Genomic DNA, 46,547 nt, shown 5'->3' on the forward strand with positions numbered 1-46,547 from the left:
ACGACAGGAAGACACGTTGGAACACCCGCAACACCTCGATGAGCGGTTTGAAGCTGTGGTGGCTAATCCGCCATTCTCTGCGAAGTGGAGTGCCAATCCGCTGTTTATGTCTGACGACCGATTCAGCCAGTATGGTAAACTTGCACCAAGCAGTAAAGCTGACTTTGCATTTGTACAGCACATGATCTACCAATTGGCAGACAACGGTACGATGGCGATTGTATTGCCGCACGGTGCTTTATTCAGAGGGGGGGCGGAGCTACAGATCAGACGGTATCTGATAGAAGACCGTAACTATCTGGATGCCGTGATCGGATTACCTGCCAATATCTTCTACGGTACTTCTATCCCTACCTGCATAACGGTGTTCAAGAAATGCCGTGAATATCCTGAAGATGTCCTCTTTATTGATGCCAGCCAGTATTTTGAGAAGGTGAAAACCCAAAATGTATTGCGGGAAGAGGATGTTGATCGTATTGTTGAGGCTTATCATGATCGTACAGAAACAGAGAAGTTTAGCAAACGAGCTACTCTAAAAGAGATCGCTGAGAATGATTACAACCTAAATATCCCACGCTATGTGGACACCTTCGAAGCAGAAGAGCAGATCGATATTAATGCCTTGGCGGCTGAATTGATGGGATTAGAAAAATCAATGACAGAAACTGACCAACTGATCGCAGGATTCTGTGCTGAGCTTAATATTAAAACACCGTTTTAAACTATGAAGAAGAATGTGCCAAAATTGCGGTTTCCTGAGTTTGATGGAGAATGGGATGTGAAGAGGTTAGGGGAGTTCTCTGAATGGGCTTCTGGCGGTACACCATCAAAGGAGAATCCAAATTATTGGAATGGTGATATTTCATGGATTAGTGCATCTAGTATGCGTGGAATGAAATATTCAAAATCAGAGAATAAAATTACAGATGAAGGTTTGAAGAATGGTTCAAGAATTGCCATTAAAGGAACTTTGCTAATTCTTGTTCGAGGTAGTATGTTATTTAATACAATACCGATTGGTATTACATTAAATGATGTTGCTTTTAATCAAGATGTAAAATCAATAACAATCGATGAAAAACAAAATACCTTGTATGTTTTGTATTGGTTTTATGCTCATGAGAATATTATATTAAACATGGTTACTGGTACTGGAATAGGTGCTGGTAAGTTAGAGTTGTCGGACTTAAAATCATTAAATCTAACACTCCCTTCTCTTCCCGAACAAACCAAAATCGCTAATTTCCTGACGGCTGTGGATGATAAAATCAGTCAGTTGAAAAAGAAAAAGGAACTGTTGGAGCAGTACAAAAAAGGGGTGATGCAGCAGATCTTCTGTCAGAAACTATGGTTTAAAGATGATAATGGTGCGGACTTTGAAGAGTGGGAAGAGAAAAGGCTGGGAGAGATATTGATTGAACACAAGACTAAGAATTCTAAGAAAAAAGTCGAAGAGGTATTTTCAGTAGCTAAAGCGAAAGGTGTTGTAAATCAGATTGAACATTTAGGACGTTCTTATGCTTCAGAAGACACTTCAAATTATAAGGTAGTTTTTCCAAATGATGTAGTTTACACTAAAAGTCCAACGAGCGATTTTCCATTTGGAATTATAAAACAAAATAAACTGGAAAGAACAGGTATAGTGTCGGTTCTTTATGGTGTGTTTTCCCCAGTTAACAAGAATATTGGTCTGTTGTTGGATTATTATTTTTCAAGTTGGCAGAATACCTATAATTACTTAAATCCACTTGTTCAAAAAGGAGCTAAAAATACAATGAACATTAGCAATGAAACTTTTTTAAGTGGGGCAGAAATATCATTACCAACGTCCGAATTGGAACAAGCCAAGATTGCTAATTTTTTGAACGCCGTTAATGATAAAATCAATCATTGTGGGCAGGAGATAGTAGGTATGGAGCGATGGAAAAAAGGATTGTTGCAAATGATGTTTGTGTAATATAATTATGCATTGAAATATGAAAACGAAACATACGACAAAGATAACCTCCAAAAGTGTAGAGCAAAGTGGACTTCCAACAGATTACAGGAAAGCAATTGCCGAATATATCTGGAATGGATTTGACGCTAATGCCTCTGAAATTCAAATTACAATAAGTTATAATGAAATTAACTTCATTGACCACTTTTCAATTACCGACAATGGTACAGGTATCAATATTGAAAGTATTGATGATACTTTTGGTAATTTCTTAGATTCACAGAAAAGTCAGACTTTTAATAAAGATGGATTTGTAAAAGGGAAAAAGGGAAAAGGTCGATTTTCGTTTGGTCATTTTTCAAATAAAGCAATATGGAATACTGTATATAAAACTGAGAATGACAACTATTTGAATTATAAAATTGAAATAGATAAGAGCAGTCTTAATCATTTCAATACTTCCGATAAAATCATTAGCAAGGTAAAAACAACAGGAACGACAGTCTCTTTTGAGTCATTTACAAAGCTAACCGCCGACTTGATAATAAATGAGTCATTCTATGATTATTTAGCATGTGAATTTGGCTGGTTTTTATTTCTAAACAAAGACTCTGGGTACTCTATCAAGGTTAATGGATACGAGATTGATTACTTGTCAATTATTGATAAGGCACTGGATTTTAATGAAACTTTCGATGATTATCCTTTTGATATTAAGTTTATTCGTTGGAGGAAAAATATTGGAGACAAATATTATTACTATTTCTTGAATCCAGAAAAGAAAGAGATTGAAAGAAAACACACTTCGTTTAACAATAAAACTGAAGACTTTCATCATTCAGTTTATATCGAATCACCATATTTTGAGAACTTCAGACTTTCGAATTCTGATTTGCCAAAGTTGGATTTGGGTTTTAAGGATCAGAATGACAAAGTGTTTAAAGCATTATTAGAGTTTCTGAAAGATAAGCTTTCTATAGAGGAGAAATTATTCATTAAAGAACTTAAAGCCAATGAGTTGATTTTAAAGTTTAATAAGCAGAAGATATTCCCGATATTTAAAAGTGGAAAATATGAACAACTAAGAAAGGTTGACCTTGAGACTGTTGTTAAGGAAATATATTGTATTCAACCAAAAATCTTCCAAGGATTAAATATCCAGCAGAGTAAAACAATTGTTGGGTTCCTAAATTTACTGTTAGATTCAGAACAAAGAGAGGATATTCTTAATATTTTAGATAAGATAGTTCAACTAAGTGATGCAGAGAGGACCGAATTATCGAATGTATTAAATAGGACAAAGCTGTCAGCTATTGTATCATTGGTTAAACTATTAAGAAATAGGTATCTCACAGTTCAGGGATTAAAGGCACTTGTTTTTGATTTTGAGAAATTCACTAATGAACGAGATCATATCCAGCAAGTAGTTGAAAGTAATTATTGGCTTTTTGGGGAACAATACCATTTGGTTTCAGCAGATCAGAATCTCGAAATCTTGTTGAATAATTACTTATCATTCTTGGAAGATGGAAATAAGGAATATCAAAAAATTAATTCTAAGTCTCGACTAAAACGACCAGATATTTTTATTGCAAGGCAAAGCTCCAAGCCAGATACGATAAACAATGAATTGGAAATTGAAGAAAATATTATTGTCGAATTAAAAAGACCTAGTGTTGTAATTGGAAAATCGCAGTTTGACCAGATAGAGGAATATATTAGGCTAATTATAAAGGAACCCAGATTTTCAAGTGAGTTAAGATGTTGGAAGTTATATCTTATTGGAAAAGATGTCGATGAATGGATTATTGACAGATATGAATCTCAAAAATCAAAAGGTCAGCGTTTTTTAGTTGAGTCAGTAAGAAATTATGAAATATATGCTTTAAAATGGGACGACCTTTTTAAGTTGTTTGATATTAGGCATAAACATCTAATAAACAAACTTGAATTTAAAGAATCTATCATTGATGAACTCTCGGAAAATGGATTGCTTGACGGAAAGGATAAATCAAGTGTACTGACTAATGAGTTAATATCCATGGTCAAAACTAATTGATCAAATTTTCTCGGATTCAATATAATTTACATGGCTATTTTGCTCGCCTTGTTCTTAAATAATATAATGATACAGTAATATGACATCCCAGCCCGAACAACTACTTGAAAACAATCTGGTATCCCAGCTTCAATTATTGGGATATACCTATGTATCCATTGCCGACGAGAAAGATTTGTTGGCAAACCTGAAAAATCAATTGGAGAAGCACAATGATATAGAGCTGACAGATAAAGAGTTTGACCGAATATTGAATATATTGAGCAAAGGTTCGGTGTTCGACAAGGCAAAGACACTTAGAGAAAAACAACACATTGTTCGGGACAATGGGGAAAACCTATATTTTGAATTTATCAGCACTGAAAACTGGTGTCAGAACCGATTCCAAGTCTCCAATCAGGTCACAATTGAGGGAAAATATAAAAACCGCTACGATGTAACTTTGCTAATCAACGGTTTGCCATTGGTTCAGATTGAATTGAAACGGAGAGGAATTGAACTAAAAGAAGCCTTCAACCAAATCAATCGTTACCAGCGGCATTCTTTCGGGGCAAGTATCGGGCTATTTCAATACGTTCAGATATTCGTAATTAGTAATGGCGTAAACACTAAATACTACGCTAACAACAAAAATCAAAGCTTTAAACAGACTTTTTTCTGGACGGATGAACAGAACAAGCCCGTCACCCAGCTGGATAAGTTCACCTTTACATTTCTCGATACCTGCCATGTCAGCAAAATGATATGTAAGTACATTGTACTAAATGAAACCAGCAAGATTCCCATGGTACTCAGGCCTTATCAGTATTATGCCGTGGAATCGTTGGTAGAGCGGGTAAGGAATACGACCAAAAACGGGTATGTCTGGCATACGACGGGCAGCGGAAAAACACTGACGTCATTCAAAGCTGCCCAGATATTGATGAACATACCGCATGTGAAGAAGGTTGTCTTTGTGGTTGATCGAAAGGATTTGGATTACCAGACTACCAAAGAGTTCAACAGTTTTAGTAAGGGCAGTATTGATGGGACGGATAGCACTAGCGCATTAGTAAAACAGTTTGCAGATGATACAAAACTAATTGTTACTACCATCCAGAAACTAAACACGGCTATCAGCAAGAAACATCACCAATCGAAAATGGATAAGCTCAAGGAGGAGCGGATTGTTTTCATCTTTGACGAATGCCACCGTAGCCAATTTGGCGAAACACATACCAAAATCAAATCCTATTTCCAGAATATACAGATGTTCGGATTTACTGGCACGCCCATTTTTGCCGAAAATGCAGTTAAGAATGAAATGGGCAAACGTACCACTACCGAACTGTTTGCAGAGTGCCTGCACAAATATGTGATAACGGATGCTATCAGGGACGAGAATGTGCTGAAATTTTCAGTTGAATATGTAGGACGGTACAAAAAGAAAGATAGCGCTACTGATATAGATATTGAGGTGGAGGATATTGATACCAAAGAGCTGATGGAATCACCTAAGCGATTAGAGAAAATCACAGACTTCATTATAGCTAACCATAACCGTAAAACATATAGCAGGGAATATACCGCCATGTTTTGCGTAAGCAGCGTTGAGGTGCTGATTAAATACTACGAGCTATTCAGGCAAAAGAAAGCCACAGAGAGCCATAATTTGCGTATAGCGACCATATTTAGCTTCGCCTCCAACGAGGACGATAAGGACGCTACGGGTTTCCTACCTGAAGAGCTTTCGGTGGTGGAAGAACCAGCCGCTTTGTATGGCTTAAATATCCACAGTAGAGAGAAGCTGGATGATTTTATTGGGGACTACAACGCCATGTACGGCACTAACTTCTCTACGAAAGACAGTGAGTCGTTTTACAACTACTATAACGATATAAGCAAAAAAGTCAAGGAACGCAAGATTGATATATTACTTGTTGTAAATATGTTCCTGACTGGCTTTGATAGTAAGACCCTCAACACTCTGTACGTTGACAAGAATTTGAAGTATCACGGATTGATACAAGCGTATTCCCGCACAAACCGTATTCTGAATGAGCAAAAGTCTCAGGGGAATATTGTAGTATTTCGAAATTTGAAGCAAGCTACAGATGATGCTATTGTCTTGTTTAGTAATAAGGATGCTAAGGATATTATCATAATGCAGCCTTATGAAGAATATATCAGTAAGTTTGATCAGGCATTTATAGAAATGCAGAAGATTGCTCCGACGGTTGATTGTGTATCTGATTTGATGGATGAAAATGAAGAACTGGAATTTATCAAGGCATTTCGGGAATTGATGCGAATAAAGAACGTATTAAGCACATTTGCTGACTTTGGCTTCAATCATTTGTCTATGGATGAGCAGCTATTCAATGACTATAAAAGCAAATACCTCGACCTCTACGAAAAAGTAAAACCCAGCCCTCAGAAGGAAAAGGTTTCGATATTGGAAGATGTGGACTTTGAACTGGAATTGATACACAGGGATGAGATAAATGTAGCTTATATCCTGAATCTACTGGCTAAACTGCATCAAGTCAATGACGATGAACGGGAAAAACGCAAAAAGGAAATTATTGACCTGATTGCTGGAGAAGCACACCTAAGAAGCAAACGGGAACTGATTGAGAAGTTTATCCAGGAAAATCTCCCACACATTGAAAATACTGATGATATTCCAGACGAATTTGAACGGTTCTGGAATGAAGAGCAACAGGAGGCATTCAAAAAGCTTTGTGTGGAGGAAAATCTTTCAGATATAGAGGTTGAGAGGGTAATCAGTGATTATACGTTCTCTGGTCGTGACCCTTTACTTGATGAGCTTCTGGAACTTCGAAATGGGGAAAAGCCTACTTTGTTGGAGCGAAGGAAGACAGGTAGTCGAATTCTCGAAAAGATAAAAGCTTTTATTGATATATTTTTCAATGGGATAAGTGGTAAGTAGTTTCTGTTGAAATATAAAGACGGTAGCTGATAATCTAAGGGAAAGGCAGTAAGTCTGTTTTTAAAGAATGTATTTGGTGTAATGGTATATTGGGCTGTTTAAGTGAAGAAGAGAAAGCCTCCGAACGGTAAAAACACTTAAACCCAAAATCATCTCGTTAATTATCAATAATATCAATTACACTCCAATAAGATGGTATTTACTGGCTATTAGTCATATAAATAGAAGTCCTTTTTTGTCCCTTTAACACATAAACCACTGCATAACATCATATTATATTTCCTGCATCGGCAAATAAACCACTCCTAAAAAACATACAAAACCGCTGTAAAATCAAGTATTTACAACGGTCTTGTGTGTTTTTATCATAACATGAGAGAGCGTTCCCTCTACTTTATCTATATCTTACTTAAACAAATTCAAATCCACAAATTCCCCCATCATTTTGTACCCTATTTCATTGGGATGCAAGAAGTCATGATCATGAACGTCTGACTGAATAGTGTTCAGCTCATTAGGATTCCGCATCATTTTATCAAAATCAATTACCGCATCAAAGCGCCCACTGGTTCTGATCCATTCGTTCACCGCATTGCGGGCAGGATGACGGAAAGGTTTGTCATAAAATGAGCGGGCAAAGGGCAATATTGTGGCTCCATAGACCTTAATTCCCCTGGCGTGCGCTTTATCAATCATCTGTTTATAAGCCTCTATCAGGTCATTTACCACCTGCACAGCATGAATGCTATCTTTTATTCCTCCGATATCATTGATTCCCTCCGAGATAATCAACCATTTTACATGCTGCTGCCCCAGTATATCCCGATCAAAACGAACAACAGCCGGCTCTCCCTGACCACCTCGCACGACGCAATTTCCGCCAATTCCGAGATTCAGGACTGCCCTGTTTCTGGTAGCCTTATTTTTCAAAAGACGTTCTGAAAGAATATCGGTCCAACGGTTAAATTTACTGGTGCCCGAACCGCGTCCGTCGACAATCGAATTACCAAGAACTGCTATCGCGGCAGTCTTTGCGGGAACCAGGACATCGATTCCGGCTGTTGCAAACCAGTGATCGGTTTTGATCGCATTACTGAAGTCTGCCATCAATGATTGATTACCGGCCAAGAGATACGAAGTTGTGCGCGAAGCTGCGTGCCCGCCAATCTGTGGGCCTGCTGCTCCAAAGCAGATGGTTATCGCGACCTTCATTCCCGGCTCCAGGTGAAATGACAAGGGGTCGGAAACGGTTTCTTCATTTGCATTCATGGTGACCTCTTCCTTCCCGCCAAAATGGAGAACTTTGCCGGAAGTGGTCTCTATATCGCTACCGCCTTTTGAGACTGCAATTCCGACAGATTTAAATGTCACGCTATTTTTGCAAAACAGATTGGTAAACTTCACCCGAAGCGTCTCTCCCCCTATCGAAACCCGAACAACCTGACGAAATGTATTATTACTTAAGCCCGGTGCCGGTGCCATGTTATTGGCATCCACAAAATATGGAGCGGTACTCCATGTGCCCACCCATCGTTTTGACGAATTGTTCTTTTTACCTTTAGCAGTCGCATTCAGCGAATTAAAACTTCCAGCTATCAATAAAAAGAGGAATAAGGTTCTTACCGTTGTCAATATCCTGCCTTGCAAAAATACATTTGATTTATATGACATACTACTTATTTTTTTGGCAAGACTATCATTTAGATTCATCAATCCAAATGATAGCCTTTTTCATTTTACTTTCGGAAAAAACTCTCTGTAGGCCCCAGATAGGACGGCTTTTCTCCACCGGTATTAATCACAATTTTCTGAACGGCGACAATCGGATCCACCATAATGACCTTGAAGGTATGGTAACCTGGCTTGTCCACTTTTACAGTTGCCACAAGCTTACGGATGCTTTCTTTGACCGAGGCATCCCAACCGCCGCCATCACGCCCTTCGCCATGAAGGGAACCGACTTTCACTTCCAGAATCTGCGGTGCAGAGTCATCCATTGAAACCGCCAGCTTCATAGTCTGTCCGGCAACAAAGTTGATCGTTGGAGAAATATAAACAGAGGCTTTATGTTCACCCGGCGTGAAGAAATAAATTTTGTAGTCCAATGAATTCTGTCCGGTAACCTGGGCGTTAGTCGGGAAAGGAACCATCGCTGACAACGTTCTTCCCAAGCCCGGAACTTTCTCCCAACTCACCGGCTGTCCGGTTGTTTTCGATGTAAAGTGTTCCGCTTCCATCGAAACCACGCCATTGCTTTCTACAAAACCCTTTAAGTTCTGACGGGTAGGATAAGCCGGATTAGCGACTTTTACATTCACAATAAAATCTTTTCCTGCTGCTGTGATTTTCACCTTTGCCGCAATGCTGTTTCCTACAGGGACCAAATCCCAGTTAACAGATACATCCAGTCTTACCTCATCCGCAACAGTACCCTTTGCTGGCGTGACATTCAACCATTTAGCTGATGCTTTGACTTTATAGGCAAATGGTTTATTCCCTTTATTAAACAGACTAATCCAGTGACTTTCGCGGGTATATGTGTTGAATTCAGGTAGTTCGAATTGAGTATCGGCAACATTCAGTGCCGAATCATCACAACCTTCTACGGCAACAGCAGGTTGCGCCATATTATTGCCGGATACTAATTTCACTTGCGGCATTATATTGGTTTTGGGGTCGTTCCAACTGGTATATCCGATGTGTGTTTGAGTCATCATTCCGTTCCATCGTCCATTCCCGATTGTATGATATTCTACCGATAACAGGCTATCCGTCCGGAAACAAGAACGTGCTTTTTCGGCCCATTTGTTAGCTACTACTCCATCCTTAGCCGCATAAAACCGGTTTTGAGCAACAGCATAATAAAGCTCATGAAGAGTTGCAGAAGCTTTAGCCGGATGAAGGACTAACTGGAAGAAAGCATCGCGGTATTCGGCTGGAATTACCTTATAGATTGAATCTGCCTTTTGAGCAATCCGATTATAATCAGCAACCGCTGTTTCGGCTTCGTTATAGTTCTCCCGGCTATAGGTACTCGCATTGAGCAATTCTGGTTTACAACGACTATTATACATTGTGTACTTTTCCATGATCTCTGCAACATTAGCGGCATACTTCGATCCGAATTCACGTTCGGCCCACAAACGGCAGTGTTCTCCAATCTGATCTTTTCCTAAGCGCTTAGGATTCCAGGCCAGATCCATAAAAAATTCAATCGGATATTCCATGGGTTTAATATCCCCCACATTTACAATCCAAAGACGGTCTGCACCATAGTCATACGCCTTGCTCATCTGCTCCCAGATTTTGGCTGTCTGATTTGTGTTAATCCATTTATAACTGCGCGGAGCCCCCACATAGTCGAAATGGTAATAGATTCCGGCACCTCCTGAACGCTTACGTTCCAGATCTGTCGGTACACGACGCAGGTTTCCCCAGTTATCGTCACACCAAAGCATGGTTATATCATCAGGCACCCGCATGCCGTGCTCATAGTAATCCTGAACCTCTTTATACAATGCCCATACCTGCGGAACATTGGCTGCTCCCCGGGGAAAGTATTTTGACAAAATCTGACGTTGGTCGGTAACAATATTTTCCAGTAGCTTTACATTAGCATCCATATCACTGGATGCAGACATCCTCTCATCGCCGTCACCGCGCATCCCGATGGTTACGACACTTTCAAAATCTTTATTACGAGCAATTCCATCCTCCCAGAATTTATAAAGTCCTTCTTTGTTCCTCTCATAATTCCAGGGCCCTTTACCTACCCTTTTCCACTCTTGTTGCGAACGAATCATCGGTTCATGATGTGATGTACCCATCACAATGCCGTATTCATCAGCAAGCTTCGGGTTTAACGGATCATCCATATTGAACGCACCCCACCACATCGCCGGCCAAAGGTAGTTACCACGAAGACGAAGAATCAAATCAAAAACATGGGTGTAAAATTTGCTGTTTAGACCACCGAATTTCCACGCAACCCAGGTCGCAATTGCCGGGGCTTCATCGTTGATAAAAATACCGCGATACTTCACGGCAGGTTCACCGCGGGTAAAAGTTCCATTCTTCACCCAAATCTCTTTGTGCGAAGCGACAGGAACATCAGCCCACCAATTCCAGGGAGAAACTCCGATCTGTTCTGAAATGTCATACATTCCATAGATGGTTCCCCGTTTATCACTACCGGCTATGACCAGAGCTGATTCTACTCCGGGTAAAGGATTCGCAACGGTTTCTATTTTGAAAGTTTCCCATTTGCCTTTAAGATTTGACACATCTATTTTACCGGAAGCAATCAACTGATCAATCAGCTTGCTTTTTCCTATTGTACCAACAATAATAGCTTTGGCAGGGAGTGTTTCAGTCTCCAAAACGGATGGTTCCAGGGAGCTTACCCGTCGGATATCATTGGACAATTCTCCTGCGACCCTCTTAACACCCGGATAATCGGCGACGGAAATAATTATAGGTAATGCTGCACCATTGGCAACCAGCGGAAGAGTGTTATTCTGTTTTTGAAAATAAATGTACTGTTCGTAGCCGACAGCATAAGATTTCCCTGCTATACAAATGATGAGTAATAGCAAAAAACTACGAATCTGAAAAGATTTCATGACATGATTTTATCTAAGGGTTAAATAATTGAATGCCGGGTACCGAAGGGTTACCTTCGGCACCCGGCATCAAAAGAAGATTCTAAATGTAAAACTAACAAGTTTTATTGTACTGACCTAATTAAACCCCGCTATATGCTGAAAATCCGCCATCTACCGGTAAAACCACACCGGTAATAAAGCTGGCTGCTTCGCTGCAAAGGAACTGAATAGCGCCATTCAATTCATTAATATCACCGAAGCGGTTCATCGGTGTTTTGGCCAGTACCTTTTTACTGCGGTCAGTCAATGATCCATCCGGATTCAACAATACAGCACGGTTTTGGTCACCGATAAAGAAGCCCGGAGCCAAAGCATTTACCCGAACTTTATCTCCATATTTCATGGCAAACTCCATAGCCAACCACTGGGTAAAATTGCTGATACCTGCTTTGGATACCGAATAGCCGGGTACGCGGGTAATTGCACTGTAAGCAGTCATAGATGACATGTTGATGATACTTCCGCTCCCCTGCTCCGCCATTACTTTTCCGAAAACGATACTTGGGTAAACGGTTCCGTTTAGGTTCAGGTTGGTTACCTTTTCCCAGTCGGAGATTTTCATATCAAAGATATGCTGATCCGGATTCAATGTTGCACCGGGCAGATTACCTCCGGCGATATTCAGCAGAATATCAATACGCCCCCATTTTTCCACAATCTGCTTTGCCGTATTTTCCAGACTTTCGATGTCAAGAACATTTCCGACGTATCCAATTACATCGCCACCCAATTCTTTCAGTTCGGCTACTCTTGCATCCAACTGCTCCTGACGAAGGTCAAGTGCAACTACTTTAGCGCCTGCTTTTACAAAGCTACGGGCTACGCTTCCGCCCAATACGCCACCGGCACCGGTGATTACAGCCACCTTTCCGGCAATACTAAACATTTCGTTCATAATAATTATTTCACTTATTATCGGGATAAATCGTCTTTTACCACTGCCATCATACCTTCTACCTGAGCCAAAGCCAACATGCGGCCATGGAAAGAGTAACCGGCATTGTAACCTTTATCGGCGTCTTCCAGCATCAACCGGCCATGATCTACTCGCATAGGCAATTCCGGATTTTCTTTTTCAAAAATGCGAATCACTTCGATCAGGCGACCACGTCCATCCAGGTGTGATGATTCGATGAAGTTGCCGTTTTCCAACACATTCGTACTACGGAGGTGCACAAAGTGGGTGCGTTTAGCAAATTTAGCAGCCAATGCAGGGACATCATTGTGAATGCCTGCACTTAACGAACCGGCACAAAAAGTCAATCCATTATGAGGATTATCTACGGCATTGAGGAACCAATTGATATCGTCCTCACAGGTTACGATGCGGGGTAAGCCCAATACGGCAAAGGGAGGATCATCAGGATGCACACACATGTTCACGCCATATTCCTCACAAACCGGCATTACGGCAGCGAGGAAATAACGCATGTTTTCACGCAACTTATCGCGATTAATGCCTTCGTAGAGTTTCAATAGATTTGCAAATTTCTCAACCGGATTCAAATCCCCTTCGCTGATGTTTCCATTTACAAACCCCTGGGTTTTTACGATGATGCTATCGATCAGCTCGTCTTTCTCCGCCTGAGTGATGACTTTGTCAAGGGCTTCTACTTTAGCCAGTTCTTCATTTGTGTAGTCTTTTTCCGCTCCTTCACGTTGCAAAATACGGGTATCAAAGTAGGCAAAACGCACTTTGTCAAAATAGAGAGAAGAAGAGCCATCGGCCCACGGATGATAAAGATCGGTTCGAATCCAGTCGATCACCGGCATAAAGTTGTAGCATACGGTTTTCACACCGCATTTTCCAAGATTAGCCAGGCTCACTTTGTAGTTTTCGATAAGCTGGTCACGTTCCGAACCGGCATATTTAATTGCTTCCGAAACAGGAAGACTTTCCACCACTGACCAACGAAGGCCATGTGATTCGATATAATTCTTGAGATCTTCAATTGCTTCTACCGTCCAGATTTCCCCGTTGGGAATATCGTGCAAGGCGGTTACAATACCTTCCACTCCGATTTGTCTCAGCATCGAAAGCGTAATCTTATCTTTCTTGCCAAACCAACGCCATGTTTTTTCCATAAGTAACTATTTATTTATTGAGAGATTTCCAGTAATTCTTTGATAAAGGAAAGGGAAGAAATGAATTACTCATCTCCTCCCTCACTCACCACTTAACCATCTGACTATTAATCACAGGTGTAATCATACAAAATAGCTATTACCACAAACTACTTTATTTAATATCATCAAAGCCCACCACCATTGATGGTTTTAATCGTTCCGTCTTCATTATACTCCAGTTCCGCAACTTTCAGACTGCGAAGCCAGGTTCTTCCGCCTGAAGGGACGCTGTCATGGTGAAACAGATACCATTTCCCCTTAAACTCAGCAATACAATGGTGTGTAGTCCAACCCACTACCGGAGTTAAAATTACTCCCTGATAGGTAAATGGTCCATACAGATTATCACCAATGGCATAACAAAGCAAATGTGTATCACCCGTTGAATAGGAGAAATAGTATTTTCCGTTATACTTGTGCATCCAGGATGCTTCGAAGAAACGACGTTCGTGATCGCCGGATTTCAGCGGTTCCCCATTTTCATCCAAAATAACAATCGGACGAGGCTCTTCGGCAAATCCAAGCATATCATCACTCAGTTTTACGACTCTGGATGGCAGTGCCGGTTCATCATCAGCTGGTTCGTGACCGCATTCGATGGCTTTGTTATCGCGGTAGCGTTGCAATTGACCACCCCATAATCCTCCAAAGTACATGTAGTGATTACCGTCTTCTTCAAACACACAAGGGTCAATCGAGTAACTGCCTTTTATCGGATCAGATTCCGGTATAAAAGGTCCTTCGGGACGATCACTGACCGCAACACCGATGTGGAAAACGTCATTCTTATCTTTCAGGGGAAAATACAAGTAGTATTTTCCGTCTTTGTATGCTGCATCGCAGTCCCACAACTGACGACCTGCCCACGGAATATCTTTCACATCCAGAGCGACACCGTGGTCGGTCACGTCACCATCAATATCATCCATGGAAAATACATGGTAATCGCGCATATCGAAATGATCGCCGTTATCATTTTCCGGAATTCCTGATTCGATATCATGTGACGGATAGATGTAAAGTTTTCCATTAAATACGTGTACTGCCGGATCGGCTGTGTAAAGATGGGGCACTAAATATCTTGGCTTTTGCATAAAATCTGATTTGCCCTTAGGGCTATTTGAATATTAAATCTATTAAAAATATCATTCTGAATATATGGGATAAATACTCGGTTGTATCCCAACCTCTGCATTCTATTTTGAGCTTTTACGACGTTCGGTCAACTCAGTCTGAATCTGAGTCTCTTTACTCTTATTGATTTCATAGAAAAACAGACAGGCAACGCTAACGCAGAATGTCAACGTCGGGAAAACGCTCATGGACAAACGGATACCGCTAATGGTTTCAGGAGATTGTACCGGCAACTGTTGGTCATAACCATACGAAGCCAGAATACCTGCCACCAAAGCACCACCAATGCTCAGCCCGGCTTTCAATCCGAAAATCATCGCAGAGAAGATAATTGCAGTAGCCCGGCGGTTGTTTTTCCATTCGGAATAGTCTGCCACGTCAGCAATCATTGCCCACAACAAAGGCGTTGAGATTCCATAGAAAAATCCGTGAGCGAGTTGGGTCAAAAACACCAACGCAATCGACTGCGGTGCAAAAAAATAGAACAACAAAAGACACAATGCTGAGACGAACAGACTGGTTCCGAATACATCACGCTTTCCAAAGCGGTCAGCTAATGTTTTGGAAAAACCGATACCAACCATCATCATAATAATACCACCGGCATTAAACAAACTGAAGGCAGATGTCGGAGCATCTTTCGGCCAGGTAAATCCATGTAATCCCATATTCACCAACAGACCATTCAGTCCGGCAATAAAACCGTTAAATCCGATATTCTGCAGGAATGAAGTCAAAGAGTCACCATTCAGGTAATTCTTAAAATAGAAAACGTACATTCCACCTTTCAATGACAAGGTTATGAATATGAATACGGTAAGAACCAGCATCGCAATCCAGGGCTTATTTCGGGAAAGGTCTTTTACATCGTCTTTGATACTTGACTTTTGTTCAGCAGTCGGGATAATCCGTTCTTTTGTAGTCAGGAAGGTGATGATAAAGAAAATCACTCCGGTTACAGCAAAAATAGCCATTACGTGTTCAAAGCCTTTCGTTTTGTCGCCATCGCCCAAAATCAAAACCAACGGTAACAATAACCCCTGAACAATAAACTGTGCTACCATTACCGCCACAAAACGGTAAGATGAGATACTGTTACGCTCAGCCATATCCCCGGTGAGAACTCCACTCAGTGATGCATAAGGCAGGTTATTAGCCGAATAGGCAATCACCAACAAAATGTATGTAATCAGGGCATACGCGATTTTACCGGTCGGACTAAAGCCTGGTGTACTGAATGCCAGCATCGCAATAATACCAAACGGCAGGGCTGTCCACAAAATCCAGGGACGGAATTTACCCCAGCGCGTCATGGTACGGTCTGCTATGATACCCATTACCGGATTGAAAAATGCACCAATCATTCCCCCGGTGAAAATAATTGCCGAGGCTGTTCCCGGCGGAATTTTATATACGTCGGTATAAAAGAATGCGAGAAACGTCATTAAAGTCTGAAAAATCAGATTGGCCGCTAAGTCGCCCAAACTATAACCTACTTTTTCGACAAATGAAACTTTTTGAGATGTGTTGTCCATTGATCTGATTATTTTGAAATTTTATTTTGCTGCACTTGTTGCATAAAGTCCGATGCAGGCACCGATGAATCCGCCGGAGCGTCTGGTACTCAGATTGGCCGCATCAGCATTTGCATATAAGGTTTTCCATGTCTTACCGTCTGTGCTGTAAAGGAAATCGTAATAACGCCCTTTACCTATGACCTTCAGGGATATCGGTAGATTTGATTCTTGCGATGACAATGCAACAGAAGCCAATGTCACTTTATCCTTTTCTATACGGTTGAGAATCAATGAAGGGACACCATTTGCGATTGTTTTACCTGCCACCAATTGATAAGCTTCATTCTGGAAGAAAGTAATTCCGGCAAAATCTTTTTCCGATGCGGGCGAAAATTCCAGTTGTGTTTCCATCTCAAAGGATAAATGCTGTTGTCTGCGGAAAATTGCTGAAGGACTTTTGCGCTCTTCAATATTCACCGGAAGTGGCTTGATATTCAGTTTGCCATTTTCCAAAGTATAGAATTGTTCTTTGGGAGTACGGACGTAAATCCACGAATTATCCAGTTTGTTGGAATTAAATTCTTCGTTGTACACAAAGTTTCCTGTCAAAGGATATTTGGTAGTCGATAAGCCGGCTTTGTTCACAACTGTCGGGATAACTTTACCCTTCGGTAATATTTCCGGAAAACCTTTTTTCCAGACTACAGGCAATAAATAGGTCTCCCGTCCGGTATTAATAAGGTTATCTTCATACGGGCGACTGGCCAGAAAGACTGCCCACCAGTCCCCTTTCGGAGTCTGAATCAAATCGGCATGTCCTGCACAAGTTACCCGTTCCGGACGATTATCCGGCAGGTCCCGCTGAGTCAGGATAGGGTTTGCTTTTGCCTCTTCAAACGGCCCCCAGGGTGATTTACTACGCAATACCACCTCTGAGTGATCGGTATCGGTTCCTCCCTCGGCACACATCAGATAGTAATAACCATTGATTTTGTATATGTGAGGGCCTTCAATCCAGATCGGTTTGCGTTCAATGTGCGTACCTCCTCTCAGGATTTCTTTAAATTTCCCCGTGATTTTATCGGTTTTCACATCAAATTCATAAAGACGGATGGCCCGTTGCTGATTCCAATCCGGAGTGCCGTTAGGCGCTGCATTGTGTACGATGTAGCCTTTCCCGTCTTCATCAAAGAAAAATGAAGGGTCTATACCATCAATATCGGGTAATTGAATCGGATCACTCCACCCCTTCTCCGGATCTTTAGATTTCACGAAAAAATTTCCAATGCCATAGGCACTGGTAGTGATCATATAGAAAGTATCGTTGTGCGGATTATATTCTATTGCAGGTGCGAATATTCCCTGAGAAATTCCCTGATTGGTCAGGTTTAATTGCGATGGTCTGTCCAGTACATGGCCAATCTGAGTCCAGTTGACCAGATCTTTACTTTTAAAAATAGGGACTCCGGGATAAAAGCTGAATGAGGAATTCACCAGATAATAGGTATCACCTTTGCGACAAATGGAGGGATCGGGATAAAAACCGGCAATCACCGGATTCAGGTATTGATTCTTCGGATCAATCTTTTTATCGAAACGGGCATCTTTTCCCTTATACTTAAAATAGCCGAAAGAGGCCGTTTGTCCGATCACCTCTGTATTGGACAAGAATATCATACCTGCTGTGATTAAGCCGGCAGTCAATGCTTTTTTTACCTTCATTTTTTTGAAAACTATTATTGAGAACAAGTTTGATCGTTTTTATTGTCTCTGGTTTGAATATCCACCAGTTGTTAAATATCAACGAGAGCTATCACAAAAGTAGAATCTGACCACGCCATGCCTTTACAGAAATAGATATTCTTGTTGTAATAATAGACTTCAATGCCTTCAGATACCCCGGATTGACTTTTTATTACACCCTGTTTGAGATTCGTCTGCCCTTGAAAATGAAAAAGTCCGGCTTTCACCGGACTTTCCACTCAAATCACCATCAATTCTGTTGAGCTGCTTTTATTATTTTTTCCACTACCGGTTTAGCCTGATATTTTCTGTCAAACAGCAACGGATAGTCTGTACGTCCGGGAATTGGCCAACCATTCTTCCATGATTGGGAATCATCCACACCCCATAAAGTAACGCGGGTAATGACATCCTTATATTTCAGGAAGAGCTTAAAGAAGTCCATGTATCGTTTTTCGAAAACAGCATTCACTGAATCCGGTAAACCATTAACGTATAGGTCTGATTTATTTTTGTATTGAATCTGAGCTGACACATCCGCACCAACACTCCAGTCCATCGGGAGCACGGAAATATCCATTTCGGTAATCATCACCTTTACCCCAAGTGCAGCAAAATCTTTGATTGTTTGCTCATACTCTTCAAGAGTAGGGGTATCGAGTCCGATATGGCATTGCTCACCCACTGCATCAATCCTGACACCCTGCTCTTTAAGTTTCTTGACCATAGCCACTGCCCCTTTGCGTTTAACCGAATTGGTCAGTGAATAGTCATTGTAATAAAGTTCGGCTTTAGGATCAGCCTCGTGTGCAAACTGGAATGCAAGTTTGATAAAATCTTCACCAATGATTCGATAAAACTTACTCTTCCTCAACGAACCGTCTCTGTCATCAATTACCTCATTTACCACATCCCAGCCTTTGATTTTTCCTTTATATCTGCCTACTACAGTATAAATATGTTTTTTCATCCGCTCAATCAAGACTTCCCGCGATACATCTTTTCCATTTTTATCTTTGAAAAACCAGGAAGGTGTCTGGGAATGCCATACGAGGTTATGCCCTGTGATAAACTTATGGTTTTTCACTCCAAATTCCACGAACTTGTCTGCCAAAGAAAAATCAAAAACATTTTCTTTGGGATGAATAGGCCCCATTTTCATACAGTTCTCAGCAACTATGGCATCGAATTGTGACTTTATCACTCTCACAGCAGCGGTATCTTTTCCAGTAATCTGCTGCGCATTCAGTGCTGTACCGATATGGAACTTTCCGGCAAAGGCATCTTTTAGAGTTGGTTGCTGACTATAAATCTGAGATGAGGATATGGCTAACAACACTCCTATAGCCATAACCAAATTCCGTTTTTTCTTTTGCATTACTATTTGAATTTAAGATAGGTATTTCCCTAAATATGAATTTAATAAATCACGATCTTTTTACCTCCGCGGATATACACAACACCTCGTTTTGGCTCATTGACGCGACGGCCCCAAATGTCGTAAATCGTATTATCCATCACGCTATCCATCTTAATCACCTCAACGGCTGCGGCAGTTTCATCAAGTTTCAACGAAAGAGAAGATGCTGTAACTATCTGGCTTGGCATCAGATATGCACCGAAAGGATTGATGGTCGGTTCTGTTCCGCTGGTTACTTTATAGAAGGCAGTCACTCCATTAACCGTTTTGAGTGAAAAACTACCGGCCGGAGCTTTTACAGCGATATATACTCCAGTCATATCATTTACCTTTAATGCATGAGGCGTCGAAACACTGCCAGTTCCTTCAAATGTAAAAGTTCCTGTTCCTTTTATCAGTACTGGAGTGTTCGCCGGGATTTTGTTATTGGCAATCATCTTACAGGCAACTTCGGTAGTGGAATATTGCAGGGTATATGCCTTTACATTGGCAGGAATAATTGCTTCGAATGGCAAAGTCATGATTCCGTATCCGTCAAATGTGCGACTGTATGAAGCAGCCGTTGCTGTGAAGTTTTTTGGAGCATAAAAGTCACCAGCTGTATCAGAAAGTGAGAGCTTTCCGCAAGTCGTTCCGGCAATAACATTGGTATTGTTATTGGCCACATCTCCACCTACGTAATATATACAGTTCTTGTTAGCAGCAAATGCATTCCAATCCTGAGCTGAAGTAATACCGGTTGTTCCAGTATAATCAAGCGATGTGTAATAAGCATCCTCCAGGCAATCCAGCTCGTTGCTGTCCCCTTTGCTGTAAACACCGGTAAACTTAAATCCCTTTTCATTTCCCATCCTGAAATAGACATCGCCAAAAGTGATGGTCAATACAGAGCTATAATTGGAATTGCTGATTCCAAGAATTCCGGCACAACCGTCTGTCAATACACTACGGGAAATATCCAGTATCCAGTCATAATTACCGTTCTGGTTGTAGTTGATGGTTCCGTAATTATGAGAACTGACAGCTCCACTATTGTTGATATAATAGAGAGTTGTGTTAGAGGAAGTATAGTTTAGTGCTGATGTAATGCTGTTTATATGCAAAACCAGTTGGTTGTAGTTATCATCCAGCTTCAGGTAACCATTACCATTCGTTTTATTGAAACTAATCAGATAATGGCTGTTATCAAACGTTACGGTTTTTCCACTCAACTGATACCCCGTTCCAAAAGCCGTATTCGTGACCGCCTGATTATCTATCTTGCTGTAGTGGAGTATCTGACCGGTCATCTGTGATGCCGGACGCTCACTGCTTTTAGTAAAAATAAGTGTCGTAATACTTGAAGCATCGATACTTACTTTCGGGCGACAAGTTTCTGTACCAAGGCTTATAGATGAGGACGAAGCATTCAATGTTTCTGTTGTCTTAATCATTTTACCGGAAGTAGAATAAAATGGCAAATCGACAGTCACATTATAGTTATCGCCAGATGGATTGACAATCATCACAATTACACTATCACCAGTCACCGAAAGATAGGAAGAACCGCTTAACTTATTTGTAGCATCACTCCACACGTTTTCGATACGCATAGTACCTGTCGTATATTTTGCAAACTGGGAAAGAATATACCCCCGCTTGGTAATCGCACCCGCTGTAGTACCATACTGGCCATCCCCCAACATACCGTAAAAACGTTTCGAAGCGTAATGAATCCAGGCATTGACGTTAGCCTGCAAGGCAGTATTGATTCCATTTACAAAAGAGAAAGCATCTGTTGCCCAACTGAAATCGCGAGTGGTTGTCGTATTGGCATTCCAGTTAATCAGGTATTCCGTCATCCAGGCTTCTTTACCTTTTGCCTGAAGTTGCTTAAATCCACTTTGAAGAGCACCATATTGGTGACCTGCGTAAATATCAAACTGAGACAACACATCATCAGCTAACATCGCACTTGAATAATTATCAGACATACCCACACTTTCCGGAGCAATCACCTTACAATCAATATAGCTTCTGTAATTCGTCAGGAAGTTGGCAATCTGAGTAGGAGTCCAGATACATCCGGCATACGAGGCCTTCTCATCCGGCTCGTTTTGGATAGAGATAGCATCGAGTTCGACACCATTATTACGCATATAAAGGACAAAATCATTCAGGTAATTGGCATAATCGGCATAATTTTCTTCTTTCAGGGAAGTCGTTTGCTGTACACCGTTTGCGTCGGTATATGTAGCATTAACGGTATTATAGGTCTTCCATTCAGCCGGCATAGACCAGGGACTGGCAAATAAGGTAAGCCCGAGAGACTTAGCCAGCTTGGCTGTTTCCAGGCATTGGCTCCAGGTATCTTCTCCGATAGGAATGTAAATACGCATAATATTACATCCAAGATCACTGTTTTTGCCCCACACTTTTTTGATTTCATCGGTCGTCATGTGATTATAGGCAAATTGCGGACTATTTACGAATCCGCCAAAACCGGTTATTTTCTGATAGGTGGTACTCTTGTTAACTCTGACCGTTGCCGTCTGGAGGGTGGCAACAGCATTTAAATGCAGCAAAATACCGATAGTTAGCAATACAATAGATTTGAAGTAGGTGTGTCTCATGTGTTTAGATTTTATGATGCCCAAAGGTAATCCAAAGACCTTGCAGCGACTTATAATTCTGGTTCTCTGATTTTCATTTTTAGATAAATGAGATATTTACTTTGATTCAACATTGTATCTATCCTGCAAATTACGCAGAAGTATTCACGAAACCATATCTAAGATTTTTTTATCGGAAAAAGAAAGACGTCCTGACTAATTAGATATTTTGCCTAAGAAATCCACACATTAAAGCTGTAAACCCCTTTTAGTTTCGGTTGCATATGCCAGCCGGGAGGTTGTTTTTTCCCTAAATCTTAAGCGAAACTATAGACAAAACGGGGATTTACGCTATTGCCAAAGTGGCATAAATTGACCTATCTCAGTTTGGAAGATTTGTATCTGATATTATAAACGACTTATCTGTTATCTAAACACCCTATAAATGTTTATCTATAAATTTAACTTTCATAAAAAACAAACTAAAAACAGCAAATCTACAGATACAAGTTTCATTTGAATAAGACTTCAAATGAATAATGAAATAAAGGTAAAACGAGCATGATTCGTTAAACATAATTGCGGAAGCATTCATCATGCGGATGTTACCCAAACACTAATAATTTATTATCGCTATGAAAAAGCTACTTTTAGTTTTAACATTGAGCATTTGCTCTTTTGTAATGTCTTATTCGCAAAAGACAAACTATTTCCCATTATCAACGTTTAACAAGGACATTTGGAATCCTAAGGGATATGCTTCATTTGATGCAGAAACAGGAGCCTTTATTGCAGATCAATATGGTTTTGGAGGATGGAAATCTGACACGCCATTGGATTTATCAGGTTATAAATATCTTGTAATGAACTTTAATACTGACCCTGCTGGCACCGCAGCAAGTTTAAGAGTATTTGACGAGAACAGTTACTGGGTACTTCCGGCCAGAGCGACCTTTGTGACTGCTACCCAAGCCGTCATAGATCTTACTAGTGTGCATAAAACTAATGATGCCGGAGATACTGATAACGGAGCGCTCAACCCTGCGAATATTTATATTGTAGGAGTATGGACATTAGGGTGGTCTGGAGTTGACGGAGCAAAAAACAATGCAGTTTCAATAAAAGACTGCTATGTTACGAATAATGAAGACTATACTAGAACAACAACAGGTATAGATTTGCTTAATAACAATGAAAACAAACTGGTTGATGTATATACTCTATTGGGAGTACGTATCCGTTCTAAAGTACTTGAAAAAGAGGCTATACGTGGTCTTACCAAAGGTTTATACCTGATCGGCAACAAAAAAGTTATGGTAACTGATAACACGAAATAATACCTTTTAAAAGTCAACTTCGGGTAAAAAACAACACCTGTCAATTGATAAAAAGAGCTGTATCGTTTCACTAAAAGAGCAGTATCATCATCGCAAATGATACTGCTCTTTGTTTTCGTACAACAAATAAGTTATGTGACTTTTATTCTCTTGCTTTACATGAGCACATTCGTTTATTATAGTTGAACCGGTGAACGGGTGATTGATACCGCATTGGGTAAAGTTACCATACCCCACCTTCCATCTTTCGTATAACCATAAATCTGTAAAGTGCAATTACCCTGATTCTGAGGTAGTCGGATCTTTAAATCAGCTACACCAGCAAATGAACAGACCTTATCGAAATAAATGTCAGTTAAATACTGAGGCACAGCAGAAGAATACGATCCCCCCCCCCTCCTAGTAATTACCGGGTCAAATGAAACCCTTGCAGAGTTATTGGGCGCTTCTACCAAATTCAGCCTTTTTTCTGTTGAAGTAATGTCTATAATGCCATCGTATGCATTTGCCCCCCAGAAAAACTTACTGGTCACAACACAGAGAGATTCGACCTTCTTACAGGGAATATTTCCCAAGTTACAATCAGAAGGAAATGGTACACCGTCAAATAGTACCAATGGCTCCCCGTCTTCTGCACTTTCTATGTTATGAACTCTAAAACTCACATGATTACCAACCTTAACTGCTTTGACTTCAGGTACTAATTCAAATACAAATTCACTTAGATTAGGTAAATCCACATATTTCCTGAAGATGTACTCATTTTCAGGAAATCCGTAGAATCTCACATTTGGTCGTGTCTGTGGAACTCTCTTTAAGCCGGCTGAGAAGGCATCATTTATCTGAAGATTGACCATTCTGGTCTCAATATTCTCTTTCAATGTAGAATCAGGATAATAGTACTCTTTTTCAACTTTCAGAAAGTCTGGATAAAACTCATCGTCAATTTTCACAACATAGTTTACAGTAGTATCAATGACATTGATCACTAAATCATTCCCCTGATAAGAAAGAGGCAGTTTGCAAACAAACTGACCTGAGTTATCTGTTTGACAACGATTCACCCAGCTCACTGAATCTACAAATGACAAATAAACGCTCTTGTTGGCTATCTCATCCCGAGAGTTCTTCCCAGATATGCACCCCGTCACAATATCGCACCCAATCTCTGGCAAATAACGAATTTCATGATTGACGATGGGAATTGGGGTAAGGGTAGGAAGGTGTAACATTTGCTTATTAACAAGACCTGTATCGCCCTTTGCCCAGACTTTTCCATTAACAACCTGTTCACGATCCAATGCCATTGCCTTGACAATACGTCCCTGGAGGGATTGGGCTCTGACTGGAACAGCTACATTTATTGCTATCAGAAACTGGATACTGTCGTTTACTGCAGAGGTAATGTGAAGAGCAATGGAATCTCCCGGATGAACGGACTTCCTTTCAAAATGAGCTGATATATTCAATCCAGAATCTGGTTTAATATAATCAGCATGTACGGGAATGATTTGTTTTTCGTCGTTTTTTACAGCACTACCATTTACTCCGGCCGGCTGGTTCAGGGACGATACCCCTGTGTTTGCACCCATACCCTTTGGATAAGTATCCGGTTGGAGTTCATCATCAAGCCATGGAGTGCCTATACGAAACGGATTAACAATCCTGATTCTTTGGGTAGAAAAGGCTTCCGCCCCAAAGTTTTTCATGTAGTTGGTATATGCCCTGATATAGTAATAGCCAGTTTGAAGATCTTTGGGTATGGTTAGCCGGTTGACCATTTCGCCTCGCTTAAGCTGATACTTCTTAGCGCTGACGACCCGATTGTCCTGGTTATACAACTCGACATAGAGGACGGAGCTTAAGTCAATCGGTATTTGCAAAGCAGCATCGTAGGTCAATGCAAAAAGGTTGATCGGCTCTCCTACTAAATAAAAATCCTGATCAAGTATAAGTAATGCCCTCTCCTGTACTTTACACTCCCGGTGTGTGGTTCTTATTTTCAAATCGCTAATTTGGCTTCTCAAATTAAAGCCAAATACCAGCATCAAAAAAACGAATATATATCTTCCGGTTTTATTCATGGTTTTCATCTATTTATGGGGGTATTCTCTCCAATATTCCGGTACCACATTGACACCATTGAGCAGACAATTAAAGCAAGGGGCTTTTGCCATATTTAATTGATGAAAAGTATCCGGGGGATTAACTACCAAAAAACGTTCATATTCCTCATATCCACGCTTCATCAGAGAGTCAACTACTGGGTTCAGCCGTACATCCTGAAGTTTGATTGGAACTAATACAATCTGGGATCCACAATCTTCAAAGCCATCGGTCGGTCGATACTTTTCAGGTAAATCTTTTCGATCGATAAATATTCTTTTCTCGGTAGCCCCTGCGACAAGAAAATAGCCCAACACAGGGATATCACCATGAGTTATACATCTTAAATTCCCCACTGTTGCGCTTGGAATAGGATCAAACAGAGTACCCTGGTTTTGGTTGACCGTGATCACATCTTTAAAGAATTTATAGGTTGGTTCCGATAAAACATATTGCCGGACTAATGTTGTGTAGCGAATAAAAAGCCGGTTGGTATTTTCTCCGAAAAAGCAAAGCGGTTGCCGTTCAATGATGTCATTGTAACGACGGGCAGAGGTCGCAATATTAAAATTGGTACTATGGGACTGAGCATAACAAACTTTCCAATCCGGATGAGCTACAAGATCTATAGGAACTATGAATTTCCATGTTTCATCATATTTCCATGCGTAGTAGCGGGAACTGTTAGTGGGATCATGTGTATCCAACAATAATTGAATCCCCCCTCTTTGATTTTCGGGAACGTTGTATTCCCAATAAACCTGATCAATAGGAACTGGATCCTTAATGGTTTCATATTCCGACTCATAGAGATTGTCTCCCGCCTTAATCTGCAACTTGTAACTATGACCTACAACTCCCCGGAATGTAGTATCCACCGTGCTGTATATGCCGTCAATGGTCTCCCGAAGTTCCACTTCGCTGCCCGATTTATCAACTATCTTCACTTCCGCCCCGGTTACAGGATCAGCTGTCTTCTCATGAAACTTGAAGCTTCGTGACAGTTTGACTTCATACGGCCCTGGCAGGTTGGTTAACTCCCCGTCAATCACTAATAGATTTTCATACTTTGAAATATCCGGTGTATAGGGTGACACACATGAAACCACAAACGGAATCAATGCGAAGTATATTAAATTTGGAAAGAGCTTCATTATAATGGCTTTTAGAATTTAAAATTGTACGTAATATTAGGAATTGGCTGTGCAAATACGGACATTTGATAGCCTTTGACACCCCTGCTTGTAGATTTGAAAAAAACCGAGTAAACGTTGTTTGCCCCCAATAGATTATATACTCCAATGGAAAACGAGCCATGGGCCAGCTTCTTAGAATTAAGACTTTCATAGATAGTTGCGGAAATATCCCATCTTAAATAATTGGGAATCCTGTATTCATTGCGATTGGTATAATAAATGAGTTGTCGCTCCCTGAAGGTATATTTGGCTACCGGATAAGTGATTGGCCGACCTGTACTGTAGCAAAAGGTATTTGATAAGTTCAGTCTTCTTGAATACCTGTAATTTACAGCCAGATTCAGATTATGGGGTTTGTCGTAATCGGCAGGATAGTAGTTCCCTTTATTAATTTTTTCTTCGGAAAACTTTCCATCTACCTTAAGCTCTGTTCTGGAATAGGTATAGGACACCCATCCGTTCAGCCTACCCCGCTTTTTTTGAAGCAATAACTCGACGCCATAAGCCCTACCGACTCCCGAAAGCAGATCAACCTCCAGATTAGGATTGAGTAAAAGTTCTGCCCCGCTTTTGTAGTCAAGGCTGTTCCTGGTTTTCTTATAATAGGCCTCTATAGAGGTTTCCAGCTCTCCTCCCAGAAGATTATGATAATAGCCGACTGCCAATTGATCCCCGATTAAAGGTTTGATCTGGGCATCACTGATCTTCCAGACATCGGTTGGCGAGATGGCCGATGAATTGGTAAGCATATGAATAAACTGGTGCATACGGCTATAACTTAATTTCAGCGAATTATTAGCCCCCAGACTATATCGTGCTGACAATCTAACCTCTGGGCCACCATATGTTTTTACGATCTGGTTGGATGAATAGAGCGTTGAGTCCATCCGGCTATCTACGCTTCGGGGAACAGCCGGATTATAATTATACTTTTTGTAAGGCCCAAGCACAAAGAAGAGTGCATATCTCACTCCGGCAGACACCGTCAATTTACTATTAACCGTGTATTCATCATTAAGGAACAACCCCGTTTCCACTCCTCTCTCTTTCGGCAAACAAAGCTCTTTGATATCAGACAGTGAACTGAGTGGCGTAAAATTACCCGGCGTCATGTCATATCTGATCGCTTCTGCTCCTGAATTAAATGAATGCTTCGTATTTGGGATATAGAATACATTTGCCTTTACTGATTTGTATTCAATGTTATATTTAAGCCTGAAGGATATCTCTGGAACTTCGTCACTTGTAATATTATATTGATAATTGGAATATATTGCTGAGATTTGGGAATATGTTTTGGGGTTGAAAAAATGCTTGAAATACAACCGGGCACATTGGTTTTGGTAATGATAAGCGGTATCCGAATTCAATTTAAAATTGTCATCGGACTGATATGCCGTTATACTCAACGAATTGTTTCGGTCAATCTCATAAGTTACTTTTCCGGATAAATCATAAAAACCGGCTTTTGTATGATGAAACTTTTCCCCGTCTATTTTTTTCAGAATCCAGTCGGAATAAGTACTTCTTCCTCCGATTATAAATGACAGTTTATCTTTAATCAGCGGACCTTCAAGCGTCAACTTCCCGGTAACGGGACTGATACCACCACTCAAAACACACTTTTTCAGATTACCCGTTTGGGCTGTAACATCAAATACAGAAGATACCCTTCCTCCAAAATTTGCAGGAATTCCACTTTTATAGAGTTTGAAATCTTTTACCGTCTCCGGATTAAACACGGAGAAGAAACCGAACAAATGTGAGGTATTAAAAATGGGCATTTCATCAAATAACATCAGATTCTGGTCAGCGCTACCCCCTCTCACGTTAAATCCAGATGCCCCTTCACCGACCGTCTGCACGCCCGGCAGCAAAAGCGCTGTTTTGACAATATCGGCCTCGCCCAGTATCGTTGGTAATTGTTTTACTTCATCAATATTCAGTTGCTGAACTCCGATATTGAGGTTTTTGAGGATGTTTTCTTTTTCAGAACGAATTACTACTTCATTGATAAAAACCGCTTTTTCTTTCATCTTCACAGTCATTGCCCCGTCACTATATATAAATATCGGGACTGAAAGGTCCTCCCGCCCCATATATTTGAACTGTAATTCCTGATTACCTTTGGGCAAGGATAAGATGAAGTACCCTGAGGCATCTGTGGCGGCTGCCTTTCCAGTCGTCGCGGAATAAACTGTCGCTCCGATGATGGGTATCCCATCCTCTGCTCCTTTGACAACCCCGGATACGATACAATTCTTACTTTTTGTGCTTTGAGTTGGTTTACCGATGGTTATTACTTTACTCTTTGAGTCAACCACCGGCTCTACCGGATTTTTCAGAAATGCGTAGGTTTCGTTAATTTCCTCAGGTATAGCGGTTTTAGCTGCTTGGCTGAAATAAAAGAAATTCAGAGGAAGCGAACTTACAATCTTATAATTCCGGGTAATAATGATGTTTGGGCCATCAACAAAGTAATTTAATGACAGTCCTTGGAATGAATCATCCAAAATCTGACCGATCGTAGCTGACTTGGCTGATTGCCTGACTCTGACGGAATCTAACCAAGCAGGATCAAAATAGAATTTAATCACATGGTCTCGTTCTATCTTTTTCACAAAATCAATAAATGGAACAGAATCAACCTTTGATTCAATGTGAATCGCAGTAGCAGGGAGCTGAGCACATACTAACAATGGCAATAAACTCAAAAATTGGAAGATTAACCGTTTCATAGCCCTTGTCGGTTTTCGTAGAAATGTAAAACAGTGGAAGCTGAAGTATAATTTGAACTATTAAGTTTAAGTAGATTATTCCGGATAAACTTTTTCACCGAATCCCGACTTTCTCTATTCAGCTGTTTTAATAAGCCGCTCAAACTATTTATGGATATCATCTTATTCTCCTTTAATAAATACATTCTCACCCATGTACTGTAAACTAAATAATTGGCTCCCTCTTTTATCGACAATGATTTCTCCGATCGGACCAAAAATTTAAGCTTTCCATCGAACACTACTTCATAATATCCATCTTTAACTTTCCCTCCCTTTTTGTCTCTCAAACCAGAATAATACCGAAAGGTCTGGTTAGCCAATCGGAATTCTGAAATAAAATTTTCATCCAGGGCAATGCAATCAAGCATCAGTGAAGTTAATTTAAGATGGATCAGATGATCGGTTTCAATATCGTATTTCAGATTCTCAACGTTATAAAATCTACCATCGCAAAAGAGTGATCCGTTTATCCACTTGTAGCTATTGAAATAGGGATGATTTACAGTATCGTTAACCGGGGGATGATATCTTCCTATGACAAAAGGACAATCGACGTTGATCCGATTATTCAATGTATCGATCAACGCCTGTTTCTCTGTCCTGAATTGATCGTCTTTAGTAATAACCGTCTTGGCTTGCCCTAATAAATTTAATGTAACGAAAATGAGAATTACAATTGCCCCCCCCCTGATTGGCAGTTTTACTTTTTCTGTCATAATAGACTATTGTTTTCCGTGGTTAGTTTGAGGTTATGATATCTCTTACTTTGGCTCTTCCTTTTGACCCGGAGGTTGTTCATCCGGCATTTCAACAGTATTATCAGACTGTTCAATACTATGACTAAATATTTTGCTTTCTGAATTCATCCTTTCGCTTGACAAATCTTTGACGATATCATGAAGTTCAGGACTACCATTTTTTAATATCGAAGCTAAATATTCTTCCGGATCCTCGGCAAATAAATTTTCCCGTATCCATTCCTTTAGATAAGTTCTCATACGTTGATCTTTTCAGAATTAAAACACCGTAGTCTTTCTCATTTCTATCCATAGAAGTAAAGCTCAATTCTTTCAAACCGTCAAATCCGATATGACTTTATTAAATCAACATTAGATATTGGCTGTAGATTTGTTAGCTTTAAAATGATCTTGGACAAGAGATATTCCACATTTCAAATACAACTTGTTTCAACCGTAAAATAAGAGGAAATTAGTTTCTTAAACTTATATTATAAGATACTACATTTGCAATTTTGAACATTTCACTCTACACACAACACATATAAATCCAGCCACAAAACTCACAGGTTTATCTCTGCTCAACAATGAGATAAATCCTATAAAAAAAGATACATATCATTCAACAAACGATATGTATCTTTTCTGTGTCAATCCAACACTTTACCTATGTACAACAAACAAAGGGAACAGAATATTTGGTTGTGTTTAATCTTTTCTGTTTTTCCCTCCTTTTATCCTTAGTATTTTGTACCCAATATTAAACGATATCTTATCATATCTTGAATCCCATGAAAAGTATCGTGTTAGTATATTTTGAGGTGTGTAATACTTCAATGATACAAATAAATTTTTGTATTCAAGACCAGCCCCTAGGATAAAATTGGGGTTATAAGCTTCTGTCATATATAAGTATGAAAAATCTTTAGAGGTATTCACTTTGTATCCAACCTTTGAATCAATACAATAATTCAGCAAAGAATTCACAGAACAATCAACGAAAAATTTTGTATTATAGTTTTGAAAGAGATAATTCTTAATACCTAAAGCCAAATCAACTGATTCAAAATTAATTGTTGTACTTTTAAATCCATCTTGTTTTTCATTATGAAAAGATGATTGATAAGCTGGGCTCAATACAACACCCCATTTGCCATTATTAAATGGCAATATGTATTCCAATTCCAAAGAATAAGTGCTAATGAATTTTCCACCAAAATCTGTATTAACATAGGTTCTATCGTCATTTGAAACAGACAGGGAAGAATATGCAAGTCCGGCAGCAAGTGCAAGGCTGAATTCCCCTTTGCTACGCTTTCTTTCGGGAACTTTGTATGTTGGGTCAATACAGGTGTTATAGTCTATAAAATATTTCGCAAGATCACTCTTAGTATAGGTCATGTTCGCGAGTTCAATATCTGAATCAAAAGAACAATGAACATCTTTCTTAAGTTGAATCCGGAAAGAATCATTATAGGCTGTATGGTCAGTATCATACAAATATTCCTTATAGATCAATTGTTTGATCACAGAATCTTTGCATGAATAAAAGAATCTATCATCAATCTTACTACCAAAATAGTAATACAGGGAGGCCTCTCCCTCGACAAGCACTTTCAGGAAAAGTTGTTTGTTTTGCCATACCGGATTTTTATCAGTAGAAATATTTTTTAATTCAGAAGGAGATATGTCCACATTCACATTTGCTCTGATGTATTTGTAATAATTGGCGATACCGAACTCTTTAACGTATTTAATATCGGCTTCCTGTATCTCTCCGTTTTCCGATAACTTATATTTAAACTGCGTCGGATTTCTCAGCCAATCGCTATTTTTGATTAAACAATCAGTTCTAATATTCTTATTATCTATAAAGTACCCCTTTTCATAGTAGCTCTGTCCAAAACAGTTGATTGTAACAATTACCAATATCACCAAAATGAGAATCTTATTCATCTTATTAAATTATTTATATTACTATTCCATTGATCATTAAGTTGCCTGTATAGAAACAGGTTCATACTTTGCCAATCCCCCAAAGCGATGGAGCTGGGCAAATTCATCTTTTTATATTACAGAGTTAACTTGCTTATTTTTCACACTTGGCATACCACTTACCTCCCAATAATTCCCTTTATCCTGTCAGTAATCTCACTGACAAACATAATAAAAACGCACTTGGCCTATCAGCGTAAAGCTCTGCCTTCACAGTATGAAAACAATTGATCCTTTTGCCCAGCGCCCAGCCTCACACATAGCCTGTGCCCAAGATGACACATAGCCTGCACCCAAGGTGTTTGGGCAGAGGCTAAGTGTCACCTTGGGCGATAAAAGGAATTATAGGCGATGATAGTCGCAATCATAACCGCTGCATTTACTGATCTACCCTCAAAATCAGAAGTACCGATGGCGGGACAAATTGCCCCGCCATCTATTGCCTTTTCCTACACACCCTATCTAAAGTGACTGAGTGAAGTGAATTTTATTCCGTCACAAGGTTATCCAGTCTATTTTTCAGCCCCGTACCCCAGTAATGTTGTGTGTTATTCTCGATCACGGCCCCGTTCTTATTGACAATCATAAAATGAGGAATGCCGTTGATTTTGTACTGAACTGCCAGTTGGTTCCATTCATCGCGGGTAATCCGTAGATGCTCCCCTTTGATGTCTTTGATAAAGTTATTGTATGGCTCTAACGGCGAGGCTTCTTCATCGGTGATATAGATGAACTTCACCTTCTTGTCCTTATATTCATCGGGCATATCCTTGCGCTCGGTCATCCCTGAGCGACAAGGTCCGCAGCCGGTTGACCAGAAGTCGATCGCCAGTACGTCTCCTTTGTATTTGTCAATCAATTTATGAAGAATACTTTCGCCAGAGGTTGTCGGTGCTTTCGGTTGTAATGTTTTTTCATTTTGCAAGGCGATTTTTTCATTATTGAAGCGCACTAATTCGCTTTGCAGGAATGGAGTCTTAAATAGGGGTTTCAGTAAATCTAATTGTGACGGGCTAAACGGTTGTGTTTTAAACTCCGTACACATTGCCCTGAGCATAATGATTTCATAGATTAACCCCGGTTCAACACCCAGCTTCTGACGCAGGATTGCTTTTTGAATATCACAGGTGTGAATTTTGTTGAGGATATTAATCAATGTCCGATGTCGGCTCGAAAAGATTTCTTTTGCTTTAATGAAACTATTCCATTTTGAGGTGTCCTGTCCAAAGGTTCCAACTGAAGCGAATAGCTCGTGTTCTGCCGGCGTAGGGGTAATATTCATTTTTTCAAGAACAGACAGCAGTGCTGGAAAGCTATCGACGCCTGCTACATAATTCTTGTCTATGACTTTCCACTTCATAATACCAGCGAGTTCTTTGTGTTCCAGCTCCATTCCGACAAAATCAGCAGGGGTTATGACAGGAGAATATTCCAGTCGGTTGATTAAAGAACTAAAATCATACGTTACAGGCAGAAGAGACTGGTTGGCAAAAAGGTCTTTTAAGAAATCATAATAGGAAATATCTCGCAAAACTTGCTTCGTAGAATCATCTTTTGCTTTATATTCCAGATTCATCAGATAATCCAGGATAGATCCATAACATTTTGTGTCAATGTGCAGTCTCTTGATCTGTAAAGCTTTCGGGGAAAGCTGATTGTATTGTAACGGCGTTAGCTGTTTTTGTTGCAAATAAACGTTCAAATCGTTTATGTCGGCTTGCCTCTCTTTTAACCGGTTTGCCTTAAAAGCAACCGGTGATAGCTCTTTTTCTTTTTGATAAGTCATATAATTGCGTTCGCCAATATTCCCCATAGCATATAGGTCATTATTCTCCAATGCATGACTTCCCATGAACTGTCTCGGGCTTTCTTCTTTATTCGTGCCTAAGCTTAGATAAAGCATCGTTTTATCACCGGGCTCCATGTACACAGTGCACAACTCATTACCGATCCGAAATGTAAGCATGGTCGGTTGTATCAGGTCAAACTTAGCCTCAAAGTGTCCGTCTGGCTGAAACGTCAGCAGTGCCGGGAAATCCTCTCTTGTCAGATCGTTTTGCACATATATCAAATCGGTCTTGAATCCGAGCTTAGGTGAGTAGCCTTTCAAGTACCCCCGTAGAATAGTTTCTTTTCGGCCAAAAGGCAAAGAGGTAAAAGCCTGTTCTCCCCTGGAATTGTAGTCAGCGCGGAATGTTTTCTTTCGGCTATAAGTTTGCATTGGGCTTTTGCCTTCAGCTATCATCAGCTTATCGTCGGACACCGGAAGGAGAGTTAAGGTTACGACCCGTTTCCCTTTTTTGAGGGTCAGGGTGGTTGATTTGCCCTGTTTTGTCACCGACTGATATTGCCAGAAGTCATTTTTGTAAATCGCCAGTTTGTCATAAACACCCAATGTCCAATCATTACTTCCATCCGTTTTGAGCCAGTTGCCTTCCAATGCTTCGGGCAAAATAGCCTTTCTTTTTGAAGGATTGATCTCAACGCCGAATATCTTAAACGCGCCGTCAATGTTGTCTCCTTCAATAAAATCAATTTTAGATAGTTTCTTGTCAATCGGAGGATATACCAATGAGAAATGGACTTTACCGGATTCGGGCATATACCATTTATCACCTAACTGACCATTATATCCGATCGCGTATCTGCAGTAGATTTTATTACCTCCGTCGGAGTTGATGAGGTAATTCTTTTTTGCGAATATGATCCATTGTCCGGGATGGTTGCTGACTGTGAAATCAAGTACTGTGGCCGTGTCACTAAGTGCAATCCGGTCAATGATTACGTTGGTATGCGTTGCCGCTTCTACCTTGGGAGATTTGATTACGCGGGTTTGCGCAATTCCTGCCTGACCGAACAGGGCCAGTAGCAGGATGAGGAGGATGTGTTTCTTCATTTATTTGTGTTATTATGGATTTATTCTGTGAGCTAAGTAAAAACTCAGGATTTAATTCAGAGCATCTTCTATCATTTTCTTAAACTCATTTATTTCACTATTAAAGTAGATTCCGTCTTTTAATACATCTCCTTTTTTGTCCACCAATGTATAATGAGGAATACCTGTGATATTGAATTTTGCTTTCAGGCAGTTCCACTCATCCTTGGTCAGGCGATAGTGCTCCCCTTTAATATCCGGTATCAATAGATTCCAGGTGTCTAATGGAGAACTTTCATCTGTTATATAAACGAATACCACATTTTTGTCTTTGAGTTCTTCCTTCATAGGTTTCATTTTTTTGATCCCGGCACGGCATGGGCTGCACCAAGTTGCCCAAAAGTCAATGAAAATCGTTTTCCCCTTGTATTTCTGTATAATTGTATCAAATACTTTATCCGGATTAACCTGTGGAATCTTATTGATCGTATATTCCGTTTTTGATTTATTTGATTCCTTCATTCTGGAAATCTCGGCTTTCTTCTCTTTGGTTAGAAACCGGACGTGTTCTTTAATAAATGGAGTAGAAAGGTTGGCTTCAAGTTCAGATAAGCTATTTTCATTCAATCCTATAAAATATGCATCCATTCGGTTACAATATTCCTGAGCACGAAACAAGTCCATCGCAAAACCGTTTGTTAACCCAAAAAACTTCGCATAATTCTTATCTCTTGTCTGATTATAGTAATTACCTGAAATACTTTGTATTTTATCCCGAAAAGTATTGTTTGTAAAAGAGGACCATAAAGCCGAGTCGGCACTAAGTGTATTGGTTAATGCTTCTTCGTTTTGGCATCTTTTTATCTTTTCGAGTAATGTCCTTACATTATCCGGGACAGATTGATCTGCTAATAATGAATCGGCAATTGCATGATGCGTTTCTATAAAATCCGGCTGGATACATCGGGCCATCTTTACCCGATTGATTACTAATTCAAAGAATTGACAAACAACAGCCTGCGGATTATTCAATAATTCAGGCTTTATAAATGAGAAATAATCAGGAGTGTATTTTTCCCGATAAACAGTGGTTGCCCGATCATTGTTACCGGTCATTTGATCTTCTTTATACATTTCAAAGGAAAGGATCTCAGACCAAGTGTGGATTACAATATCCATCTCCCGCATTTTTTGAGCTTTTAGGCAAACCGGATGGTTGGTCATGTATTCTTTAAATTGAGCCTGCTTTGCTCGCATTGCATCGAGACAGAATTCCTTAAATTCTAAGGCGCTCATATCCTTTATCTTATTTCGCAATGCCTGTCCATCAATATATGAAAACTTGTATGTGTTATCTATATCTTCATTTTCCTTCCAGAGAGAACCCATGTATGCTGATTGAGGCAATGCGATTGCATTAGCCTGTACCTCCCGATTCGGATACTTAAGATTGATAAACACAGTCATATCCTTTCCGGGCTCCAGATAAAGTTGGTTGTGATAGTTGCATATACTGAGGTATATATTTTGTGGGTAGACGAGTGGTACTTTGATTTCAAAGCTACCATTCTCCTGTATGGGAATTAGTAGAGCCTTTTGCTTACCGGTGAAAATATCATTCACATAAGCCATTCCGGTTTTACTTATTTTGGGGTGATAGCCATAAACAAAACCTTTTACAATAGCACTATCCCGGTGAAAAAATGACGAAGTATATCCGGCGTTATTTTGATATTTGAAGGCTTTGTTTTCTGTTTTACATTTACTTAGCACTTCCAGTTTATTCATATCTTTCCCGACTTTTATATCACCATTCGCCAGCGCTTTAATATATAGCCTGTGGGATTGCTTTTCTGCACCGATATGTAATACATAGACTCCTCCTTCCTTTTTGAGATAGAACTTATCCCATAGTTTGTTTTGATAAACAATGGCCTTTTCATACATACCCAATGTCCACTCATTACTTCCATCCGTTTTGAGCCAGTTGCCTTCCAATGCTTCGGGCAGAAGAGCCTTTCTTTTTGAGGGATTGATCTCAACGCCGAATATCTTAAACGCGCCGTCAATGTTGTCTCCTTCAATAAAATCAATTTTAGATAGTTTCTTGTCAATCGGAGGATATACCAAAGAGAAATGGACTTTACCGGATTCGGGCATATACCATTTATCACCTAACTGACCATTATACCCGATCGCGTATTTGCAGTAGATTTTATTACCTCCGTCGGAGTTGATGAGATAATTCTTTTTAGCGAATATGATCCATTGTCCGGGATAGTTGCTGACGGTGAAATCAAGTACTGTGGCCGTGTCACTAAGTGCAATCCGGTCAATGATTACGTTGGTATGCGTTGCCGCTTCTACCCTAGGTGATTTGATTACGCGGTTTTGCGCAATTCCTGCCTGACCGAGCAGGGTCAGCAGCAGGACGAGGAGGATGTGTTTCTTCATTTATTTGTGTATTTGCTTAAAGGTGCTTATATGAGCAATAAAAATCCCATCATTGAGCTGAGAGCTTCAATAGCATTTCTTTCAGCTCGCCGTTACTTTTTTCAATCGGACTATTCGGATCAATGATTTTGCCGGATTTGTCAACCACCATGTAATGAGGAATTGTGTTTATCTCAAAGTGTTTGCAGATATATTCCCACTGCGAATTGCTTAGTCGGTAGTGTTCGCCACGAATATCAGGAATCGTGTTTTCCCATACTTTCTTGGGCGACGACTCGCCGGTCAGATATAAGAATACTACATTGTCTTTTTTCATCTCCTCCTTGAGTGGCGCAATTCTTTTAATGGCATTGCCACAGGGGCCGCACCATGTTGCCCAAAAGTCGATGTAGATCACTTTACCCTTATATTTTCCAATGATTGCATCCAGCAGTTTCTCGTTATCTGTTTCGGGAGTGGCATTGAGGTGATAGATGTTGCTCTGGCGTTTGAGCAGGCTTTGTTTTTGTAGCTCATTATTTTTATCAATCACATAGCTGGCGAGTACTTGATTAGGAATATTCTTGTAAACCTCTTGTTTGGATTGTTCATTCAGAAACTCATAATTAGAAAAGGGCATCAAATAGAAGTTGACCTTAAGCAGGGTAGCGACAATGTTGTCTTTTCCAATCACCTTGAGGATGCTTTCATTCGTATTGTTCAGTGTTTGTGTTTTTAATGACTCGGACAAATCGGTTTGATATTTATTCAGGAACTCGGGGATTGATTTCTTGATATTAATACCTTTGAAAATGGTATCTTCAGGAAGTTTATTACCCTTAAGCTGTTCATTGAACAGGCTGTCCACGATCAATTCATTGGCAGAAAGCTGGTTTTTCTTTTTGATATAAGCAAGAGCATTTTGGAATAAAGCCATTACTTTCTGCTGATCATTTAAACTCCCCGCCGGCATATTTCTTAAAAGCTTAGTGAGAGTCTCCATACTCTGGTTGCTGCTAATTGCAAATGAATCTTTAAAGGCTTTTCCAATAGTGTTGTAAATACTTTCCGTAAATGTCTGGTTTTTGAAAGGCGACGCATTCATGTCGCTACCGGATGTGAATTGCCGGTATCCGTAGTTGTTCTTTGCATAGAGGTTGTAATCCAATAAAGCGATGGCCTGTTTCATCTCGATACGGTTTTTCAAGATCCGGGTTGCTTTTTTGCTTAATGGGTTTTGCTTTTGATAATTGGCCAGGCGTATTTTGTCTTGCTCATAAATACTCTTCACCGTATCGGCAAATTGTTGGAGCAACACATTGGGAAACATTGCTCCCAGGGCATCGGAGTATTCATATTCTTTGATGCCCGAGTGCGCGATTTCAGCATTAAGCCAGGCACCGCTTCCCATGAAATAGGAATAGTCGTCATTGGCCAGATCAATCATTTGATATACCGATTTTCCCGGTTCGAGGAATACATCAATATTCTTTCCGAGAAAGCTAAAAATCATATTGGAAGGATAATATACCGGGATGCGGCTTTTGAAGGTTCCGTCAGCATTTATCTTGACGGGATAATATTCCGGGTTTCCACTGACCATATTTTTGTAAACTACACTTGCTTCGTGAGGCATATTGGTCGCATATCCTTTGATATATCCGCCATAAGTTGCAGAATCATTGCGGTGAAACAACGTCGTGAAGGGCTTGTCATTGTTTTTATCGAATAGTTGCAGCGAAGTTGGTTGGGTAACGCACAACGTCTCTTTCTTGTTTGCTTCTGAGATTCCGATACTTTTTTTGTTTATCAGCCGGATGGTTAGTTGTTTGGTCTCAGATTCGTTTTTCAGACTGATAAACGTCTTTAATCCTTCTTCCCGGATAGTGCTATATTGCCAGGGCTTATTATCATAAAAAGCCAGATTCTCAAAGAGGCCGATAGCCCAGATGTTGCTGCCGTCTGCTTTCCGCCAACAGCCCTGGAGACTCTCCGGAAGCTTTGATTTCCAGACATGAGGTCTCACCTGGATGCCGTATATTTCCCAATATCCCTCCTTGTGTTCTTCCGATTCACTGAAATCGATGCGTTCAACAGAAGGGTCAAGTTTGGGATATACAATAGAGAAGTGTACGGCCCCTGAATCCGGCATGATCCAGAATTCTCCTTTTGCCATATCGACCTGATAGTTGATGTTTGATTTATAGTGTAATGGAGTTCCCCCGTCAGAAGGGCGAATGCAATTATCTTTGTCAATGCGTGCATTTAACTTTGGATAATTCTTCATTCGGATAGAGAGAATAGTCGCAGTATCGTTAAGTTCTACCTGCGTTACCTTGATATTGTCATTGTTTCTGGCAATGAAGGGCGGATTTTTGATGATCTCTTTGGCATTTATTGATGTGGCCAATAAAAAGACGACGAGGAATAATTTTAGTTTTTGCATAGTATCATTTTTAGTTTAATATATCGGCCATCTTTCTCCCCAGGGAAACAGATGACATAGAAATATCTGCTTTTAACCAGCCGGGGAGATTGGACTGAAATACAAAACAGGTAACACCCCGGTCAAATAAAAAAAATGGTTTAGGATAGTAATGAAGAGATATGACTCAAAATGAGCGGAAGACCAGTTACTGTTCAAATTATAAATATCGACAGGCAACATCCATGACTTGTCTTCGTGAGTCCGATAAATGAAATACGAATTACATGTTAGCTTCTTAATATTATACAGCAATCACAAATCTGAAGCTTTGTAACCGAAGACAAAGTAAAGCTTAACCGTATAGTTTCATTTATTATTACAGACACTTAATCTCTAATTTTAGATAATAAACAAACGCAATCCCCGGAGCGAAATTGCATAACGTGCCATAAAACAGTACCAGGAATCGACGGTAATGACCAATGGAATAATCTCAAACCGACAACAAACTATCTCTATAAAACATATTCGAATAGCTTCAAAAAGATTCGACCTATTTATTTGCAGTTGGAATTACATATCAGCTCCGCTGGATATTGCTTCCAAAAATAAAGGCAAGGCGAATATGTTATTCACCTTGCCTATACATTACCTTTCTACGGTTTCATAACCGGAATGAAGGAAATCATCCTTTCGACAAAAAACAAATACCATTTGTCTTTATTGAACAATAAACTTCTTCACTTCCACTGCATTTTCAGTCCTGAAACGTAAAAAATAAACCCCGGGGGTCAAATCACTATTTACTTGCAATTGATGAAGACCCTCGGATTGAAAGCATTTTCCCAATTCCCGGACTTTAGTACCGGACAAATTAGTTATATCAATTTGCACCTGTGTGGGTTGTGCAAGCACATAACGAATCGTTGCATTATTTACTACCGGATTTGGAGAAATGGTCAACATGAAGTTGTTATCTGCACTAACCTCCCGAACACTGTTTACGGATGATTTTGCCCCGAATATTTCTATTTCATAAAAACTTGTCCAATACCACGATGGATTTTGGGTAACAGTCAGACGAACATAACGAACCGATTTTGCAATCAAGTCACCACCCTGCAATTGGTCTGTCGAGGAATTGCCGGTTTTATCTACAACCTTTGTCCAGTTGACATTGTCGCTTGACACTTCGATGAAATACTTGTAAGTCGCAGCCATTTCCCAGGAGATATTATAATACGAAAGATCGTATTGATCACCCAAATCGACTTTCCACCATTGATTGGCACTATTGCCTGAAGCGCACCAACGGGTAGCATAACTGCCATCGTTTCCTTTTGAAGTATTGTTGCCGCTCTCCTCACTGCTGCTGGTCGCCGGTTTGTTGAGTGCAACATTTTTGCCTAAACTGATCGTATAGTTAATAATGGAGCCTTGCGGCAGACTTTCGCCTGCTTCAGGGACTTGTACCATGATCAGGTTTTTGTCATAGGTACCTAATGCATAGGTCTGTTTGCCGGGCGTAAACCCTTTTTCTTTCAGTAGTTGTTTTGCCTCGGTTTCAGTCAGTCCTTTAATATCAGGTATTACAGAAGTTGTAGTGGAAATGTATTGTTTTTTACTCATCGCCATTTCATTGACACCTTTTTTCACAGGAGCAATGCGGTATGAATAACGATAATTGCATTCGGGTTGCAACATAAATTCTGGATGTGGTTTAGCCCCCCAACTATCATCACCACCAACTCCCATTTGTTTTGCATTAATGTGAAGAATCGTGTTGTTGCTCTTTACCAGTTCAAATGGGTGTTTCTTACTCTCGATCTCGCCGGGCGTATAATGCAAAGCACTGAATTCAAACTTATCCCCTGAAATTAAAATCCCGTTATCGTCTTTGTCTGCTATTTTGACCCAATCGGTTTCGATGTGATTTCCGGTTTCCTGTGGTTTAATATAAGGGAAGAAATTCTCATCAACAGTTTTGCTGTACACCCCTATGAATGATGCCAGTTTTTTATCGATATAGTTTTCGGTCGGTCCACGGCCATACCATGTAATCCGATCAAAATCGACCGGCATGGTCATCATATTGCCCACAAGGGGAATTTCGGGTAAAGAAGAGCTACCGGGATAGAAACGTTCGTCCACTGTTATTTCGCCATTAGCCATTATATCGTACTCCATAATTAAGCAGGATGGAACCAAAGTAGGCACAGTCAGGTAAGCATATAATTTCACCAATTTCGTATTCGTTGCGTCAACAAGCAAAGTATCCAGTTTTCTGGATTGGCTGGCGTCTTTCCACGTCTTACATCTGTTAGGTTCACCATTCCCCCGGTCGTTATCAATCGGGGCACGCCAGAAGTTAGGTTTAGGCCCGTTGTCAATCAACAAGCGTGAGTCGTAAGTATAAGTATTGATTAATCCTGTACTTTTATTTAACTCAACTTTCAGACGACTATTCTGAATGGTCATCATACCATTTATGGTTTGAACCTGAAGATCTTCGCTTCCAAAATCACTTGTCGCAGTGATGGCAGGAGTAGCAAAAGGAATATCAAATTGCTCTTTGGCAACTTCATGCCCCGCTACAGACCAGTTGTATTCCTTTTTAGTTTTGAAGCTGATGTTCAACCTGTATTTCACACCGGCCTGAAGTTGTGGTGTCACAAACGGGATAGTCAAGTCTTTACTTGCCAATGGTGCAAGATTCATATCATTATCCGAGAAGTTATCGCTTTGTAAAAGTGTGCTGTCAGCAAATAACTGCCAGCTTCCGGCGAATTCGTTCATATTGGTAAAGAGGAACCAGTTTTTGATCGTAAATTTCCCTGCCAGGGGATTCACCGGAGTCATTTTAATATTTTGGTAAACCTTCTTCATCTCGTAAAGCCCAGACTTTGGGGTGCGGTCGGCGGTTACAAGCCCGTTGGCGCAGAAGTTACCGTCATTAGGATTATCGCCCCAATCGCCCCCATACTTGTAACCCTGGTTGTCTTTAATACTTTGATCGACGAAATCCCAGATAAATCCCCCCTGGAGGTTTTTGTATTTCTCGAACAAGTCATAAAATTGATACAAGTTACCGGTACTGTTCCCCATCGAGTGGGCATATTCACAAAGCAGCAAAGGCTTTGTGTTCCCCGATTTGCCATAATTTTCAATGGACTGCATGGATGGATACATATAACTGGTCATGTCGCCATATTGACTGTCGCCTTCGTAATGTACAAGCCGCGTTTTATCGCGTCCTTTAATCCAGTCGTACATTGCCTTGAAGTTAGTGCCGGATCCGGCTTCATTTCCCAGCGACCAGATAATCACGCATGGATGGTTCTTATCCCTTTCTACCAGACTGGTGATTCGGTCGATACAGTTGGCTGTCCAGGCCGGGTTACTTGCCGGCACAATATCTCTCACGCCATGCGATTCAAGGTTGTTTTCGTCAATCATGTAAAGACCGTACTTATCACAAAGGTCAACCCAAAGCGGATTGTTTGGATAATGGCTTGTGCGGACTGCATTGATGTTGAACTTCTTCATGATGAGGATATCCCGCAACATATCGTCTTTATCTACAGCGTATGCGTGAATCGGATCAGACTCGTGGCGGTTTACCCCTTTGAAGAGTATCGGTTTCCCATTGATAAGCATCTGCCCGTTTTTCAGTTCGAACTGCCTGAATCCGACATGTCCGCTTTCCATTTCAATAGTTGTGCCGTTGCCATCAATTAAGGAAAGCACCATTGTATAAAGATTCGGCTGTTCAGCAGACCATTTCAACGGATTGGCTACGCTCACAGATGATGAAACATTGGCACTGTCATTGCTAAAACTTACCGGCATTAGCAATGGAGAAGCAAGCACCGGATTGTTAGCATTGTCATACAATTGCACCTGCACTTTATAACCGGCCTGAGGAACTGTATTCTTCGCTACAACATGGGCTGAGAAGTTAAACTGAGCATTCTGGTAATTGGCATCCAGGCTTGTCGTGTAGAAAAAGTCGTTAACATGTACATCCGGCGTTTTATAGATATACACATCCCTGAAAATGCCACCCAGGCGTATCATATCCTGATCTTCGAGCCAGCTGCCATCGCACCAGCGGTACACCTGTACGGCAATAGTATTTGTCCCGGCGACAAGGAATTTAGATATATCATATTCGCCCGGCGAAAAACTATTCTCGCTATATCCGACATATTGACCGTTAACCCAAACGTAGTAAGCCGAATACACGCCATCGAAATGCAGGATGCAGTTTTTACTATCCCAGCCCGAAGGCAAAGTGAATGTGCGGCGATATGATCCGACGGGATTGTAAACCGTAGGAGCTACCGGCGGCGATATATTCTCGTAACCACTCCACGGATAGGTTACATTGGTATAAATGGGATAATCGAAGCCTTGCGTTTGCCAGGTTGCAGGCACCTTTATCGTATCCCACGATTGGTCGTTAAAGCTTAGGGAATAAAAATTGAGCGGACGCAAATCGGGCCGGGTCGCCAACTTGAATTTCCATTTACCATTGAGTGACAGGTAGTTTTCCGAAAGCTTCAAATCACAATTAAGCGAAGTCTGAAGATTATCATAAGGAATAAGCGTGGCATGAGCTTTCAAGCGGTTCACCTGAAAAATATCCGGGTGATTGTTCCATTCATTGTTTGGCCCCGACTGAGACAATGCCGTAAAACTCATTAGATGAAATAAAAACAGAAAAAAGAATTGTGCAAGTTTTTTCATTTGAATTGTGTATTAGAAATAAAGTGGTATCCTGTAATAACATGTTGACAAATCACCTCCTGATGGGTAATACTCTCTGGATTCGTCGTCATTCTTGCCCCGAACCGGGAGTCATATCCCGCCCAGGCTCCCCCACAGCCTACACCCAGGCAGACACATAGCCTCCCCCCAAACAGACACTTAGCCTCCCCCCAAGCTAATACATAGCCAGCGCCCCGGCAGCCTGGGCGCTGGCGACCTGCTTACCGGGGCGAGGGATCAGGAAATTATGATGGGTGTGGCATATGATGTACTACGGGCTGTGGTCAGGTTCCTGCCGCCTCCACTGTACTGGGTGGTTACAGCCAGCTCATACTCCCCGGCTGCCAACTCTGCCGGCACATAGATGAGCAGGCGCGAAGGTTCATTGAGTACGATATCGCCATCGGCCAATTTGGTGATTGCTTGTGTAGTCAGATTTCGGAAAGTGATGCCACATTCAGGTTTGTCGCCGGTGACTTTCAGGAAAGAGCCTTTGAGTTCGGCATTGCGGCCTTTGGTAAGTGAGCCGTCGGTCTTACCGGTGGTAGTATCGGTCAGGCTTAATATCTCGATCGGATCGGATAGTTCTCCCAATATTTCTACTGAAGTTTCGGCGATAGCTTCTCTCAGGTCCGCGCCCTGATTGATAGACACGTACACGGAATGAACATTGGGATCCCACGTTTTTCCATAAAATGCGCCTTTGATCACCGGCCGCATATAGACTAATCCGGTATTGACGTTGTAGCCCGAGGTGACCAGTTCGGCCGTTTTACGATTGAAGCGGGTGAGAATATCGACCGCCGTTTCGGATTTCACCTCCATGCCCTCATTGACCAGCTCCCTGACAATGTCCTGCATCGTGACGCTGCCGTTTACCACTACCGAAGCCAAATAATCACTGGGATCTTCGGTCAACAGATTCTTACGAATCCATGCTTTCAAAACATTTTTCATAGTATCAATTTTAGTTTAACATATATCGTCCATCTATCTTCCAAAGAAAACAGATGGCCATCAAAATATCTGTTTTTCAACCAGCCGGGACAAATAGTCCGCAATATGAAACAGGCAACACCCCGGTCAAATAATAGAAAAATGGTTTAGGATAGTAATAAAGGAATATGTCTCAAAATGAATGGAAGACCAGCTCCTGTTGAAACAAGATATACCGACAGGCAAAATCCGTGATTGGCCTTCGTGAGCCCGATAACTGAAATACGAATTGTTTATTACCGAAGGCAAAGTAAAGCTTAACCGCATAGTTTTATTTGTTTTTTCAGATACATAATCTATAAATTTGGACAATAAACAAAAACACTCAATTACGATCAGGTTATAAACAAAAACGCAGAGAGCGGCTCCAGCACTTTGCCGGAGCCGCTCTCTGCGTTTTTATAATGAATCGGATAAGTTATCTATTCAAATCAATTTCAATCTTATCTACATCAGACACCATTCCTGCCGGATACCGTCGGGGCGGAATTGCATTCCGGCCCCAAAAAGCACTATCAGGATTTTCAATCCGATAACAAACTATTCCACTACATTACTGTCCCATTAAAATCTAAAAATGGTCTTTGAAGTATTTGAAATTTAGTTGGTTATAAGCATTTCGCGAGCGAACGGACTTGAATTTTTAGTTTTGCATCAGATTAATCTGATTGCATATGTATCAAGACAAATACGTTTTTGCTCAACTGGTTTCGTTTCTGAATCGAAGTAAATTCAATCGCATTGTCACCAAATTTGATGGAGACAAAT

The 46,547-nt window shown here is 40.6% G+C and carries 26 protein-coding genes (1 of these 26 cut by a window edge); 6 read left to right on the forward strand and 20 right to left on the reverse strand.

All coding sequences use genetic code 11. From position 1 onward, the window contains the following. The 4 genes from MLE17_RS14145 to MLE17_RS14160 all read left to right on the forward strand — a co-directional run. A protein-coding gene (locus tag MLE17_RS14145) for a type I restriction-modification system subunit M (RefSeq protein ID WP_243349364.1) crosses the window boundary here: on the forward strand, nucleotides 1-721 show its 3' portion. 845 nt of this gene lie to the left of the window's left edge; 721 of the gene's 1,566 nt are visible here — the last part of the coding sequence; its start codon lies off the left edge, out of view; it ends in the stop codon at nucleotides 719-721. 3 nt (nucleotides 722-724) lie between these two features. After that, nucleotides 725-1,957 (forward strand): restriction endonuclease subunit S, encoded by a 1,233-nt coding sequence (locus tag MLE17_RS14150; RefSeq protein ID WP_243349365.1) that lies wholly within the window; start codon nucleotides 725-727, stop codon nucleotides 1,955-1,957. A 19-nt stretch (nucleotides 1,958-1,976) separates the two neighbouring features. Continuing rightward, on the forward strand, nucleotides 1,977-3,998 hold the full coding sequence (locus tag MLE17_RS14155; protein WP_243349366.1) for an ATP-binding protein: 2,022 nt from the start codon (nucleotides 1,977-1,979) through the stop codon (nucleotides 3,996-3,998). 79 nt (nucleotides 3,999-4,077) lie between these two features. Further along, on the forward strand, nucleotides 4,078-6,930 hold the full coding sequence (locus MLE17_RS14160; protein ID WP_243349367.1) for a type I restriction endonuclease subunit R: 2,853 nt from the start codon (nucleotides 4,078-4,080) through the stop codon (nucleotides 6,928-6,930). Between the two features lie 405 nt (nucleotides 6,931-7,335). Here MLE17_RS14160 and MLE17_RS14165 read toward each other — a convergent pair whose 3' ends face one another. From MLE17_RS14165 to MLE17_RS14205, 9 genes are all read right to left on the reverse strand, one after another. Continuing rightward, a complete protein-coding gene (locus MLE17_RS14165; protein ID WP_243349368.1) occupies nucleotides 7,336-8,601 on the reverse strand; it encodes an SGNH/GDSL hydrolase family protein in 1,266 nt (421 codons plus the stop codon). Between the two features lie 65 nt (nucleotides 8,602-8,666). Continuing rightward, a complete protein-coding gene (locus MLE17_RS14170; RefSeq protein ID WP_243349369.1) occupies nucleotides 8,667-11,552 on the reverse strand; it encodes a glycosyl hydrolase 115 family protein in 2,886 nt (961 codons plus the stop codon). Between the two features lie 121 nt (nucleotides 11,553-11,673). Beyond that, entirely contained in the window at nucleotides 11,674-12,489 is an 816-nt protein-coding gene (locus MLE17_RS14175) for an SDR family oxidoreductase (protein WP_243349370.1), read from the reverse strand. Nucleotides 12,490-12,506: 17 nt separating this feature from the next. Beyond that, nucleotides 12,507-13,679, reverse strand: a complete 1,173-nt coding sequence (gene uxuA / locus MLE17_RS14180; RefSeq protein ID WP_243349371.1) for a mannonate dehydratase — start codon at nucleotides 13,677-13,679, stop codon at nucleotides 12,507-12,509. 167 nt (nucleotides 13,680-13,846) lie between these two features. Continuing rightward, on the reverse strand, nucleotides 13,847-14,815 hold the full coding sequence (locus MLE17_RS14185) for a glycoside hydrolase family 43 protein (protein WP_243349372.1): 969 nt from the start codon (nucleotides 14,813-14,815) through the stop codon (nucleotides 13,847-13,849). 102 nt (nucleotides 14,816-14,917) lie between these two features. Further along, on the reverse strand, nucleotides 14,918-16,390 hold the full coding sequence (locus MLE17_RS14190; protein ID WP_243349373.1) for an MFS transporter: 1,473 nt from the start codon (nucleotides 16,388-16,390) through the stop codon (nucleotides 14,918-14,920). Nucleotides 16,391-16,411: 21 nt separating this feature from the next. After that, entirely contained in the window at nucleotides 16,412-18,094 is a 1,683-nt protein-coding gene (locus MLE17_RS14195; RefSeq protein WP_317236635.1) for a glycoside hydrolase family 43 protein, read from the reverse strand. A 271-nt stretch (nucleotides 18,095-18,365) separates the two neighbouring features. Next, nucleotides 18,366-19,493 (reverse strand): endo-1,4-beta-xylanase, encoded by a 1,128-nt coding sequence (locus tag MLE17_RS14200; protein WP_243349374.1) that lies wholly within the window; start codon nucleotides 19,491-19,493, stop codon nucleotides 18,366-18,368. Nucleotides 19,494-19,534: 41 nt separating this feature from the next. After that, the gene (locus MLE17_RS14205) at nucleotides 19,535-22,147 is read right to left on the reverse strand and encodes a hypothetical protein (protein ID WP_243349375.1); all 2,613 of its coding nucleotides are present in this window, start codon (nucleotides 22,145-22,147) and stop codon (nucleotides 19,535-19,537) included. Nucleotides 22,148-22,761: 614 nt separating this feature from the next. Between MLE17_RS14205 and MLE17_RS14210 the strand changes: the two genes are divergently transcribed. Beyond that, nucleotides 22,762-23,463 carry a hypothetical protein gene (locus MLE17_RS14210; RefSeq protein ID WP_243349376.1) on the forward strand — a complete coding sequence of 234 codons (702 nt, stop codon included), beginning with the start codon at nucleotides 22,762-22,764 and terminating at the stop codon, nucleotides 23,461-23,463. Nucleotides 23,464-23,639: 176 nt separating this feature from the next. Here MLE17_RS14210 and MLE17_RS14215 read toward each other — a convergent pair whose 3' ends face one another. From MLE17_RS14215 to MLE17_RS14265, 11 genes are all read right to left on the reverse strand, one after another. After that, nucleotides 23,640-25,469, reverse strand: a complete 1,830-nt coding sequence (locus tag MLE17_RS14215) for a hypothetical protein (protein WP_243349377.1) — start codon at nucleotides 25,467-25,469, stop codon at nucleotides 23,640-23,642. Between the two features lie 87 nt (nucleotides 25,470-25,556). Further along, nucleotides 25,557-26,723, reverse strand: coding sequence for a DUF4249 domain-containing protein (locus MLE17_RS14220; RefSeq protein WP_243349378.1), 1,167 nt, complete (start codon nucleotides 26,721-26,723; stop codon nucleotides 25,557-25,559). A gap of 11 nt (nucleotides 26,724-26,734) precedes the next feature. Then, nucleotides 26,735-29,503, reverse strand: coding sequence for a TonB-dependent receptor (locus tag MLE17_RS14225; protein WP_243349379.1), 2,769 nt, complete (start codon nucleotides 29,501-29,503; stop codon nucleotides 26,735-26,737). Further along, nucleotides 29,500-30,261 carry a hypothetical protein gene (locus tag MLE17_RS14230; protein ID WP_243349380.1) on the reverse strand — a complete coding sequence of 254 codons (762 nt, stop codon included), beginning with the start codon at nucleotides 30,259-30,261 and terminating at the stop codon, nucleotides 29,500-29,502. The genes MLE17_RS14225 and MLE17_RS14230 overlap by 4 nt, the downstream gene beginning before the upstream one ends. A gap of 45 nt (nucleotides 30,262-30,306) precedes the next feature. Beyond that, the gene (locus MLE17_RS14235) at nucleotides 30,307-30,543 is read right to left on the reverse strand and encodes a hypothetical protein (RefSeq protein ID WP_243349381.1); all 237 of its coding nucleotides are present in this window, start codon (nucleotides 30,541-30,543) and stop codon (nucleotides 30,307-30,309) included. A gap of 447 nt (nucleotides 30,544-30,990) precedes the next feature. Then, nucleotides 30,991-32,238: a PorT family protein gene (locus tag MLE17_RS14240; protein WP_243349382.1), complete on the reverse strand. Its 1,248-nt coding sequence runs from the start codon at nucleotides 32,236-32,238 to the stop codon at nucleotides 30,991-30,993. Nucleotides 32,239-32,764: 526 nt separating this feature from the next. Further along, nucleotides 32,765-35,173 (reverse strand): TlpA family protein disulfide reductase, encoded by a 2,409-nt coding sequence (locus MLE17_RS14245; RefSeq protein ID WP_243349383.1) that lies wholly within the window; start codon nucleotides 35,171-35,173, stop codon nucleotides 32,765-32,767. 51 nt (nucleotides 35,174-35,224) lie between these two features. After that, the gene (locus MLE17_RS14250) at nucleotides 35,225-37,606 is read right to left on the reverse strand and encodes a TlpA family protein disulfide reductase (RefSeq protein WP_243349384.1); all 2,382 of its coding nucleotides are present in this window, start codon (nucleotides 37,604-37,606) and stop codon (nucleotides 35,225-35,227) included. Between the two features lie 49 nt (nucleotides 37,607-37,655). Beyond that, nucleotides 37,656-40,031, reverse strand: a complete 2,376-nt coding sequence (locus MLE17_RS14255) for a TlpA family protein disulfide reductase (RefSeq protein WP_243349385.1) — start codon at nucleotides 40,029-40,031, stop codon at nucleotides 37,656-37,658. 702 nt (nucleotides 40,032-40,733) lie between these two features. After that, nucleotides 40,734-44,762, reverse strand: coding sequence for a glycoside hydrolase family 2 TIM barrel-domain containing protein (locus MLE17_RS14260; protein WP_243349386.1), 4,029 nt, complete (start codon nucleotides 44,760-44,762; stop codon nucleotides 40,734-40,736). Nucleotides 44,763-45,020: 258 nt separating this feature from the next. Then, nucleotides 45,021-45,740, reverse strand: coding sequence for a DNA-binding domain-containing protein (locus MLE17_RS14265; protein ID WP_243349387.1), 720 nt, complete (start codon nucleotides 45,738-45,740; stop codon nucleotides 45,021-45,023). Between the two features lie 713 nt (nucleotides 45,741-46,453). On the opposite strand from MLE17_RS14265, the gene MLE17_RS14270 reads away from it, so the two are divergent. Continuing rightward, nucleotides 46,454-46,547: DUF4372 domain-containing protein (locus tag MLE17_RS14270; RefSeq protein ID WP_243348999.1), on the forward strand; the 94-nt coding region annotated here is incomplete at its 3' end.

It is taken from the genome of Parabacteroides sp. FAFU027, from assembly GCF_022808675.1.
GTDB lineage: Bacteria > Bacteroidota > Bacteroidia > Bacteroidales > UBA7332 > CAXXIC01.

Bases quoted from the DNA above. Each gene is read 5' to 3' on its own strand.
- MLE17_RS14150 (WP_243349365.1), top strand. From the start codon at position 725: ATGAAGAAGAATGTGCCAAAATTGCGGTTTCCTGAGTTTGATGGAGAA.
- MLE17_RS14155 (WP_243349366.1), top strand. From the start codon at position 1,977: ATGAAAACGAAACATACGACAAAGATAACCTCCAAAAGTGTAGAGCAA.
- MLE17_RS14160 (WP_243349367.1), top strand. From the start codon at position 4,078: ATGACATCCCAGCCCGAACAACTACTTGAAAACAATCTGGTATCCCAG.
- MLE17_RS14165 (WP_243349368.1), bottom strand. From the start codon at position 8,601: ATGTCATATAAATCAAATGTATTTTTGCAAGGCAGGATATTGACAACG.
- MLE17_RS14170 (WP_243349369.1), bottom strand. From the start codon at position 11,552: ATGAAATCTTTTCAGATTCGTAGTTTTTTGCTATTACTCATCATTTGT.
- MLE17_RS14175 (WP_243349370.1), bottom strand. From the start codon at position 12,489: ATGAACGAAATGTTTAGTATTGCCGGAAAGGTGGCTGTAATCACCGGT.
- uxuA (WP_243349371.1), bottom strand. From the start codon at position 13,679: ATGGAAAAAACATGGCGTTGGTTTGGCAAGAAAGATAAGATTACGCTT.
- MLE17_RS14185 (WP_243349372.1), bottom strand. From the start codon at position 14,815: ATGCAAAAGCCAAGATATTTAGTGCCCCATCTTTACACAGCCGATCCG.
- MLE17_RS14190 (WP_243349373.1), bottom strand. From the start codon at position 16,390: ATGGACAACACATCTCAAAAAGTTTCATTTGTCGAAAAAGTAGGTTAT.
- MLE17_RS14195 (WP_317236635.1), bottom strand. From the start codon at position 18,094: ATGAAGGTAAAAAAAGCATTGACTGCCGGCTTAATCACAGCAGGTATG.
- MLE17_RS14200 (WP_243349374.1), bottom strand. From the start codon at position 19,493: ATGCAAAAGAAAAAACGGAATTTGGTTATGGCTATAGGAGTGTTGTTA.
- MLE17_RS14205 (WP_243349375.1), bottom strand. From the start codon at position 22,147: ATGAGACACACCTACTTCAAATCTATTGTATTGCTAACTATCGGTATT.
- MLE17_RS14210 (WP_243349376.1), top strand. From the start codon at position 22,762: ATGAAAAAGCTACTTTTAGTTTTAACATTGAGCATTTGCTCTTTTGTA.
- MLE17_RS14220 (WP_243349378.1), bottom strand. From the start codon at position 26,723: ATGAAGCTCTTTCCAAATTTAATATACTTCGCATTGATTCCGTTTGTG.
- MLE17_RS14225 (WP_243349379.1), bottom strand. From the start codon at position 29,503: ATGAAACGGTTAATCTTCCAATTTTTGAGTTTATTGCCATTGTTAGTA.
- MLE17_RS14230 (WP_243349380.1), bottom strand. From the start codon at position 30,261: ATGACAGAAAAAGTAAAACTGCCAATCAGGGGGGGGGCAATTGTAATT.
- MLE17_RS14235 (WP_243349381.1), bottom strand. From the start codon at position 30,543: ATGAGAACTTATCTAAAGGAATGGATACGGGAAAATTTATTTGCCGAG.
- MLE17_RS14240 (WP_243349382.1), bottom strand. From the start codon at position 32,238: ATGAATAAGATTCTCATTTTGGTGATATTGGTAATTGTTACAATCAAC.
- MLE17_RS14245 (WP_243349383.1), bottom strand. From the start codon at position 35,173: ATGAAGAAACACATCCTCCTCATCCTGCTACTGGCCCTGTTCGGTCAG.
- MLE17_RS14250 (WP_243349384.1), bottom strand. From the start codon at position 37,606: ATGAAGAAACACATCCTCCTCGTCCTGCTGCTGACCCTGCTCGGTCAG.
- MLE17_RS14255 (WP_243349385.1), bottom strand. From the start codon at position 40,031: ATGCAAAAACTAAAATTATTCCTCGTCGTCTTTTTATTGGCCACATCA.
- MLE17_RS14260 (WP_243349386.1), bottom strand. From the start codon at position 44,762: ATGAAAAAACTTGCACAATTCTTTTTTCTGTTTTTATTTCATCTAATG.
- MLE17_RS14265 (WP_243349387.1), bottom strand. From the start codon at position 45,740: ATGAAAAATGTTTTGAAAGCATGGATTCGTAAGAATCTGTTGACCGAA.